The organism is Streptomyces sp. NPDC029122 (assembly GCF_055569445.1).
Genome location: NZ_JBVHWK010000013.1, coordinates 49787 through 105566, shown reverse-complemented (window position 1 = coordinate 105566; position 55780 = coordinate 49787). Strand labels below are relative to the sequence as shown.

52 protein-coding genes (1 of these 52 only partly in view) are annotated in these 55780 nt (G+C 72.7%); 32 read left to right on the top strand and 20 right to left on the bottom strand.

From position 1 onward, the window contains the following. From lepB (ACZ4WZ_RS17485) to ACZ4WZ_RS17445, 9 genes are all read left to right on the top strand, one after another. A protein-coding gene (lepB, locus tag ACZ4WZ_RS17485; RefSeq protein WP_467891095.1) for a signal peptidase I crosses the window boundary here: on the top strand, nt 1-167 show its end. The gene continues 748 nt to the left of window position 1, outside the view; the window shows 167 of its 915 coding nt (coding positions 749-915); the start codon falls outside the window, past its left edge; the stop codon is at nt 165-167. A gap of 44 nt (nt 168-211) precedes the next feature. Beyond that, nucleotides 212-970, top strand: coding sequence for a signal peptidase I (lepB, locus tag ACZ4WZ_RS17480; RefSeq protein ID WP_467891093.1), 759 nt, complete (start codon nt 212-214; stop codon nt 968-970). Beyond that, on the top strand, nt 960-1463 hold the full coding sequence (locus tag ACZ4WZ_RS17475; RefSeq protein WP_467891091.1) for an NUDIX hydrolase: 504 nt from the start codon (nt 960-962) through the stop codon (nt 1461-1463). The genes lepB (ACZ4WZ_RS17480) and ACZ4WZ_RS17475 overlap by 11 nt, the downstream gene beginning before the upstream one ends. Before the next feature lie 55 nt (nt 1464-1518). Then, nucleotides 1519-1839: a DUF2469 domain-containing protein gene (locus tag ACZ4WZ_RS17470; RefSeq protein ID WP_267032412.1), complete on the top strand. Its 321-nt coding sequence runs from the start codon at nt 1519-1521 to the stop codon at nt 1837-1839. Between the two features lie 116 nt (nt 1840-1955). Beyond that, a complete protein-coding gene (locus tag ACZ4WZ_RS17465) occupies nt 1956-2327 on the top strand; it encodes a YraN family protein (RefSeq protein WP_467891088.1) in 372 nt (123 codons plus the stop codon). Beyond that, nucleotides 2327-3949 (top strand): YifB family Mg chelatase-like AAA ATPase, encoded by a 1623-nt coding sequence (locus tag ACZ4WZ_RS17460; protein WP_467891085.1) that lies wholly within the window; start codon nt 2327-2329, stop codon nt 3947-3949. Before ACZ4WZ_RS17465 ends, ACZ4WZ_RS17460 begins: the two co-directional genes overlap by 1 nt. Beyond that, nucleotides 3946-5124 carry a DNA-processing protein DprA gene (gene dprA, locus ACZ4WZ_RS17455; RefSeq protein WP_467891083.1) on the top strand — a complete coding sequence of 393 codons (1179 nt, stop codon included), beginning with the start codon at nt 3946-3948 and terminating at the stop codon, nt 5122-5124. Before ACZ4WZ_RS17460 ends, dprA begins: the two co-directional genes overlap by 4 nt. 209 nt (nt 5125-5333) lie before the next feature. After that, the gene (gene whiG, locus ACZ4WZ_RS17450) at nt 5334-6170 is read left to right on the top strand and encodes an RNA polymerase sigma factor WhiG (protein WP_401246432.1); all 837 of its coding nucleotides are present in this window, start codon (nt 5334-5336) and stop codon (nt 6168-6170) included. A gap of 81 nt (nt 6171-6251) precedes the next feature. Continuing rightward, nucleotides 6252-6809, top strand: a complete 558-nt coding sequence (locus ACZ4WZ_RS17445; RefSeq protein ID WP_467891224.1) for a TetR/AcrR family transcriptional regulator — start codon at nt 6252-6254, stop codon at nt 6807-6809. Here ACZ4WZ_RS17445 and ACZ4WZ_RS17440 read toward each other — a convergent pair. Further along, on the bottom strand, nt 6806-7366 hold the full coding sequence (locus ACZ4WZ_RS17440; RefSeq protein ID WP_467891080.1) for a peptidoglycan DD-metalloendopeptidase family protein: 561 nt from the start codon (nt 7364-7366) through the stop codon (nt 6806-6808). The two genes, ACZ4WZ_RS17445 and ACZ4WZ_RS17440, sit on opposite strands and share 4 nt — an antisense overlap. Before the next feature lie 249 nt (nt 7367-7615). Here ACZ4WZ_RS17440 and rpsB point away from each other — a divergent pair, with 249 nt between their 5' ends. The 9 genes from rpsB (at nt 7616) to ACZ4WZ_RS17395 (ending at nt 17546) form a co-directional block, all read left to right on the top strand. After that, nucleotides 7616-8509 carry a 30S ribosomal protein S2 gene (gene rpsB, locus ACZ4WZ_RS17435; RefSeq protein WP_467891077.1) on the top strand — a complete coding sequence of 298 codons (894 nt, stop codon included), beginning with the start codon at nt 7616-7618 and terminating at the stop codon, nt 8507-8509. A 134-nt stretch (nt 8510-8643) separates the two neighbouring features. Then, entirely contained in the window at nt 8644-9480 is an 837-nt protein-coding gene (gene tsf / locus ACZ4WZ_RS17430) for a translation elongation factor Ts (protein WP_467891075.1), read from the top strand. Nucleotides 9481-9642: 162 nt separating this feature from the next. Next, complete coding sequence (gene pyrH, locus ACZ4WZ_RS17425) at nt 9643-10422, top strand: UMP kinase (protein ID WP_388941988.1); 780 nt, start codon at nt 9643-9645, stop codon at nt 10420-10422. Nucleotides 10423-10516: 94 nt separating this feature from the next. Beyond that, nucleotides 10517-11074 (top strand): ribosome recycling factor, encoded by a 558-nt coding sequence (gene frr, locus ACZ4WZ_RS17420; protein WP_243630638.1) that lies wholly within the window; start codon nt 10517-10519, stop codon nt 11072-11074. Next, a complete protein-coding gene (locus ACZ4WZ_RS17415; RefSeq protein ID WP_467891070.1) occupies nt 11074-12150 on the top strand; it encodes a phosphatidate cytidylyltransferase in 1077 nt (358 codons plus the stop codon). The genes frr and ACZ4WZ_RS17415 overlap by 1 nt, the downstream gene beginning before the upstream one ends. Before the next feature lie 177 nt (nt 12151-12327). Beyond that, complete coding sequence (gene rlmN / locus ACZ4WZ_RS17410; RefSeq protein ID WP_388941981.1) at nt 12328-13443, top strand: dual-specificity RNA methyltransferase RlmN; 1116 nt, start codon at nt 12328-12330, stop codon at nt 13441-13443. Between the two features lie 265 nt (nt 13444-13708). After that, nucleotides 13709-14806 (top strand): thiamine ABC transporter substrate-binding protein, encoded by a 1098-nt coding sequence (locus tag ACZ4WZ_RS17405; RefSeq protein ID WP_467891066.1) that lies wholly within the window; start codon nt 13709-13711, stop codon nt 14804-14806. A 50-nt stretch (nt 14807-14856) separates the two neighbouring features. Further along, complete coding sequence (locus tag ACZ4WZ_RS17400; RefSeq protein ID WP_467891063.1) at nt 14857-16473, top strand: ABC transporter permease; 1617 nt, start codon at nt 14857-14859, stop codon at nt 16471-16473. Beyond that, entirely contained in the window at nt 16473-17546 is a 1074-nt protein-coding gene (locus ACZ4WZ_RS17395) for an ABC transporter ATP-binding protein (protein WP_467891061.1), read from the top strand. The genes ACZ4WZ_RS17400 and ACZ4WZ_RS17395 overlap by 1 nt, the downstream gene beginning before the upstream one ends. Nucleotides 17547-17572: 26 nt before the next feature. Here ACZ4WZ_RS17395 and ACZ4WZ_RS17390 read toward each other — a convergent pair whose 3' ends face one another. From ACZ4WZ_RS17390 to ACZ4WZ_RS17345, 10 genes are all read right to left on the bottom strand, one after another. Next, complete coding sequence (locus tag ACZ4WZ_RS17390) at nt 17573-18823, bottom strand: cytochrome P450 (protein WP_467891059.1); 1251 nt, start codon at nt 18821-18823, stop codon at nt 17573-17575. A gap of 14 nt (nt 18824-18837) precedes the next feature. Beyond that, nucleotides 18838-20232: an NAD(P)/FAD-dependent oxidoreductase gene (locus ACZ4WZ_RS17385; RefSeq protein ID WP_467891056.1), complete on the bottom strand. Its 1395-nt coding sequence runs from the start codon at nt 20230-20232 to the stop codon at nt 18838-18840. Beyond that, entirely contained in the window at nt 20229-20456 is a 228-nt protein-coding gene (locus ACZ4WZ_RS17380) for a ferredoxin (RefSeq protein WP_467891053.1), read from the bottom strand. The genes ACZ4WZ_RS17385 and ACZ4WZ_RS17380 overlap by 4 nt, the downstream gene beginning before the upstream one ends. Before the next feature lie 112 nt (nt 20457-20568). Beyond that, nucleotides 20569-21186, bottom strand: a complete 618-nt coding sequence (locus tag ACZ4WZ_RS17375; RefSeq protein WP_467891050.1) for a hypothetical protein — start codon at nt 21184-21186, stop codon at nt 20569-20571. A gap of 78 nt (nt 21187-21264) precedes the next feature. After that, nucleotides 21265-22170: a DMT family protein gene (locus ACZ4WZ_RS17370; protein ID WP_467891048.1), complete on the bottom strand. Its 906-nt coding sequence runs from the start codon at nt 22168-22170 to the stop codon at nt 21265-21267. A 119-nt stretch (nt 22171-22289) separates the two neighbouring features. Next, complete coding sequence (locus ACZ4WZ_RS17365; protein WP_467891046.1) at nt 22290-23381, bottom strand: LOG family protein; 1092 nt, start codon at nt 23379-23381, stop codon at nt 22290-22292. 26 nt (nt 23382-23407) lie between these two features. Continuing rightward, nucleotides 23408-24490 carry a hypothetical protein gene (locus ACZ4WZ_RS17360; RefSeq protein WP_467891044.1) on the bottom strand — a complete coding sequence of 361 codons (1083 nt, stop codon included), beginning with the start codon at nt 24488-24490 and terminating at the stop codon, nt 23408-23410. Then, nucleotides 24472-25233 carry an ABC transporter ATP-binding protein gene (locus ACZ4WZ_RS17355; protein ID WP_467891041.1) on the bottom strand — a complete coding sequence of 254 codons (762 nt, stop codon included), beginning with the start codon at nt 25231-25233 and terminating at the stop codon, nt 24472-24474. Before ACZ4WZ_RS17355 ends, ACZ4WZ_RS17360 begins: the two co-directional genes overlap by 19 nt. Nucleotides 25234-25405: 172 nt before the next feature. Further along, complete coding sequence (locus ACZ4WZ_RS17350; RefSeq protein WP_388941956.1) at nt 25406-26767, bottom strand: aspartate aminotransferase family protein; 1362 nt, start codon at nt 26765-26767, stop codon at nt 25406-25408. 3 nt (nt 26768-26770) lie between these two features. Next, entirely contained in the window at nt 26771-27274 is a 504-nt protein-coding gene (locus tag ACZ4WZ_RS17345; protein WP_007266859.1) for an Lrp/AsnC family transcriptional regulator, read from the bottom strand. 170 nt (nt 27275-27444) lie between these two features. Between ACZ4WZ_RS17345 and ACZ4WZ_RS17340 the strand changes: the two genes are divergently transcribed. Together ACZ4WZ_RS17340 and ACZ4WZ_RS17335 are read left to right on the top strand one after the other, a co-directional pair. Beyond that, the gene (locus tag ACZ4WZ_RS17340) at nt 27445-28884 is read left to right on the top strand and encodes a gamma-aminobutyraldehyde dehydrogenase (RefSeq protein WP_467891037.1); all 1440 of its coding nucleotides are present in this window, start codon (nt 27445-27447) and stop codon (nt 28882-28884) included. A 112-nt stretch (nt 28885-28996) separates the two neighbouring features. Further along, nucleotides 28997-30172 carry a polyamine ABC transporter substrate-binding protein gene (locus ACZ4WZ_RS17335; RefSeq protein WP_467891034.1) on the top strand — a complete coding sequence of 392 codons (1176 nt, stop codon included), beginning with the start codon at nt 28997-28999 and terminating at the stop codon, nt 30170-30172. Between the two features lie 58 nt (nt 30173-30230). Here ACZ4WZ_RS17335 and ACZ4WZ_RS17330 read toward each other — a convergent pair whose 3' ends face one another. The 5 genes from ACZ4WZ_RS17330 to ACZ4WZ_RS17310 form a co-directional block, all read right to left on the bottom strand. Then, the gene (locus ACZ4WZ_RS17330) at nt 30231-31442 is read right to left on the bottom strand and encodes a serine hydrolase domain-containing protein (protein WP_467891031.1); all 1212 of its coding nucleotides are present in this window, start codon (nt 31440-31442) and stop codon (nt 30231-30233) included. Nucleotides 31443-31562: 120 nt separating this feature from the next. Then, nucleotides 31563-32357: a response regulator gene (locus ACZ4WZ_RS17325; protein ID WP_467891028.1), complete on the bottom strand. Its 795-nt coding sequence runs from the start codon at nt 32355-32357 to the stop codon at nt 31563-31565. Then, on the bottom strand, nt 32354-33550 hold the full coding sequence (locus ACZ4WZ_RS17320; protein WP_467891025.1) for a sensor histidine kinase: 1197 nt from the start codon (nt 33548-33550) through the stop codon (nt 32354-32356). The genes ACZ4WZ_RS17325 and ACZ4WZ_RS17320 overlap by 4 nt, the downstream gene beginning before the upstream one ends. Further along, nucleotides 33547-34251: a glycerophosphodiester phosphodiesterase gene (locus ACZ4WZ_RS17315; RefSeq protein ID WP_467891022.1), complete on the bottom strand. Its 705-nt coding sequence runs from the start codon at nt 34249-34251 to the stop codon at nt 33547-33549. Before ACZ4WZ_RS17315 ends, ACZ4WZ_RS17320 begins: the two co-directional genes overlap by 4 nt. A gap of 27 nt (nt 34252-34278) precedes the next feature. Continuing rightward, complete coding sequence (locus ACZ4WZ_RS17310) at nt 34279-35304, bottom strand: adenosine deaminase (RefSeq protein ID WP_467891019.1); 1026 nt, start codon at nt 35302-35304, stop codon at nt 34279-34281. 109 nt (nt 35305-35413) lie between these two features. On the opposite strand from ACZ4WZ_RS17310, the gene ACZ4WZ_RS17305 reads away from it, so the two are divergent. Beyond that, nucleotides 35414-36121 carry a DUF4190 domain-containing protein gene (locus tag ACZ4WZ_RS17305; RefSeq protein ID WP_467891017.1) on the top strand — a complete coding sequence of 236 codons (708 nt, stop codon included), beginning with the start codon at nt 35414-35416 and terminating at the stop codon, nt 36119-36121. 50 nt (nt 36122-36171) lie between these two features. Here the strand turns inward: ACZ4WZ_RS17305 and ACZ4WZ_RS17300 are convergent, their stop codons facing one another. Both ACZ4WZ_RS17300 and ACZ4WZ_RS17295 read right to left on the bottom strand, forming a co-directional pair. Further along, the gene (locus ACZ4WZ_RS17300) at nt 36172-36585 is read right to left on the bottom strand and encodes an NUDIX domain-containing protein (protein WP_467891014.1); all 414 of its coding nucleotides are present in this window, start codon (nt 36583-36585) and stop codon (nt 36172-36174) included. After that, nucleotides 36582-37136, bottom strand: a complete 555-nt coding sequence (locus tag ACZ4WZ_RS17295) for an NADAR family protein (RefSeq protein WP_467891012.1) — start codon at nt 37134-37136, stop codon at nt 36582-36584. The genes ACZ4WZ_RS17300 and ACZ4WZ_RS17295 overlap by 4 nt, the downstream gene beginning before the upstream one ends. A gap of 180 nt (nt 37137-37316) precedes the next feature. Between ACZ4WZ_RS17295 and ACZ4WZ_RS17290 the strand changes: the two genes are divergently transcribed. The 7 genes from ACZ4WZ_RS17290 to ACZ4WZ_RS17260 all read left to right on the top strand — a co-directional run bounded on the left by ACZ4WZ_RS17290 (nt 37317) and on the right by ACZ4WZ_RS17260 (nt 45173). Further along, nucleotides 37317-38861: a gamma-aminobutyraldehyde dehydrogenase gene (locus ACZ4WZ_RS17290; protein WP_467891008.1), complete on the top strand. Its 1545-nt coding sequence runs from the start codon at nt 37317-37319 to the stop codon at nt 38859-38861. Nucleotides 38862-38894: 33 nt separating this feature from the next. Continuing rightward, nucleotides 38895-40142, top strand: a complete 1248-nt coding sequence (locus tag ACZ4WZ_RS17285; RefSeq protein WP_467891006.1) for a polyamine ABC transporter substrate-binding protein — start codon at nt 38895-38897, stop codon at nt 40140-40142. A 76-nt stretch (nt 40143-40218) separates the two neighbouring features. Next, nucleotides 40219-41367: an ABC transporter ATP-binding protein gene (locus tag ACZ4WZ_RS17280; RefSeq protein WP_467891003.1), complete on the top strand. Its 1149-nt coding sequence runs from the start codon at nt 40219-40221 to the stop codon at nt 41365-41367. Beyond that, nucleotides 41364-42293, top strand: coding sequence for an ABC transporter permease (locus ACZ4WZ_RS17275; protein WP_467891000.1), 930 nt, complete (start codon nt 41364-41366; stop codon nt 42291-42293). Before ACZ4WZ_RS17280 ends, ACZ4WZ_RS17275 begins: the two co-directional genes overlap by 4 nt. Next, on the top strand, nt 42293-43087 hold the full coding sequence (locus ACZ4WZ_RS17270) for an ABC transporter permease (RefSeq protein ID WP_467890998.1): 795 nt from the start codon (nt 42293-42295) through the stop codon (nt 43085-43087). Before ACZ4WZ_RS17275 ends, ACZ4WZ_RS17270 begins: the two co-directional genes overlap by 1 nt. 22 nt (nt 43088-43109) lie before the next feature. Beyond that, a complete protein-coding gene (locus ACZ4WZ_RS17265) occupies nt 43110-44528 on the top strand; it encodes an NAD(P)/FAD-dependent oxidoreductase (protein ID WP_467890997.1) in 1419 nt (472 codons plus the stop codon). A 177-nt stretch (nt 44529-44705) separates the two neighbouring features. Continuing rightward, nucleotides 44706-45173, top strand: coding sequence for a bifunctional DNA primase/polymerase (locus ACZ4WZ_RS17260; protein ID WP_467890994.1), 468 nt, complete (start codon nt 44706-44708; stop codon nt 45171-45173). Between the two features lie 75 nt (nt 45174-45248). Here ACZ4WZ_RS17260 and ACZ4WZ_RS17255 read toward each other — a convergent pair whose 3' ends face one another. Next, nucleotides 45249-45761 (bottom strand): phosphatase PAP2 family protein, encoded by a 513-nt coding sequence (locus tag ACZ4WZ_RS17255; protein ID WP_467890991.1) that lies wholly within the window; start codon nt 45759-45761, stop codon nt 45249-45251. A 407-nt stretch (nt 45762-46168) separates the two neighbouring features. After that, entirely contained in the window at nt 46169-47503 is a 1335-nt protein-coding gene (gene gabT, locus ACZ4WZ_RS17250) for a 4-aminobutyrate--2-oxoglutarate transaminase (RefSeq protein ID WP_467890988.1), read from the bottom strand. A gap of 239 nt (nt 47504-47742) precedes the next feature. On the opposite strand from gabT, the gene ACZ4WZ_RS17245 reads away from it, so the two are divergent. The 4 genes from ACZ4WZ_RS17245 to ACZ4WZ_RS17230 all read left to right on the top strand — a co-directional run bounded on the left by ACZ4WZ_RS17245 (nt 47743) and on the right by ACZ4WZ_RS17230 (nt 55557). After that, nucleotides 47743-50100: an ATP/GTP-binding protein gene (locus ACZ4WZ_RS17245; RefSeq protein ID WP_467890986.1), complete on the top strand. Its 2358-nt coding sequence runs from the start codon at nt 47743-47745 to the stop codon at nt 50098-50100. Between the two features lie 101 nt (nt 50101-50201). Next, on the top strand, nt 50202-51782 hold the full coding sequence (locus ACZ4WZ_RS17240) for a PucR family transcriptional regulator (RefSeq protein WP_467891221.1): 1581 nt from the start codon (nt 50202-50204) through the stop codon (nt 51780-51782). A 183-nt stretch (nt 51783-51965) separates the two neighbouring features. Next, entirely contained in the window at nt 51966-53411 is a 1446-nt protein-coding gene (locus ACZ4WZ_RS17235) for an aldehyde dehydrogenase family protein (protein ID WP_467890983.1), read from the top strand. A 196-nt stretch (nt 53412-53607) separates the two neighbouring features. Continuing rightward, entirely contained in the window at nt 53608-55557 is a 1950-nt protein-coding gene (locus ACZ4WZ_RS17230; RefSeq protein ID WP_467890980.1) for an acyl-CoA dehydrogenase family protein, read from the top strand. The last annotated feature ends 223 nt before the right edge of the window (nt 55558-55780 follow it).

Below are 55780 nucleotides of genomic sequence, written 5' to 3'. Positions count from 1 at the left end.
TCGACCAGCCGGGCATCGGCAAGCAGCCCCCGGCGCCGCTGCACTCGCCGCAGGCGAGCGGGCTGGGCCCGGCCGGGATCGCGCCCGCCGCCCTCGGGCTCGCGGGGGCCGTCCCCGTCGTCCTGTGGCGCCGGCGGAGGCTGACCAAGGGGCGTACCGCCCGGTAGGGTGCCGCCCAGGTCGACGATCTCCGAGGCATGGGGGCGCTGCAATGGGCGGAACGCAGGCAATACGCACGCGCAGGGATGGCCACGGGGGCCTCGGCAACACGTTGTCGGGGATCGCCGTGGCCATCGGCTTCGTGCTCTTCCTCGGCGGCTTCGGCTGGGGGGCGCTGGTGTACCAGCCGTACACGGTGCCGACGGACTCGATGGTGCCGACCGTACGGCCGGGCGACCGGGTGCTGGCCCAGCGGATCGACGGCGCCGAGGTGCGGCGCGGCGACGTCGTCGTCTTTACTGACACCGTGTGGAGCAGTTCCCCCATGGTCAAGCGGGTCGTGGCCGTCGGCGGCGACACCGTCGCCTGCTGCCGCCAGGGCGGCCGGGTGACCGTGAACGGCGAGCCGCTGGACGAGCCCTACGTGGACCGGGAGGGCGACGGGGCGGCGGCCGCGGGGGCGACCGCGTTCGAGGTGAAGGTGCCCGAGGGCAACCTCTTCCTGATGGGTGACCGGCGCGGCGGCTCGCTGGACTCCCGGGCGCACCTCCAGGAGGCCGGCCAGGGGACGGTGCCCCGCTCGGCGGTCCAGGCCCGGGTCGACGCCGTGGCGTGGCCGTCCATGACGATGCTGGAGCGGCCGCGGATCTTCGCCGCCCTGCCTGGCGGGATCTCCGCTCCCGGGCCGCTGCGGCTCCAGGTGACCGCGGTGCTGGCCGGCGCGGCCCTGGTGCTGCTGGGCGCCGCCTACGGGCCGCTCGCCCGGCTCATGGGGCGCGGGCGGGGGCGGGCGGGCTCCCATGGGCGCTGAGCCGTCCGCGACGCCCCCGCGGAAGGTCTCCCGGGTGATCCTGCTCGACCCCGAGGACCGGATCCTGCTGCTGCACGGCTTCGAACCGGACGACCCCGCCGACGACTGGTGGTTCACCCCGGGCGGCGGTGTGGAGGGCACCGAGACCCGCGAGCAGGCCGCGCTGCGGGAACTCGCCGAGGAGACCGGGATCACAGAAGTGGAACTGGGGCCGGTGCTGTGGCACCGGTACTGCGCCTTCCCCTTCGACGGGAGGCGCTGGGAGCAGGACGAGTGGTACTTCCTGGCGCGTACCGCCCAGACCGCCACCGAGATGGGCGGCCTCACGGAGCTGGAGCGGCGCAGCGTCACGGGAGCCAGGTGGTGGACCTCCGAGGAACTCCTCGCGGCCCGTGAGACGGTGTACCCGACCAGACTGGCCGAGCTGCTCCGGACGCTGCTCGACGACGGTCCTCCGGGCGCTCCGGTGGTCCTCGCCCCGGAAATCGTTTAGGGGCGTACGGCGCTGGCGCACAATAGGGGGACGCACGGCTGAAGGGGAACATGCCATGAGTGCCGAGGACCTCGAGAAGTACGAGACCGAGATGGAGCTGAAGCTCTATCGGGAGTACCGCGACGTCGTCGGGCTGTTCAAGTACGTGATCGAGACCGAGCGACGTTTCTACCTGACCAACGACTACGAGATGCAGGTGCACTCGGTCCAGGGCGAGGTGTTCTTCGAGGTCTCCATGGCCGACGCGTGGGTCTGGGACATGTACCGTCCGGCCCGTTTCGTCAAGCAGGTCCGCGTGCTGACCTTCAAGGACGTGAACATCGAGGAGCTCAACAAGAGCGACCTCGAACTGCCGGGCGGCGACCTCCCCGGCTGATCCACGGGCCGGCTCACCCCCGCGGGTGAGCCGGATATCCACAACGCCCGGGTTGTCCACCAAGATCCACGCGGTGGGCCGGGACGCGGGACCGTCGGTGCCGGAGGTGGTGCCGGATGGACGCGAAGAGCGTGGCACAGCGGGCATTGGGGCGGTACGGCGAGGAGCTCGCCGCGCGGAGGCTGACCGAGTCCGGGATGACGGTGATCGCCAGGAACTGGCGGTGCCGGGCCGGGGAGATCGACATCGTCGCCCGCGACGGGGACGCCCTCGTCGTGTGCGAGGTCAAGACGCGCCGCGCGGGCGGCTTCGAACACCCCATGGCCGCCGTCCGGGCCGGCAAGGCCGAGCGGCTGCGCCGGCTCGCCGGGCGCTGGCTCGCCGACCACGGGGGGCCGCCGCCGGGCGGGGTGCGGATCGACCTCGTCGGAGTCCTGCTGCCCCGGCGCGGGGCGCCCGTGGTGGAGCACGTCAGGGGGGCGGCCTGATGGGGTTCGCGCGGGCCTGCTCCGTGGCGCTGGTGGGCGTCGAGGGCGTACTCGTGGAGGTACAGGCGGATCTGGAGCCGGGAGTGGCCGCCTTCACCCTGGTGGGGCTGCCCGACAAGACCCTGGTGGAGAGCCGCGACCGGGTACGGGCGGCGGTGGTGAACTCCGGCGCCCCGTGGCCGCAGAAGAAGCTCACGGTCGGACTCAGCCCGGCGTCCGTGCCGAAGGCCGGCGCCCATTTCGACCTGGCCGTGGCCGCGGCCGTCCTGGGCGCCGCCGAGGTCGTCGACCCCGCGAGGATCGCCGACCTCGTGCTCATCGGGGAACTGGGCCTCGACGGCCGGGTGCGCCCCGTCCGGGGGATCCTGCCCGCCGTGCTCGCGGCCGCCGAGGCCGGGTACCGGCAGGTGGTGGTGCCGCAGCAGTGCGCGGCCGAGGCCGCCCTCGTCCCGGACGTCTCGGTGCTGGGCGTGCGCAGCCTGCGGCAGCTGATCGCGGTGCTGACCGGCGGGGAGGTGCCCGAGGAGGAGCCGCCGCAGGACGCCGGGCGCCCCGATCCGATGCTCGCCGGGCTGGTCGTGCCCGGCGCCGGGCTCGGGACGGGCCTCTCGGGCCGGGGTGACGCCGCGGACTTCCCGGACCTCGCCGACGTCGCCGGGCAGCACAGCGCCCGCCGGGCCCTGGAGGTGGCGGCCTCCGGGGGCCACCACCTCTTCCTCAGCGGGCCCCCGGGCGCGGGCAAGACGATGCTCGCCGAGCGGCTGCCCTGGCTCCTGCCGCCGCTCACCCGACGGGACTCCCTTGAAGTGACGGCCGTCCACTCGGTCGCGGGAATCCTGCCGCCCGGCGAACCGCTCGTCGGCAGGGCCCCGTACTGCGCCCCGCACCACTCCGCGACCATGCAGTCGCTGGTCGGCGGCGGCGCCGGGATCCCCAGGCCCGGAGCGGTCTCCCTGGCACACAGGGGGGTGCTCTTCCTGGACGAGGCCGCGGAGTTCAGCGGGAAGGTGCTGGACGCCCTGCGGCAGCCCCTCGAAGCCGGGCACGTGGTCATCGCCAGGGCCGCCGGAGTGGTACGGCTGCCCGCCCGCTTCCTCATGGTCCTCGCGGCGAACCCCTGCCCCTGCGGCCGCCACACCCTGCACGGGTCCGGCTGCGAATGCCCCGCCTCGGTGATCCGGCGCTACCAGGCCCGGCTGTCCGGGCCGCTGCTCGACCGGGTCGACCTGCGGGTCGAGGTCGAGCCGGTCACCCGCTCCGACCTGCTGGGCCGCGGCGGCCGCGGCGAGGCCACCGCCGCCGTCGCCGACCGGGTCCGCGAGGCCCGCGACCGGGCCGCCGCCCGACTCGCCGACACCCCGTGGCGGCTCAACTCGGAGGTGCCCGGGCACGAGCTGCGCACCCGCTGGCCCGCCGGCCCGGGCGCCCTGGCGCTGGCCGAGCGCGACATGGAGCGCGGACTGCTCACCGCGCGGGGGCTGGACCGGGTGCTGCGGGTCGCCTGGACCGTCGCCGACCTGCGGGGCCGCGACCGCCCCGACGCGCTGGACGCGGCCGTCGCGCTCGAGCTGCGCACCGGGATCGCCCGGGGTGCGGCCCAGGCCATGGGGGCGGGGTCGTGAGCGCCGCCGGGTACGACCCGGAGCACCTGGCCCGGGCCGCGCTGACCCGGGTGCTGGAGCCGGGGGACGAGCACGGCGGGCGCTGGATCCGGGAGCTCGGGGCCGCCGGCCTGATACGGCTCCTGACCGGCCCCGAGCCGGAGTCCGGGGCGCTGACCGGAGTGGGGCCCGAGCGGCTGGCCGGATACCGCAGGCGGGCCGCCGCCGCGGAGCCCCTGCGGGACCTGGAGAGCGCCGCCGGGGCGGGCGGCCGGTTCGTCTGCCCCGGCTCGGCGGAGTGGCCGACCCAGCTGGACGACCTCGGAGACGCCCGGCCCGTCGGGCTCTGGCTGCGGGGCCATCCCCACCTGCGGACCTGGGCCCTGCGGTCGGTCGCCGTGGTCGGGGCCCGGGCGTGTACCCCGTACGGGGCCCACATGGCGCAGACCCTGGCCGCCGGGCTCGCCGAGCGCGGCTGGGTGGTCGTCTCCGGGGCGGCGTACGGGATCGACGGCGCCGCCCACCGGGGAGCCCTCGCCTCGGGCGGCGCCACGGCGGCGGTCCTGGCCTGCGGGGTGGACGTGGCCTACCCGCGCGGCCACGCCGGGCTCCTTGGCCGGATCACCCGCCAGGGGCTGGTGCTGGGCGAGCTGCCGCCCGGGACCCACCCGACCCCGAGCCGGTTCGTCCTGCGCAACCGGGTCATCGCGGCCCTCACCCGGGGGACGGTGGTCGTGGAGGCCGCCCACCGCAGCGGCTCCCTGGTCACCGCCCGCCGCGCACAGGACCTGGGCCGCCTCACCATGGGCGTCCCCGGACCCGCCACCAGCGGTCTCTCGGCCGGGGTGCACGAGCTGCTGCGCGGCGAGGCGGTGCTCGTCACCGACGCCGACGAGATCGTCGAACTGGTCGGCGACATGGGCGAGCTGGCTCCCGCCCGCCGCGGCCCGGTCCTCGACCGGGACCTGCTGGCACCCGCCGCCGCCCGGGTCCTCGAAGCGCTTCCGGCGGGCCGCCCGGCGGGCCTGGAGGAGATCGCCCTCGCCGCGGCCACGGGCACCGATGAAGTCATCGGCAGACTGTACGAACTTCACTCTCTGGGGTTCGTCGAACGGCAGGGTGACGGCTGGAGGTTGACCCCGCGGACGTCACGAGAGGGGGTGCATTCCGGAGCCGACCGGCGAGGCGGTCGTTGACCTGGTGCGTTCCGGTGAAAGAGTGACGGCGATGACAGACGCGGTCCTCCCGGTGGCACTCGCCGGGACCGTGCGCGAGGCGCCGGTCCCGGGCCGCCCGTGCGAGGACGGACGCCCCTGCGCCCCTGCGCCATCCCGTACTCTTCGCGCACCGCGACACTTCCGTCACGCTACGCTCCCAAGGAATCCCGCTCCGGCAAAGGCGAAGCATGCCCCAGCACACCTCAGGGTCCGACCGCGCCGCGGTTCCCCCCGCTGCTCGTGGCAGCGTGCGGTCCACCGCGCCCTCGTCCCTGGAGGTGCTCTGGCGCTCATACAAGGACTCGGGCGACGAACGGCTGCGGGAGCAGCTGATCCTGCACTACTCGCCCCTGGTCAAGTACGTGGCGGGCCGGGTCAGCGTGGGCCTGCCGCCCAATGTGGAACAGGCCGACTTCGTCTCCTCCGGGGTCTTCGGCCTGATCGACGCGATCGAGAAGTTCGACATCGAGCGGTCCATCAAGTTCGAGACGTACGCCATCACCCGGATCCGCGGCGCGATGATCGACGAGCTGCGCGCGCTGGACTGGATCCCGCGCTCCGTCCGGCAGAAGGCGCGGGCCGTGGAACGCGCCTACGCGACGCTGGAGGCCCAGCTGCGCCGCACCCCCACGGAGGGCGAGGTCGCGGGGGAGATGGGCATCGCGGTGGAGGAACTCCACACGGTCTTCAGCCAGTTGTCCCTGGCCAACGTGGTCGCCCTGGAGGAGTTGCTGCACGTGGGCGGGGAGGGCGGCGACCGCCTGTCCCTGATGGACACCCTGGAGGACACCGCCGCCGACAACCCGGTCGAGGTGGCAGAGGACCGGGAGTTGCGCCGCCTGCTCGCGCGGGCCATCAACACCCTCCCGGAGCGGGAGAAGACCGTGGTGACCCTCTACTACTACGAGGGCCTGACCCTCGCCGAGATCGGCAACGTCCTGGGCGTCACCGAGAGCCGGGTCAGCCAGATCCACACGAAGTCCGTGCTCCAGCTGCGCGCCAAGCTCGCCGACGTCGGCCGCTGAGCCGCGGCGTCCGGATCGCGGCGGACAGCCCTTGCGGGACCTCCGTACAGTGGTGACGTGCCCAGGATTCGAGCGGCCTCCGTGGCCGAGCACCGGTCGATGCAGCGCGGCGCCCTGTTGGACGCCGCCCGTGCCCTGTTGTCCGAAGGCGGGACGGAAGCCCTGACCTTCCCCGCCCTCGCGGAGCGGACCGGGCTCGCCCGGTCCTCCGTGTACGAGTACTTCCGGTCGCGCGCGGCCGTCGTCGAAGAGCTGTGCGCGGTGGACTTCCCCGTATGGGCCGCCGAGATCGAGGCGGCGATGGAGCGGGAGCCCACTCCGGAAGCGAAGATCGAGGCGTACGTGCGCACCCAGCTGGGGCTGGTGGGGGACCGCCGCCACCGCGCGGTGGTCGCCATTTCCGCCGGCGAGCTGGACGCGGGCGCGCGGGAGAAGATCCGCGCCGCGCACGGAGGCCTGGTGGCGATGATCGTCGAGGCCCTGGGCGCCCTCGGGCTGGCGGAGCCCCGCCTGTCCGCGATGCTGCTCCAGGGCGTCGTGGACGCCGCGGCCCGCCGCATCGAGCTCGGCGCCGCCGAGGATCCGGCCGTGATCACCGAGACGGCCGTCGCCATGGTGCTGAGGGGCGTCGCCGTCTAGGAGGCTTCCGGGGCGGCGGCCGGGAGCAGCCGGGGTGTGGGCGGGGGGAGCAGGGTCAGCGGGTCGAGGTAGGCGTTCTCGCCCGTGAGGAGTCCCCAGTGCAGGCAGGGGCCCGGGCAGTGCGACCCCTCCGTGAGCACCGCCACCACCTGGCCCGCCGCGACGGGCTCCCCCTCCGCGACCAGCGGCCGGACCGGTTCGTACGTCGTGCGCAGGCCGCCCGGGAGGGTGAGCGAGAGCACCCCGCGCCCCGCGACCCGCCCCGCGTAGTGCACCCGCCCGGGACCCACGGCCCGGACCTGCGCCCCGGCCGGCGCCGACAGGTCGACACCGCGGTGCCCGGCCGCGTACGGGGTCGGCGGCGGATCCCACCAGCGCGCCACGGACAGCGGCGCGGGCAGGGGGCGCACTCGCAGCTCCCCGCTCAGGCCCGCCGCCCCGTGCACCGGTACGCGGGGCGCCGCGGACGCGGGCTCCGGGGCCGCCGGCACGAAGGGGGCCGGCCCGGGCAGTGGCCGGGGCAGGGTCAGAAGCAGGATGAGCAGCAGTTTCGTCATGCCCCGCAGGATCCCGCGCGGGCGGCGTGACGGGTCCGCGCCTGTGGACGGCCGACGGGTTGTGGACAACGGCGTCACCCGGCATACCGCCGGGTCCCGTACACTTCTTGTGGCGATCCGGGTCACCGGGTCGACTTCGCACGCCCCAGCGCCGGCCGGTTCCGGTCAGGTGAAAGCGTCTCTCGGTCCCTCCAGGGGCAGGGCGCGGCGGGGCGTCAGGAACCAAACCGAGAAACCAAGGAGATGGCCATGGCCGTCGTAACGATGCGGGAGCTGCTGGAGAGCGGCGTCCACTTCGGTCACCAGACCCGTCGCTGGAACCCGAAGATGAAGCGCTTCATCTTCACCGAGCGCAACGGCATCTACATCATCGACCTGCTCCAGTCGCTGTCGTACATCGACCGCGCCTACGAGTTCGTGAAGGAGACCGTCGCGCACGGTGGCTCCATCATGTTCGTCGGTACGAAGAAGCAGGCGCAGGAGGCCATCGCCGAGCAGGCGACCCGCGTCGGCATGCCGTACGTCAACCAGCGCTGGCTGGGTGGCATGCTCACCAACTTCTCCACCGTCTACAAGCGCCTCCAGCGTCTGAAGGAGCTTGAGGCGATCGACTTCGAGGACGTCGCCGCCTCGGGTCTCACCAAGAAGGAGCTCCTGGTCCTCTCCCGCGAGAAGGCCAAGCTGGAGAAGACCCTCGGTGGTATCCGCGAGATGTCGAAGGTTCCCAGCGCCGTCTGGATCGTCGACACCAAGAAGGAGCACATCGCCGTCGGTGAGGCGCGCAAGCTGCACATCCCGGTCGTCGCGATCCTCGACACCAACTGTGACCCCGACGAGGTCGACTACAAGATCCCGGGCAACGACGACGCGATCCGCTCCGTCACCCTGCTCACCCGCGTGATCGCCGACGCCGTCGCCGAGGGCCTCATCGCCCGCTCCGGCGCTGCGACCGGTGACTCGAAGCCGGGCGAGAAGGCCGCCGCCGAGCCCCTCGCCGAGTGGGAGCGCGACCTGCTCGAGGGCGAGAAGAAGGCTGACGCCGAGGCCCCCGCGGCCGAGGCCCCCGCGGCCGAGGCCCCCGCGGCCGAGGCTCCGGCTGCCGAGGCCACCGAGGCCGAGGCTCCGGCCGCCGAGCAGGCCTGACCCACTGAGAGTGCCCGGCGTTCATCCGCCGGGCATTCGCAGCACGGACGATGACGGCGGGGGAGCCGCGCCACGAGCGCGCTCCTCCGCTGTTCACCCGTAGATCTACGACTTCGAGAGAGAATCACAGACTCATGGCGAACTACACCGCCGCTGACGTCAAGAAGCTCCGCGAGCTCACCGGCGCCGGCATGCTGGACTGCAAGAACGCGCTCGTCGAGGCCGACGGCGACGTCACCAAGGCCAACGAGATCCTGCGCGTCAAGGGCCTGAAGGGTGTCGCCAAGCGCGAGGGCCGTTCCGCCGAGAACGGTGCCGTCACCTCCCTGATCGCCGAGGACGCCACCTCCGGCGTGCTCCTCGAGCTCAAGTGCGAGACCGACTTCGTGGCCAAGAGCCCGAAGTTCCTGGCCGTCGCCGACCAGCTCGCCGCCCACGTGGACGCCACCAAGCCGGCGGACATCGAGGCGCTGCTGGCGTCCGAGATCGAGCCCGGCAAGACCGTCCAGGCGTTCGTGGACGAGGCCAACGCCAACCTCGGCGAGAAGATCGTCCTGGACCGCTTCGCGCAGTACGAGGGTGCTTTCGTCGCCTCCTACATGCACCGCACCATGCCCGACCTGCCCCCGCAGATCGGTGTCCTGGTCGAGCTGGACAAGGCCGACGCCGAGCTGGCCAAGGGCATCGCCCAGCACATCGCCGCCTTCGCGCCGAAGTACCTGACCGCCGAGGACGTTCCGGCCGAGGTCGTCGAGTCCGAGCGCCGCGTCGCCGAAGAGGTCACCCGCGCCGAGGGCAAGCCCGAGGCCGCGATCGCCAAGATCGTCGAGGGTCGCGTCAACGGCTTCTTCAAGGACGTCACGCTCCTGGGCCAGCCGTACGCGCTGGACAACAAGAAGTCCGTCCAGAAGGTTCTGGACGAGGCCGGTGTCACCCTGAAGCGCTTCACCCGCATCAAGGTCGGCATCTGAGTCCGTCCGTACGCGACGGACACCGGACCCCTATAGGGTCTGAAGCAGTCGTCCGTGCCCGCGCAGGACGACCGCAGATCTGACGAGGAGGCCATTGCCCCAGAGGGAACCGCGAGGACCCACCGGCAATGGCCTTCTTCGTATGTGCACGAGGAGATCTCCATGAATCAGGGCGTGGACCCCCACACCGCATCCGACGACAAGAGCGACCACGAGAAGAAGGGTCGCCGCTTCATGCTGAAGCTGTCCGGCGAAGCCTTCTCCGGCGGCGGCGGACTGGGTGTCGACCCCGACGTCGTGCACGCCATCGCCCGCGAGATCGCGGCCGTGGTCCGCGACGGCGCCGAGATCGCGATCGTCATCGGCGGCGGCAACTTCTTCCGCGGCGCCGAGCTTCAGCAGCGCGGCATGGACCGGGCCCGGTCCGACTACATGGGCATGCTCGGCACCGTCATGAACTGCCTCGCCCTCCAGGACTTCCTGGAGAAGGAGGGCATCGACAGCCGCGTCCAGACCGCCATCACCATGGGCCAGGTCGCGGAGCCGTACATCCCGCTCCGCGCCGTGCGCCACCTGGAGAAGGGCCGCGTCGTCATCTTCGGCGCCGGCATGGGCATGCCCTACTTCTCCACCGACACCACGGCCGCCCAGCGTGCCCTGGAGATCGACGCCGAGGCCCTCCTCATGGGCAAGAACGGCGTCGACGGGGTCTACGACTCCGACCCGAAGACCAACCCGGACGCCGTGAAGTTCGACGCGCTGGAGTACAGCGAGGTGCTGTCCCGGGACCTCAAGGTCGCCGACGCCACGGCCATCACGCTGTGCCGCGACAACCGGCTGCCGATCCTGGTCTTCGAGCTGCTCGCCGAGGGCAATATCGCCCGCGCCGTCAAGGGTGAGAAGATCGGCACGCTCGTGAGCGACCAGGGCACCCGGGTCTGAGCACACCGAGCCGGGCCCGCAGGGGCCCGGTCCGGGCGGCCCGGACCGCCCGCGCCCGCCTGAACCATCCATATCTGACATGCAGGAGCACGTGGTGATCGAAGAAATCCTCCTCGAGGCCGAGGAGAAGATGGAGAAGGCCGTCGTCGTCGCCAAGGAAGACTTCGCCGCGATTCGCACGGGCCGTGCGCACCCGGCGATGTTCAACAAGATCGTGGCGGACTACTACGGTGCCATCACGCCCATCAACCAGCTCGCCTCCTTCGCCGTGCCCGAGCCGCGCATGGCGATCGTGACGCCGTTCGACGCCTCGGCGCTGCGCAACATCGAGCAGGCGATCCGCGACTCCGACCTCGGTGTCAACCCGAGCAACGACGGCCGCATCATCCGGGTGACCTTCCCGGAGCTGACGCAGGACCGCCGCAAGGAGTACATCAAGGTCGCCAAGAACAAGGCCGAGGACTCCAAGGTCTCCATCCGCTCCGTGCGCCGCAAGGCCAAGGACGCCCTCGACAAGCTGGTCAAGGACAAGGAGGCCGGCGAGGACGAGGTGCGCCGCGCCGAGAAGGAGCTCGACGACACCACCGCGAAGTACGTCGCGCAGGTGGACGAGCTGCTCAAGCACAAGGAAGCCGAGCTCCTCGAGGTCTGATGAACGACTCTCCCTGGGCCGCGGAGCCGGTTCCGGCGGGTCCCGCATACGATGCGCTGGTGGGCCCGCACACTGCGCCCATGCCCATCGTGCCCGATGCCGCCGGCCGTGCCTTCGACGACCGGGACGCACGCGATCGGGGGGCCGCCTTCGCCGGCGGCCCCCCGTTCCGCGCCGAGACGCCGTTGCAGGAGCCCATGCCCAGCCCCCCGCCTCCGCCCCCGCAGGCCCCGCAGGACGCCTCGCCCCCGCCGCCGAAGAAGCGCGCGGGGCGGGATCTGCGTGCCGCCATAGGGGTCGGTGTCGGCCTCGGCGCGGTGATCTTCGCTTCGCTGTTCATCGTCAAGGCCGTCTTCGTCGGCGTCATCGTCGTCGCGATCGTGGTCGGCCTGTGGGAGCTCACCTCCCGGCTCCAGGAGAAGAAGGGCATCAAGGCCCCGCTGGTCCCGCTCGCGGTCGGCGGAGCGGCGATGATCATCGCCGGATACGTCCGCGGGGCCGAGGGCGCGTGGGTGGCCATGGCCCTCACCGCGCTGGCCGTCCTCGTGTGGCGGATGACCGAGCCGCCCGAGGACTACCTCAGGGACGTCACGGCGGGTGTCTTCGCGGCGTTCTACGTGCCCTTCCTGGCCACGTTCGTCGCGATGCTGCTGACGCCGGACGACGGTCCGCAGCGGGTGGTGACCTTCCTGGTCCTGACCGTGGTCAGCGACACCGGGGCCTACGCCGTCGGCTGGCGCTTCGGCAAGACCAAGCTCGCCCCGCGCATCAGCCCCGGCAAGACCCGCGAGGGGCTCTTCGGAGCGGTCGCCTTCGCGATGGCGGCCGGCGCCCTGTGCATGGAGTTCCTGATCGACGGGGGTGCCTGGTGGCAGGGCCTGCTGCTCGGCCTCGCGGTCGCGGTCAGCGCCACCCTGGGCGACCTCGGCGAGTCCATGATCAAGCGTGACCTGGGCATCAAGGACATGGGCACGCTGCTCCCGGGCCACGGCGGCATCATGGACCGCCTCGACTCGCTGCTGCCGACCGCTCCCGTGGTGTGGCTGCTGCTGGCGGCGTTCGTCGGTACCGGCTGAGCGGCCGCTCCCGGGCCGTGGGCCCGGGGGCCGACCACCGGCTGACGGGTCCGGGCCGGGTTATCCTGGAGGGCGCGCCGTGTTCACGCGGCGCGCCCTTTCCGTCCAGCGGCCGAGCCGCGGACCGGCCCTGCACGCGCGGGGTGACCCCCACCCCGTCGTACTGAGGAGTACCGCATGGCCCCCCGTCCCGCTCCGGGTGAGCTCACCTTCGTCGCCCCTCGCGGGGTCAAGAAGCCGCCCCGGCACCTCGCCGACCTGACCCCGGCCGAGCGCCGGGAGGCGGTGGCCGCGATCGGCGAGAAGCCGTTCCGGGCCAAGCAGCTCTCCCAGCACTACTTCGCCCGCTACGCGCACGACCCGGCCGAGTGGACCGACATCCCCGCGGCCTCGCGCGAGAAGCTCCAGCAGGAGCTGCTCCCGGAGCTCATGAACGTCGTGCGGCACATCAGCTGCGACGACGACACCACCCGCAAGACCCTGTGGAAGCTGCACGACGGCACGCTCGTCGAGTCCGTGCTGATGCGCTACCCGGACCGGGTGACGATGTGCATCTCCTCGCAGGCCGGCTGCGGCATGAACTGCCCGTTCTGCGCCACCGGCCAGGCAGGCCTGGACCGCAACCTCTCCACCGCCGAGATCGTGCACCAGATCGTCGACGGGATGCGCGCCCTGCGCGACGGCGAGGTCCCCGGCGGCCCCGCCCGCCTGTCCAACATCGTCTTCATGGGCATGGGCGAGCCGCTCGCGAACTACAAGCGCGTCGTCGGCGCCATCCGCCGCCTCACCGACCCCGAGCCCGACGGCCTCGGCCTGTCGCAGCGCGGCATCACCGTCTCCACCGTCGGCCTGGTCCCGGCCATGCTCCGCTTCGCCGACGAGGGCTTCAAGTGCCGCCTCGCGGTCTCCCTGCACGCCCCGGACGACGAGCTGCGCGACACCCTCGTCCCCGTGAACACCCGCTGGAAGGTCCGCGAGGTCCTCGACGCGGCCTGGGAGTACGCCGAGAAGTCCGGCCGCCGCATCTCCATCGAGTACGCCCTGATCCGCGACATCAACGACCAGGCCTGGCGCGGCGACCTGCTCGGCCGCCTGCTCAAGGGCAAGCGCGTACACGTCAACCTGATCCCGCTGAACCCGACGCCGGGCTCCAAGTGGACCGCCTCGCGCCCCGAGGACGAGAAGGCCTTCGTCGAGGCGATCGCCCGCCACGGCGTGCCCGTGACCGTCCGCGACACCCGCGGCCAGGAGATCGACGGCGCCTGCGGCCAGCTCGCCGCCTCGGAACGATAGATTCCGGCTGCGTTCCGGACAGCGGCCTGCCCGAATCGGCCACGGGGTACCCTGTGGCCGAACCAATTGCATATTCCGACAGGGGAGCGCCACAGCGCTGAGAGTGCGGTACCCGTCATCCGCAGACCCTCTGAACCTCGCCCCGGTCATTCGGGGTAGGAAGTTCGGTCACCACTCAAGCTGTTGCGCCCTGCCCGGCGACCGCTCGCGAAGAGCGCCGGGCGGGGCCGCGTCTTCTCCTGGTCATCCCAGGAGGAATACACCAGTGAGCACCACCAAGAAGATCGCGGGCACGGCGCTCGCGGCGGCGCTCGGCGTCACCACTCTCGGCGCCTGCGGCGGCGGCGAGGCGAAGGACACCTCCGCTGCGACCGGTGCCCCCAAGTCCAAGACGGTCACCCTCGTCTCCCACGACTCCTTCAACGTGACCGGCACGGTCCTCAAGGAGTTCGAGCAGCAGAGCGGCTACACCGTCAAGGTCCTGAAGTCCGGCGACGCGGGCGCGGCCCTCAACCAGGAGATCCTCACCAAGGGCTCCCCGCGCGGCGACGTCTTCTTCGGCGTCGACAACACCCTGCTCTCGCGGGCCCTCGACAACGGCATCTTCACCCCGTACGAGGCCAAGGGCCTGGACACGGTGAAGCCCGAGTTCGTCCTCGACCAGCAGCACCGGGTCACCCCGGTCGACTCCGGCGACATCTGCGTCAACTACGACAAGGCCTACTTCGCCGACAAGAAGATCGCCCCGCCGCAGACGCTGGACGACCTGGTCAAGCCGGAGTACAAGAACCTGCTCGTCACCGAGAACGCCGCGACCTCCTCGCCCGGCCTCGGCTTCCTCCTCGCCTCCGTCGGCAAGTACGGCGAGGAAGGCTGGAAGGACTACTGGAGCAAGCTCAAGGCCAACGGCGTCGAGGTCGTCGACGGCTGGGAGCAGGCCTACAACGAGCGCTTCTCCGGCTCCGCCGGCGGCAAGAAGGCCAAGGGCGACCGCCCGCTGGTCGTCTCCTACGCCTCCAGCCCGCCGGTCGAGGTCCTCTACGGCGAGCCGCAGCCGGCCGATGCCCCCACGGGCGTGGCCACGGGCACCTGCTTCCGCCAGGTCGAGTTCGCGGGCCTGCTGAAGGGCGCGAAGAACGAGGAGGGCGGCAAGGCGCTGATCGACTTCCTGCTCTCCAAGAAGTTCCAGGAGGACATGCCGCTCCAGATGTTCGTGAACCCGGTCGTCAAGGACGCGAAGCTGCCGGAGCTGTTCACGAAGCACGGCGTGGTGGTCGAGAAGCCGGAGAACGTCGCTCCGGAGACCATCGCCAAGAACCGTGAGCAGTGGGTCAAGACGTGGTCCTCGCTCGTCGTGAAGTAGAGCGCCTTCCCGCGGAGGGCGGGCGCGCCACGGCCGTCAGACTCGCTCTGATGGCCGTGCCGCTCGCCTTCTTCGGACTGTTCTTCGCCTTTCCCGTGGCCGCGATCGTCGGCCGCGGCCTCAAGACCGACGCGGGCTGGGAGTTCGGCCGGATCGGCGAGGTCCTGGCCCGGCCCGACATCGCCGGCGTGCTCTGGTTCACCACCTGGCAGGCGCTCGCCTCGACCGCCCTCACCCTGCTCCTCGCGCTGCCGGGCGCGTACGTCTTCGCCCGCCTGGAGTTCCCCGGCAAGCAGCTGCTGCGCGCGCTGGTCACCGTCCCCTTCGTACTGCCGACGGTGGTCGTCGGCAGTGCCTTCCTGGCGCTGGTCGGGCGGGGCGGGCTGCTCGACGAGCTGTGGGGCGTGCGGCTGGACACCACCGTCTGGGCGATCCTGCTCGCCCACGTCTTCTTCAACTACGCCGTCGTCGTACGGACGGTCGGCGGACTGTGGGCGCAGCTGGACCCGCGCCAGGAGGAGGCCGCCCGGGTGCTCGGCGCCGGGCGGATCACGGCGTGGCGGCGGGTGACGCTGCCCGCGCTCGCGCCGGCCGTGGCCGCCGCCTCGCTGATGGTGTTCCTGTTCACCTTCAGCTCCTTCGGCGTCGTGCAGATCCTCGGCGGGCCCGCCTACGCCACCCTGGAGGTGGAGGTCTACCGGCAGACGGCGCAGCTGCTGGACCTGCCGACCGCCGCCGTGCTGACGATGGTCCAGTTCGCGGCCATCGCCGCCGTCCTCGCCGTGCACGCCCGGACGGTGCGCCGGCGGGAGACCGCGCTGCGGCTCGTGGACCCGGCGCGCACCGCGCGTCCGCCGCGCGGCTGGGGACAGCGCGGCCTGCTGGGCGGGGTGCTGCTGTCGGTGGTACTGCTGGTCGTGGCGCCGCTGGCCGTGCTGGTGGAACGGTCCTTCGACGCGCCGGGCGGCTACGGCTTCGGCTTCTACCGGGCGCTCCAGGACGCGGGTTCCGGCGGCGGAACGTTTCTGGTGCCGCCGCTGGAGGCCGTCTGGAACTCCCTCCAGTACGCGCTCGCCGCCACCGCCATCGCCCTGGTCGTCGGCGGGCTCGCGGCCGCCGCCCTGACCCGGCGCGCGGGCCGCTTCGTACGCGGCTTCGACGCACTGCTGATGCTGCCGCTCGGGGTGTCCGCCGTGACCGTGGGCTTCGGGTTCCTGATCACCCTGGACGAGCCCCCGCTGGACCTCAGGACCTCGTGGATCCTGGTGCCGCTGGCGCAGGCGCTGGTCGGGGTGCCCTTCGTCGTACGGACCATGCTGCCGGTGCTGCGGGCCGTGGACGGCCGGCTGCGGGAGGCGGCGGCCGTCCTCGGGGCCTCGCCGCTGCGGGTCTGGCGGGAGGTGGACCTGCCGCTGGTGCGGCGGGCGCTGCTGATCGCGGCGGGCTTCGCCTTCGCGGTCTCCCTGGGCGAGTTCGGCGCGACCGTCTTCATCGCCCGGCCCGACCGCCCGACGCTGCCGGTGGCCGTGGCGCGGCTGCTGGGGCGGGCCGGGGAGATGAACTACGGGCAGGCGATGGCCCTGAGCACGATTCTGATGCTGGTGTGCGCGGTGTCCCTGCTGGTGCTGGAGCGGCTGCGACCCGACAAGACCTCGGGAGAGTTCTGATGACCCTGCTCCAGCTCGAAGGGGTCTCGGTCCGCTTCGGTGACCGGGCGGTGGTGGACGCGGTCGACCTGGAGGTCGCCGCGCACGAGACCGTCTGCGTCCTCGGGCCGAGCGGCAGCGGCAAGTCCACCCTGCTGCGGGTGGTGGCCGGGCTCCAGCCGGTGTCCGGGGGGCGGGTGCTGCTCGGCGGCGCCGACCAGGCCGGAGTGCCGGTGCACCGGCGGGGGGTGGGCCTGATGTTCCAGGACCACCAGCTGTTCCCGCACCGGGACGTCGGCGGGAACGTCGCCTTCGGCCTGCGCGTGCGGGGCCCGGGGTCCGGCTCCGCGGTGTCAGGGCTCCGCTCCGGGCTCCGCTCGCGTTCCGCGAAGGCGTCGTACGAGGCCCAGGTCGCGGAGCTGCTGGAGCTGGTCGGGCTCCCGGGGGCCCAGCGACGGGCCGTCTCCTCGCTCTCCGGCGGCGAGCAGCAGCGGGTGGCCCTCGCCCGGGCACTGGCCCCCTCGCCCCGGCTGCTGATGCTGGACGAGCCGCTCGGCCAGCTGGACCGGGGGCTGCGCGAGCGGCTGGTGGTCGAGCTCCAGGGGCTCTTCTCCCGGCTGGGCACCACCGTCCTCGCCGTCACCCACGACCAGGGGGAGGCCTTCGCGCTGGCCGACCGGGTGGTGGTGATGCGGGACGGGCGGATCGCGCAGACCGGGACCCCGCTGGAGGTGTGGCAGCGGCCCGCGTCGGAGTTCGTGGCCCGGTTCCTCGGCTTCGAGAACGTGGTCCCGGGGACGGTGGCGGGTGCCGCCGCCACCACCGCGTGGGGCCCGGTCCCCGTCCCGGCCGGCACGCCCGAGGGGGAGCAGCGGCTGCTGATCCGGCCGGCGGGGGTGGTGCTGTGCGCGGCCGGCCTGGACTGCGCGGTGGAGTCCCGCACCTTCCGCGGTACGCACGTCGCCCTGCGGCTGAAGCCCGCCTCGGGGCCGGTGCTGGACGCCGAGTGCGAGCTGGCCGCCGCGCCGGCCGTGGGGGACCGGGTCGCGGTGGCCTTCAGCCCGTCCGAGGTCGTCGTCCTCCCGTCGCCCTGACCGGCCGGCGGGGGACCGGGGCCGGATCAGGGCCGGATGCCGTCGCAGGCGATCGGCAGGTGGCGCGGCCCGCGCAGGACCGCGTTCTGCCGGTACGGGGGCGGGTCCTCCAGCAGCCGCGGGTTCTCCAGCCGGCGGGCCAGCTCGCTCAGGGCCAGCGCGCCCTCCAGCCGGGCCAGCGGCGCCCCGAAGCAGCTGTGGATCCCGCTGCCGAGGCCCAGGTGCTGGACGTCCTGGCGGTCCGGGTCGAACCGGTCCGGATCCGGGAACCGCCTGGGGTCGCGGTTGCCCGAGGCCAGCACCAGCCAGACGGACGCGCCCTGGGGGATGGTCACCCCGCCGATCTCGATGTCCGCGAGGGCGGTGCGCTGCGGCACCAGCTGCACGGGGGGCTCGTAGCGCAGCAGCTCCTCCACGATCGGCACCGCCAGCGCCGGGTCCCCGCGCAGCCGCTCCAGCACCTCGCGGTGGCGCAGCAGGGTCAGCATGCCGTTGGTGATCAGATTGACGGTGGTCTCGTGCCCGGCGACCAGCAGCAGCGCCGAGGTGCTCAGCAGTTCCATGGTGGTCATGGCGCCGTCCGGCCCCTGCGCCGTGGCCAGCTCCGAGAGCATGTCGCCGGTGGGGTTCTTGCGGCGCTCCTCGATCAGCCCGGCCAGGTACATGCCGAGCTCCATGCGGGCGTTCTTGGACTTCTCGACCCGCGCCCCGGGATCGGGCGCGTCCGGGTCAGGGTCCAGGCTGGCGGCGAGGGTGTCGGCCCACACGTGGAACTTGGGCTCGTCCTCGGGGGGCACGCCCAGCAGCCGGCAGATGACGGTCACCGGGAACGGGTACGAGAACTGCTCGACCAGGTCGATCCGGTCCAGGCGGCCGGACTCCGCGATGCCGTCGATCAGCCCCTTGACGATGCCCTCCAGCTCCCCGCGCATGTCGTTCACGCGGTGCGGGGAGTGCGGCGGGCCGAAGGGCCGGTTGGTCATCCGGCGCAGCCGGTCGTGCTCGGGCGGGTCGATCCGCAGGAAGGCCGGCGGCAGTACCGTCTCCTCCTCCTGCTCCGGATCGGCCAGCGGGTCGCCGTCCGCCGCCTTCAGGTTCCGGGCGTCGGAACTGATCCGGGGGTCGTGCAGCAGGCTCCGGATCTCGTAGTAGCCGCTGACCACGTAGGGTCCGGTCCCGTCGTGCGAGACGGGCGTCTTGCGGAGTTCCTCGTACAGCGGGTACGGATTGGCCCGGCTGGAGTAGTCGATGATCTGCCGCAGGAGTTCTTGAGTCATGGGGGTCCTCGTGCTCAGGGGCGCGCCGGGGTGAAGGTGATCCTCCGGTCGGCCGGTGAGTAGCCGCTCAAGGTGATGGTCGGGCCGTGCGTGGGGACCGACGGGTCGGGAAAGTCGGCCGGGACCGGCTTGTTGCCCTCGGGCCGGCGGTCGACCGTCGCGTACGGCGGCGGGAAGGGGGCGGTCCGCTCGATCTGTTCCTGGTAGAAGGGGAGCCAGCGGCAGTTGTCGAAGGTGACGGCGCCGATGACGCGTCCCTGGTAGCCGTAGACCGCGGCGAACCGGCGTTCGGCGCGCGACCCCTGGGTGAAGAGGATCTCGGTGCCCATCGAGGGCACCCCGACCGACTTGACGTTCACGCCGAACTGGGACGACCAGAAGGCCGGGACCCACAGGTGGGGGCGCCGGTCGGCGCTCTCGCTCAGCATGTTGTGCGCGGCGGTGCGGGCCTGCTCGACGGCGTTGCCCCAGTGCTCCAGCGACAGGAACTGGTAGCCGAACAGGGCGTGCGGGGAACGGGCCACGTCACCCGCCACGTAGATGTCGTCGGTGACGATGCCGCGGATGTCGAAGGCGCGGCAGCCCGCGTCGCAGGCGATGCCCCGCGGTCCCGCGCCGAGTCCGGAGCCGGCGAGCCACTCCGTGTTGCGCTGCGCGCCGAGGCCGACGACCACGGTGTCGGTCTCCAGCACCGTGCCGTCCGACAGGTGCGCGGCGCGCACCTGTCCGGAGGAGTCACCCTCCAGGGCGGTCACCGTGATCCCGGTGCGCAGGTCGACGCCGTGCTCGCGGTGCATGTCCGCCGCAACCTCGCCGACCACTCCGCCCAGCGCGCCGACCAGCGGTGCGGCGCCCCGCTCGGCGACGGTGACCTCCAGGCCCCGCTCGCGGCAGGCGGAGGCGATCTCGGAGCCGGTGAACCCGGCGCCGATGACCAGGACCCGGCGCGGACCGGCGGCGAGCCGGCGCTCCAGGGCCAGGCCGTCGTCCCGGGTGCGCAGGGTGAGGACGCCCTCCAGGGCCGCTTCCTCCTCGTTCGGCCAGCGCCGGGCGCGCACCCCGGTGGCGATGAGCAGCCGGTCGTACTCGACCTCGTCGCCGTCGGCGAGCTTCACCCGCCGGGCCGCCATGTCGAGTCCCGTGGCGGGCACGCCGAGGCGCCACTTGGCGTCGATGTCCCGGGTCCGGGGCAGCGCCGTACGGTCGGCCGTCGCCCGGCCCAGCAGGACCTGCTTGGACAGCGGGGGCCGGTCGTACGGTTCGTGGGGTTCGTCGCCGATCATCGTCAGGGATCCGGCGAACCCCTTCTCGCGCATCGTCTCGGCGGCCCGCAGTCCCGCCAGGGAAGCGCCCACGACCACGATGCGGCCTTCGCGCTTGAACCGCTCCAGGGCTGCGTCACCGCTCACCGCGCGCCTCCGCCGTCCGTCGACAGGGACCCGTTCATCGCGTCCAGCAGGATGGCCTGGACGGGGCACGCGTGGACGGCGCGGACGACGCTCTCGCGGTGCTCCTCGTCGGGTTGCGGGTCGTAGAGCAGGGACTCGTCACCGTGCATGGCGAAGACGTCCGGTGCGAGGAACGCGCACTGGGCGTAGCCCTGGCACCGGTTGAGGTCCACGACAAGCCTCATGAGGGATCGCCCTTCCGTGACCTGTTGGCCCCCGCGAGCCCCCGAGACCCTCCCGGTCTCCAGCATGCGCGCGTGACCCCTCCGCCGCCCGCCGGACGGGCAGCACCCGGGATCAGGCCGTCCCGCGCAGGTTGCCGCGCAGGACGTGCAGGCTGACGGCGACCACCCAGAACGGGAAGACCAGCTCCGTCCAGGGCACGCCGGAGCCGAGGACGAGCAGCACCAGCCCGGCGGCGAATCCGAGCGCGACCAGCGGACGGGGGAAGACGCCGAGACGGCGCCCGATGGTCGAGGTCACGAAGACGAAGACGGCCGCCATGCGCATCGCGTACGTCGTCAGCACGGTGTACGCGAAGGGGCGGCCGAACCCGGACGGCGGCACGGGCTCCTCGAGGACGGTCCCCGCCGCGGCGGCCGCGACGAACAGGGTGGCGACGAAGACGCAGCCGCTGCCGAGAAACACCGTCGAGACGAACCGGTCCTCCCCCTCGCCCGCGTGCGCGCGCAGGGCCCCCATGAACCACAGGAAGAAGATCCCGGCGAAGGGGACGATCTCCAGCGCCACGCGGACCGCCCAGCGGTGGTCCTCGGCGACGGGGGCGTCGGACGGGCTTCCGGAGGGGACGGCGAGGCGCATCAGCACGATCGCCGCCGCGAGCAGCACCGCGAAGACGAGCCCGGCCGCCCCGGCGGCCCGCGGCGTGCGCATGCGCCCGGTGGTGGACTCCATGCCTTCAGCAGGCGGCTCCCGCCCGGCCCCCGCCACCCGGGGGACCCCACGGGAGTGAACCCGCGCGCGGCGGGCCGGTCAGGCCACCGGTGCCGGAACCGGCTCCTCGGCGGGCTCGTCGGCCCCGTCGTGGTTGCCGTACCAGGCCACCGCGACCGCGCCGGCGACCGCCAGGACGAAGCCGGTCACCGCGAGCCACGCCAGGCCCGGGCGGGAGGCGTCGCCGAGCCACAGGACGCCGATCGCGCCCGGCAGCACCGTCTCGCCGACGACCAGGGCGGCGGTCGCGCCGTTCACCGAGCCGATCTGGAGGGCCACCGTGTGCAGGTACATGCCGCCGAAGCCCGCCACCAGGATGGCGTACAGGGCCGGGTCCATGAGGAACGTCACCGGGTCGAAGGGATCCACGCCGTCGAGGATGCGCACGCCCACGCCCAGCGCGCCGAAGGCCAGACCCGACAGCAGACCCGCCAGGATCGCGGCCCGGCCGCCGAGGAAGCGCACGGCCACCGTGCCGCCGACGATGATCACCAGGGTCACGGCCAGCAGCCACCAGTGCGTGGACATCGGGGCGTGGTGGTCGCCCTCGTGGCCGGCGGCGGTCGCCAGCAGCACCAGAGCCGCGCAGACGACCCCGATCGAGGTCCATTCCTTGCGGGTCAGCCGGATGCCCAGCATCTTCACGCTGAGGATGGCGGTGATCACCAGGTTGGCGCTGATCACCGTCTGGGAGAGGAACAGGGGCAGCATGCGGGCCGCCAGCGCGCCCAGCCCGAAGCCCACGAAGTCCAGGATGGTGCCGACGATGAACTCCCAGGTCATCGCGGCCTTGGCGGTGGAGGTCAGGTTCGGTCCGCCGTGGGCGGTCACCCCGGCGGCCTCGGGGGACATCCGGGCGGCGCGGCGCGAGCCCACGGCTTGCAGGACAGAGCCCGTGCCGTAGCAGATGGACGCCGCGACAGCGGTCAGCAGGCCTATGAGCACAGAGGGCTCCGTTCAACGTCTGGCAGTGAAAAGGCGGTACCTCTGCCAGACGTCGTAACGGGCCGGGAAGTTGCCTCCGGAAGAGATTTCTTTTGACCGGTTCTTTGCCCGCCCGGGGCTCAGGCCATGGCCGCGAGCACGTCCGGCACCTCGTCCACCGAGTCCACCAGTGCGATCCGGGACTCCATCGCCCGGCCCCGCGCCAGTTCCCGGAGCAGTGGCCAGACCGGCAGGCGAGTCGTCCAGTGGGCACGGTCAACCAGGACCATCGGGGTCGGCTCGGACCGCGACTCGTAGTAGTTCGGCGTCGCGTTGTCGAAGACCTCCTGCACGGTGCCGGCGGCGCCCGGCAGGAAGACCACGCCCGCGTTGCACCGGGCGAGCAGCCCGTCCTCGCGGGTGGCGTTGGCGAAGTACTTGGCGATCTGCCCCGCGAAGGCGTTCGGCGGCTCGTGCCCGTAGAACCAGGTGGGGATCCCGACCGAGTCGCCGCCCGCGGGCCAGCGCTCGCGTACGGCGAACGCCGCACGCGCCCAGTCGGTGACGGACGGGCAGAAGGAGGGCACCTTCGCCAGCAGCTCCAGCGCCTCGGGCAGGGCCTCGTCGGGCGCGGGCGCCAGGTAGGCGCCGAGGTTGGCGGCCTCCATCGCGCCGGGTCCGCCGCCGGTGGCGACCGTCAGCCCGGACCGGGACAGGGCCCGTCCCAGACCGGCCGCGCCGCGGTAGGCCGTACCGCCCCGGGCCATGGCGTGGCCGCCCATCACGCCGACGACGCGGGAGCCGGCGAGGCGTTCGTCGAGGGCGTCGGAGATGGCGTCGTCGTGGAGGGAGCGCAGCATGGAGGAGAACACGTCGCCGTCGGACCCGGTCTCCCGGAACCAGGCGTACGTCTGCGCGTCAGGGGTCGCCTCGTAGCCCTCGGCCAGCCCGGCGAACAGCTCCTCGGCGGTGTAGAGCAGACCCCGGTACGGGTTGAACGGCAGGTCCGGTATCGGCGGGAAGACGAGGGCGCCGTCCGCGCGGACCTTCACCGAGGCGTCGGGCTCCATCGCGCAGCCCAGGAACACGGCCGCCGAGGTGTCGGCGGAGAGCAGGGCGAAGGTCCGCTCGAGGAGGTTCAGCGACTGGATGCGGTAGCCGCTCAGTGAGCCGCCGGCGACGACCCGGTCGAATTCGGCGAGCGTCTCGATCTCGATGTCTGCGTTGACCATTCGGCCCACCCTAAGGGCCGGCCGTCTCAGCGGGTCAGCGCCAGGGACGTCAGCTGCGCCACACCCCAGCCGAGTCCCCCCGCCGCCCCCAGGAGCGCGACCGCCCGCAGGGCCACGGCGGTACGCAGCACCGTGCCCGGCGTGCCGAGCCCGGCCAGCGCCTCACGCTGGGCGGAGCGGGCCTGCCGGGCCTCGACCGCCGAGGAGAGCAGGGTCCCGGCCGCGCACAGGGCCACCAGGGCGGCGGCGGGGCCGGTCAGCGGCCCGAGCGGGGTGATCGGTTCGCCCTGGCCGCGCAGGGCGAGGGCGGTGAGGGCGGCCGCGCCGACGGCGGAGAGCACTCCGAGCGGCCGTCCCAGCCGGGGCGCTTCCTCCTGGAGCCCGCGCCCGGCCAGCAGCCGGAGCAGACCGGGCCGCAGCGCCTGCACCAGGGTCCCGCAGGCGTAGGCCAGTCCGGGCCCGGCGAGGGCGAGCCCGACCGCGATCAGTACGCAGCCCGCCGGCACGGCGGCTCCGGCGGGCCGGGCGTACGCCAGGGCGGCGAGCCCGCAGGCGGTGAGCGCCACCCCCCACGGCACACCGGTCTGCGGGGCCAGCCCGGAGTGCGGGGGGCGGGGGCGCAGGGCCAGGGCGGTGGCGGTGGCGGCCGTCAGCGGGACCAGGGCCAGCAGGGTGAGGGCGGCGGCCACCGGAAGGGGCCGGTCGGCGTGCAGCAGCCCGGCGGCGGCGCCGTCGAAGGGCAGTCCGGCGAGGTCGCCCCGCAGGTGGAGGAAGGCCGCCAGGGCCAGGGCGCTGCCGAGGGCGCAGGCGATGGCGGTGGAGACGGCCGCGACCAGGGTGAGGCGTAGGGGGCCCAGCCCGGCGGCGTCGAGCCCCTCGCGGGGCCGGGTCGCCGGGTCGGTGCGGGCGACGGCGACGGCGAACTGCACGGTGGCGGCGAGCGGCACCAGCGCCCACAGCAGCCGGGGGAACGATCCGGCGGGCAGGGCCGTCGCCTCCCCGAGGACGTACAGCAGGAGGAACCCGCTGCCGGCGGAGGCGGCCGCGACCAGCAGCCTGCGCAGCTGGACCAGGGGGCGGGAGCCGCGTACTAGGCGGAGAGGGAGCACGCGGCCTGGTCCTCCGTCGTCGGGCCGGCGGCCGCGGCGCCTGCCGGGCGGCCGTCGAGCAGGGCGAGGCCGCGGTCGGCGGCGGCCGCGGTCTCCTCGTCGTGGGTGGCGAGCAGGACGGTGATGCCGTGCGAGCGGGCGGCCGTGGTCAGGGTGCGCAGCAGCAGCGTGCGGTCGGCCCGGTGCAGCGGGGCGGTGGGCTCGTCGGCGAAGAGGACCGCGGGCTCGGCGATCAGGGCGCGGGCCAGGGCGACCCGCTGGGCCTCGGCTCGGTTCAGCGCGCCGGGGCGCTTGCGGGCGAAGACGTCGAGGTCGAGGCGCTCCAGCCATGCGCAGGCGGCACGGCGGGCGGCGCGGCGGGGGGTGCCGGCGAGCAGCAGGGGCAGGGCGGCGTTCTCCCAGATCTTGAGCTCGGGCAGCAGCTGTGGTTCGGGCCCGAGCCAGGCGAACCGGTCGCGGCGCAGGCGCTCGCGGGCGGCGGCGCCGAGGGTGTGGACGGGGACGCTGTTGAACCAGACCTCGCCCTGCTCGGGCACCAGCCGGCCGGCCAGACAGCGCAGCAGGGTGCTCTTGCCGCAGCCGCGCGGGCCGGTCACGGCGAGGATCTCGCCCTGGCGCACTCCGGCGGAGACACCGATCAGGCCGGGCGTACCGCTGTGGGAGTAGTGCAGGGACCGGGCCCAGAGCAGGTCGTCCTGCGGCGGGGCATGGTCGGGCCGGGCCTTGTCCGGTGGAGCCACCATGGCGTACACCTCCGTCCGGGGGAACGAAGCGGAGCCCTTTCGGTCACTGGCGCCGCATGGAGATGTAATGGGATGAACGTCTTGGATGCTGACAGCACACGGCCCGGATCCCCGCGTTCTACTCGAACGGAGGATCCGGGCCGTGTGTCGGGCCAGTGCGGCTCCGGACCGGTCAGAGCTTGGTCCACGCCTCGGTGAGCACCGAGCGCAGGATGCCTTCGATCTCGTCGAAGGTGCCCTGGTCGGCGATCAGCGGCGGGGCCAGCTGGATGACCGGGTCCCCGCGGTCGTCGGCGCGGCAGTACAGGCCGTTGTCGAAGAGCGCCTTGGAGAGGAAGCCGTAGAGCACGCGCTCGGTCTCCTCGTCCGTGAAGGACTCCTTGGTGACCTTGTCCTTGACGAGCTCGATGCCGTAGAAGAAGCCGTTGCCGCGGACGTCGCCGACGATCGGAAGGTCGTGGAGCTTCTTCAGGGTGTCGAAGAAGTTGCCCTCCTGGTCCAGCACGTGCTGGTTCAGGCCTTCCTTGTCGAAGATGTCGAGGTTGGCGATGGCCACGGCGGAGGACACCGGGTGCCCGCCGAAGGTGTAGCCGTGCAGGAAGGTGTTGTCGCCCTTGTAGAACGGCTCCGCGATGCGGTCCGAGACGATGCAGGCGCCGATCGGGGAGTAGCCCGAGGTCATGCCCTTGGCGCAGGTGATCATGTCCGGTACGTAGCCGAACTTGTCACAGGCGAACATCGTGCCGAGGCGGCCGAACGCGCAGATCGTCTCGTCGGAGACGAGCAGCACGTCGTAGGTGTCGCAGATCTCGCGGACCCGCTGGAAGTAGCCGGGCGGGGGCGGGAAGCAGCCGCCGGCGTTCTGTACGGGCTCCAGGAAGACGGCCGCGACGGTGTCGGGGCCCTCGAAGAGGATCTGCTGCTCGATCTGGTCGGCGGCCCAGCGGCCGAAGGCCTCCGGGTCGTCGCCGTGGATCGGGGCGCGGTAGATGTTGGTGTTGGGCACCTTGTGCGCGCCGGGGACCAGCGGCTCGAAGGGGGCCTTCAGCGCCGGCAGGCCGGTGATGGACAGGGCGCCCTGCGGGGTGCCGTGGTAGGCGACCGCACGCGAGATGACCTTGTACTTGGTGTGCTTGCCCTTCAGCTTGAAGTACTGCTTGGCGAGCTTCCAGGCGGTCTCGACGGCCTCGCCGCCACCCGTGGTGAAGAAGACCTTGTTCAGGTCGCCCGGGGCGTAGTCGGCCAGGCGCTCGGCGAGCTCGACGGCCTTGGGGTGCGCGTACGACCACACGGGGAAGAACGCGAGCTCCTGCGCCTGCTTATACGCGACCTCGGCCAGCTCCTTGCGGCCGTGACCGGCGTTGACCACGAACAGTCCGGCGAGACCGTCCAGGTAGCGCTTGCCCTTGTCGTCGAAGATGTAGGTGCCCTCACCCCGCACGATGGTGGGGACGGGCGCGTTCTCGTACGACGACATGCGGGTGAAGTGCATCCACAGGTGGTCGTACGCGGTTTTGGAGAGGTCCTGGCTCACGGGCTATCGAGTTCCCCACATGTAGGTCTGCTTCTTCAGCTTCAGGTAAACGAAGCTTTCGGTTGATCGCACGCCGGGGAGCGTGCGGATCTTCTTGTTGATCGTTTCGAGCAGGTGGTCGTCGTCCTCGCAGACGATCTCCACCATCAGGTCGAACGACCCCGCGGTCATCACGACGTACTCGCACTCGGCCATGGCGGTCAGGGCGTCGGCCACCGGGTCGAGGTCTCCCTCGACGTTGATGCCGACCATTGCCTGACGCCGCAGGCCCACGGTGAGCGGGTCCGTCACGGCGACGATCTGCATGACGCCCTGGTCGAGCAGCTTCTGTACGCGCTGGCGCACCGCCGCTTCGGACAGGCCCACGGCCTTGCCGATCGATGCATAGGGACGGCGGCCGTCCTCCTGCAGTTGCTCGATGATCGCCAGGGACACAGCATCGACCGAAGGGGACGGTTGTCTGTTCCTGGAATCTGCGCTTCGACTGACCACGACCTCACTGTGCACGAGGAGTCGTCTGTTCCGCAACCCGGAACCGATGAAATTCGTTGTTGCTGGTCTTCGATTGCACGGATTTCGTAGGTGGTGACGTCCGGCTCTGTCGAAAGCGTCGACGGAGAGGCTAGGCTTGGTGGGTCGTCTCAATCGTTGGACATGGGATCAGGAGAGTGGCTGTAGTGACCACCGAACTGCGTCGTCTGCGCAACTACATCGGCGGGGAGTTCAAGGACGCCGCTGACGGGCGGACCACCGACGTGGTCAACCCCGCGACCGGCGAGGTGTACGCCACCGCCCCGCTGTCGGGCCAGGCGGACGTCGACGCCGCCATGGCGGCCGCCGCTGCCGCCTTCCCGGGCTGGCGCGACACCACGCCCTCGGAGCGCCAGAAGGCGCTGCTGAAGATCGCGGACGCCTTCGAGGCGCGCGCCGACGAGCTGGTCGCCGCCGAGTCGGAGAACACCGGCAAGCCCCTGGCCCTGACGGCCAGCGAGGAACTGCCCCCGATGGTGGACCAGATCCGCTTCTTCGCGGGCGCCGCGCGCCTGCTCGAGGGCCGCTCGGCCGGCGAGTACATGGAGGGGATGACCTCGATCATCCGCCGTGAGCCGGTCGGCGTCTGCGCCCAGGTGGCGCCGTGGAACTACCCGATGATGATGGCCGTGTGGAAGTTCGCCCCGGCGATCGCCGCGGGCAACACCGTCGTCCTCAAGCCCTCGGACACCACCCCGGCCTCGACGGTCCTGATGGCCGAGATCATCGACTCGATCCTGCCCAAGGGCGTCTTCAACGTCGTCTGCGGCGACCGTGAGACCGGCAAGGCCATGGTCGAGCACTCCACCCCGGCGATGGCCTCCATCACCGGCTCGGTGCGCGCCGGCATGCAGGTCGCCGAGAGCGCGTCCAAGGACGTCAAGCGCGTCCACCTGGAGCTCGGCGGCAAGGCCCCGGTCGTGGTCTTCGAGGACGCCGACCTGGCCAAGGCCGTCGAGGACATCGCGGTCGCCGGCTACTTCAACGCCGGCCAGGACTGCACGGCCGCCACCCGCGTGCTCGTCCACGAGTCCATCCACGACGAGTTCGTTTCCGCGCTCGCCAAGGCCGCCGCCGACACCAAGACCGGCCAGCCGGACGACGAGGACGTGCTGTACGGCCCGCTGAACAACCCGAACCAGCTCAAGCAGGTCGCGGGCTTCATCGAGCGCCTCCCCGCCCACGCCAAGGTCGAGGCGGGCGGCCACCGGGTCGGCGAGAAGGGCTACTTCTACGCCCCGACCGTCGTCTCCGGCCTCAAGCAGGACGACGAGATCATCCAGAACGAGGTCTTCGGCCCCGTCATCACGGTCCAGTCCTTCACCGACGAGGCCCAGGCCCTCGAGTACGCGAACGGCGTCGAGTTCGCCCTCGCGTCCTCCGTCTGGACCAAGGACCACGCGCGCGCCATGCGCATGTCCAAGAACCTCGACTTCGGCTGCGTGTGGATCAACACCCACATCCCGCTCGTCGCCGAGATGCCGCACGGCGGCTTCAAGAAGTCCGGCTACGGCAAGGACCTGTCCGCCTACGGCTTCGAGGACTACACCCGCATCAAGCACGTGATGACCTCGCTCGACGCCTGATCCGCGGCCGTCGCACCGGCGGCGGCGCACTGATCACCGCAGGGCCCTGACGGGGCGGGCAGTAGACATCTTGTCTATTGCCCGCCCCGTCGTGCTGTCCGAGGGTGAGGCCATGCCTGAACTCGTCTCCCGTCGCGCCGCGCTGCGCGGCCTCGGTGCCGCGGGTCTGCTCGCCGCCCTGGCCGGCTGCGGTGTGCCCGCCGCGTACGTCCCGGAGGGCCGGCGCGGGGGCCAGGACCTCTCGGACCGCGACCGCGCCCTCGCCTTCTCCAACTGGCCCCTCTACATCGACACCGACGACCAGGACGAGGAGAGCCGTCCGACGCTGGAGGCCTTCACCCGGAAGACCGGCATCGAAGTCCGCTACACCGAGGAGATCAACGACAACGACGAGTTCTTCGGCAAGGTCGGCCCGGCCCTGATGAACCACCAGCCGACCGGCCACGACCTGGTCGTGGTCAGCGACTGGATGGCCGCCCGCTTCGTCCGCCTCGGCTGGGCCCAGAGGATGGACCGCTCGGCGCAGCCCAACGTCGCCGGACACCTGGATCCGCAGCTGCGTTCCCCCGCCTTCGACGAGGGCCGGTTGCACACCGTCCCCTGGCAGTCCGGGATCACCGGTATCGCCTACAACCGCAAGGCACTGGGCCGGGAGATCAAATCCGTCAGGGACCTCTGGCACCCGGACCTCGCGGGCAGGGTGACCCTCTTCTCGGGGCTCGACGAATCCTTCTCCCTGCTGATGCAGGGCGACGGCACCGACGTCACCCGCTGGACAGAATCCGACTTCCACCGGATGTGCGACCAGGTCGAGAGCATGGTGAAGAGGAAACACATCCGCCGCTTCACCGGCAACGACTACACCTCCGATCTCGGCAAGGGCGACGTCCTGGCCTGCCAGGCCTACTCGGGCGACGTCATCCAGCTCCGGGCCGACAACCCCGACATCGAGTTCGTGGTCCCCGAGGAGGGCGCCGAGCTGTGGGCCGAGAGCCTGCTCGTCCCGAACCTCGCCCGGCACAAGGCCAACGCCGAGGCGCTCGTCGACCACTACTACGACCCGGCGGTGGCGGCCGAGCTCGCGGCGGCCGTCAACTACGTCTGCCCGGTGCCCGCCGCCCGTGACGTCCTGGCCGCCTCCCCGGACAAGGAGACCGCCCGACTGGCCGAGAACCCGCTGATCTTCCCCGACGAGGCGATGCGCGCACGTCTCGCCGTCGCCCGGGACATCTCCTCCGCCGAACGCCCCTCCTTCGCCAAACGCTGGAACGCCATCGTCGGACTGTGACCACGGTCCGGCCGGACGCGCCTCCGGGGAGAGGGCGGCACCGGCCGGCCGCCGCCGGCTACTTGGCGAACGCCGCCCCGACGATGCCGTAGGCCACCCGGTTCATCTCCCGCCCCTTGGCATCGGTGGAGTTCACCGAGTAGACGAGGGTGCGGGACAGGTCGCGGGTGCCGCCGATGACCGTGCTGTAGCCGTGGCGCGCCCCCGTCTTGCCGTAGACCTTCGTGCCGTCCTCCAGGAGGAACTCCTTCATGCCGGCCGTCTGCACGGCGTGCGCGCCGGTCTCGCTCGCGGCGTCCGGCACGTCGGGCACCGTGAACATCTCCTCGAGCTGCCCCTTCGGGACGACCTTGCCGCCGAACAGCGCCACCGTGAAGCGCTCCAGGTCCGCCGTGGTCGATATCAGGTCCCCGGCAGCCCAGTTGGAGGAGGAGTTCCACTCCGATACGTCCACCAGCGAACTGCTCCCGTCGGCCCCCTCCACCGCCTGGTAGCCGTGGTTGTGGGCGCCGGGTATGCGGTTCTGGGTACGGGACGGGAACGAGGTGTGGCGCAGGCCCAGCGGCTTGGTGATCCGGTCGGCCACGGCCTTCTCGTATGTCGTCCCCGTCAGCCTCTCGATCAGCACCCCCAGCACCGTGTAGTGGATGTTGCTGTAGCGCTGCTTCTCACCCGGGTCGTACTCGGGGCCCTTGGCCACCGCGTTGGCGATCAGCGCCCGCGGGTCGACCACGTCGAACCGGTGCGCGTACTCGTCCTCGAAGGCGTCTCCGGGGCCGTCGGCGGACCGCAGGCCGCTCGTGTAGTTCAGCAGTTCCCGCACCTTGACCGGCTTGAAGCCGCCCGGGCCGCCCGGCAGCAGCCCGGGAAGGTACTCCTGCACCGGCCGGTCGAGGTCCACCCGGCCTTCGGCGGCGAGCTGGAGCACCACCGCCGCCGTGAAGGTCTTCGTCACCGATCCGGCCCGGAAGCGGGCGTTCTCGATCGCGGCGCGCCCGCTGCGGACGTCCGCGACGCCCGAGCTGCCGCGCCAGCCGCCGCTCGTACCGCCCACCCGGACCAGAGCCGCCGTCGCGTCCTTGTGCCGCGCCCCGACACCCGCGATCGCCTTCTCCAGGGCCGCCGCGTCCGGCGGCGTGGTGAAGACGGGCGGGGCGATCCCCGCCGAGACGGGCGCCGGCGCCGGAGCGGCCTGCGCGGCGGCCACCGGTCCGGCGGCGACCCCCAGGACCAGAGCGGCGGCGATCAGCGTGCGCGTACGTGCCTTCATGACGGTTCCCCCTGTGTGCGGTCCGTTCCGCGGGGCCGGCTGCCCCGATGACCTCAATGCTGCGGGTCACGGGGGCAGTCGCGGATCACCAGCGAGAGGGGTCTTCAGCGGTACGACAACTCACCGGCGCGAGGGATCCGACACGCCGCCGCCTCCCTCCCCGGAGGGAGAGACCCCGGAGGGAGAGACCCCGGCGCGAGGACTTCCGACGGCCGCCGCCCCCGTCCCGCCTCCCGCGTCCCCCGCCCCCGTCCGACCCGCCGCGATCAGCCCCGTCTCGTACGCGCAGATCACCGCCTGGATCCGGTCCCGCAGCCCCAGCTTCGCCAGCACGTTCCCCACGTGCGACTTCACCGTGTGCTCGCTCACCACCAGCGCCGCCGCGATCTCCGCGTTCGACAGCCCCCGTCCCAGGTGGAGCAGCGTCTCCCGCTCCCGCGCGGTCAGCACCTCCAGCCGCTCCGCGGCGAGCGCGGGAACGGAGGGCCGGGCCGTCGCCGCCGTGTACTCCTCGATCACCCTCCGCGCCACCGACGGCGCCAGCAGCGACTCGCCCGCCGCGACCACCCGTACCGCGTGCACCAGGTCGTCCCGCCGCACGTCCTTCAGCAGGAAGCCGCTCGCCCCCGCGTGCAGCGCCTCGTACACGTACTCGTCCGAGTCGAAGGTCGTCAGCATCACCACCCGGCACGCACTGCCCGCCGAGATCGCCCGGCAGGCCTCGATCCCGTCCAGCACCGGCATCCGGACGTCCAGCAGCGCCACGTCCGGCGCGAGCCGCTCCACGGCCGCCACCGCCGCGGCCCCGTCGCCGGCCTCCGCCACGACCTCGATGTCCTCCTGGACGTCCAGGATCATCGCGAAGCCGCTGCGCACCAGCTCCTGGTCGTCGGCCACCACCACACGGATCGTCAATTCCCCACCTCCAGCGGTGAGGCTACCGAGGCCGGCAGGGTCACCCGCACCGTGAATCCCCGCCCGTCCGCCCCCGGGCCGGTCCGCGCCGTCCCGCCGTGCGCCGCCGCCCGCTCACGGATCCCGATCAGCCCGTGCCCGCCGCCCGCGGTGGGCGCCGGGCCCCGGCCGTCGTCCGTGACCGTCACCGTCAGCGCGTCCACCCCGTACTCCAGGCGTACCTCCACCATCGAGGCCCCCGCGTGCTTCACCACGTTCGTCAGCGCCTCCTGCACCACCCGGTGCACCGTCGCCTCCAGCGCCGCCGGCAGGTCGCGCACCCCGCCCGTCCGCCCGTACGACACCCCGAGCCCGCCGGCCCGCACCCGGTCCAGGAGCACCGGCAGCTCCCCGATCCCCGGCTGCGGCGCACGCGGAGCCGCCGCCGGCTCCTCCGCCCGCAGCACCCCCAGCATCGTCCGCAGCTGCGCCATCGCGTCCCGCCCCGTCTCGGCGATCGCCTCGAACGCCGCCTCCGCCCGGGCCGGGGCCGCGCGCACCGCCACCGGCCCGGCCTCCGCCTGCACGATCATGATGCTGACCGCGTGCGAGAGGATGTCGTGCATCTCCCGGGCTATACGGGCCCGTTCACGCGCGGCCGCCTGCTCGGCCTCGATCCGGTTCGCCCGCTCCAGCTGCGCCGCCCGGTCCTCGACGGCCGCGGTGTAGGCCTGCCGGGTGGCCTGGAGCCGCCCCAGCGCGAAGGCCGCCGCGAAGACGAACAACGAGAACAGCAGCTCCCGCGCCGACCCGGTGTTGAGCGCCACGGAGACGGCGATCACCACCGTCAGGAGCCCGCCCATGAGGAGCCGCACCCGCGCCGGGCTGAGCAGCGCGATCGTGTAGACGCAGATCAGCCCGGCGTACGGCAGCGGCTGCCCGGGACCGTCCAGGCCCAGCTGGTAGACGGAGCCCGCCGCGATCACCCCGAGCACCGCCGTCACCGGGGCCCGACGCCGCCACACCAGCGGCACCGTGCCCAGCGTCGTCACCAGGTACGCGGTCCAGGTGGCCGGTGGATGCTGCGGGTCGCGGGGCACCACGAACGGGATGGTCGTCGCCACCTGCACCAGCAGCGCCAGCCCCAGGTCCTGCCAGCGCGGGTCCGCCCGCAGCACCCGCCCGCGCAGCCCTCCGCCCGGCGGGCGGGTCACCGGCCGAGCTCGGCCCGCACGGCGGCCAGCGCGTCCACCCGGTTCGTGGTGACGGAGTCCACCCCGGCCCTCAGCAGGCGGCGCATCGACCGCTTGGTGTCCGCCGTCCAGGCCGACACCAGCAGTCCGTCCCGGTGCAGGGCCCGCGTCAGTTCCCGGCTGACCAGGCCGAAGCGGTAGTTGAGCCAGCGCGGGGCCACGGCGTCGATCAGCACCCGGCGCGGCGGCGACAGGGTGGTCCAGGTCAGCGCGATCTCCGCGCCCGGGTCCGCGGCGCGGACCGCGAGCATGGTGTTCGGCCCGGCGCAGTAGTACGTACGGTCGCGCGCCCCGCATTCGCGCACCAGGCCGACGACCGTCTTCACCGTCTCGTACGCGGCGCCCGGCAGGTCGATCATGAGCCGCCCGTCCTCGGCCCCGGCCTCCGTCAGTGCCTGGCGCAGCGTCGGGACCCGGCCGTCCGTGAGCTCCTTCAACTGGGCCGCCGTGACGGCGTCGAGCCGCACGTCGTGCCCCCACAGCCGCTCCAGCGTCTCGTCGTGGAGCAGGACCGGCACGCCGTCGCGGGTCAGCCGTACGTCGACCTCCACCGCGTCCGCCCCCCGGGCGAAGGCGGAGCGGACGGAGGCGAGGGTGTTCTCACGGAACCGGTAGGGATCGCCGCGGTGACCGACGGCAGTCAGGTTGCTCATGCGTCCCATTCTCGGGGGCGCGGGGATCAAGTGGAGTCAGCGGGCGAGCCATTCGCTGGTGTACGCGTCGATCTCCGCGACGAGCTCCGCCTTGCCGGCCGGGTCCAGGAAGGAGGCCTCGACGGCGTTCTTGGCGAGCTGCGCGAGGCCGCGCTCGTCGAGGTCGAGGAGCCGGGCGGCCACCGCGTACTCGTTGTTGAGGTCGGTGCCGAACATCGGCGGGTCGTCGCTGTTGATGGTGACGAGCACTCCCGCCGCCACCATCTCCTTGACGGGGTGCCGGTCGAGGTCGGTCACCACGCGGGTGGCGATGTTGGAGGTCGGGCAGACCTCCAGTGCGATCCGGTTGTCCGCGAGGTACTTCAGCAGTTCCGGGTCCTGCGGGGCGGTGGTGCCGTGGCCGATGCGCTCGGCGCCCAGCTCGCGGATGGCGTCCCAGATGGTTTCCGGCCCGGTGCTCTCGCCCGCGTGCGGGACGCTGTGCAGGCCGGCGGCGCGGGCCGCGTCGAAGTACGGCTTGAACTGGGGGCGCGGGACGCCGATCTCGGGGCCGCCCAGGCCGAAGGAGACCAGGCCCTCGGGGCGCAGGTCGACCGCGAGGCGGGCGGTCTCGGCGGCGGCCTCGGGGCCGGCCTCGCCGGGGATGTCGAAGCACCAGCGCAGGATGACGCCGAGCTCGGTCTCGGCCGCCTTGCGGGCGTCCTCGATGGCCTCCATGAAGGCGTTCTCGTCGATGCCGCGGCGGGTGGAGGAGTAGGGGGTGATGGTGAGTTCGGCGTAGCGGATGTTCTGCCGGGCCATGTCACGGGCCACTTCGAAGGTGAGGGTGCGGACGTCGTCCGGAGTGCGGACCAGGTCGACGACCGACAGGTAGACCTCGATGAAGTGGGCGAAGTCGGTGAAGGTGAAGTAGTCGGCCAGCGCCTCGGGGTCGGTGGGGACCTTCGAGTCGGGGTGGCGGGAGGCGAGTTCTGCCACGATGCGCGGGGACGCCGAGCCGACGTGGTGGACGTGGAGTTCGGCCTTGGGCAGCCCCGCGATGAAGGGGTGCAGGTCGGGCATGGGGGCCTCCGGGAGGACACGGGTCGGGCGGTTCGGCCTCATCGTAGGCAGGCCCCGGCGGTGTCGGCGGCAGCGCTTAGCATGGCCGTACGAGAGAGGGGGGCGCCGTATGACCGACCACAGCCCTGAACCGAGGGACCCGTGGGCGCCGCCCGAGCGGCCGGCGGCCGGCCCGGAGAAGCCGCCGGGCGCGCAGCCGGCCCCGCCGGTGCACGAGCAGCCGACGGTGGTGGGCATGCCCGGCGCGGACCCGGCGCCCGACCCCTCCGGATATCCGCCGCCCCAGCCGGTCCCGCCGGCCGCCGCTGCGTACCCGCAGCCGCCGGCCCCCGGGTCCGCGTACGGGTACCCGGCGCAGCCGGCCGGCGGCGCGTACGCCTACCCGGGCCCGCCCGTGCCGCCGGGTTATCCCGGCTACCCGGGCCAGCCCGGTCACCCGGGGTACCCCGGATATCCGGGCGGGCCGGGATACTTGGGGTACCCGTACGCCGTGCCGCCCGCGAGCAACGGCTTCGGGATCACCGCCCTCGTGCTCGGCATCCTCTCGGTGTTCGTCTGCGCCACCATGGTCGGCCCGATCGCCCTCGGTATCGCGGCGATCGTCTTCGGGGCGCTGGGCAGGGGCAAGGCGGCCCGGGGCGAAGCCACCAACGGCGGTGTGGCGCTGGCCGGCATCATCCTCGGCGCGGTCGGGGTCGTGCTCGGCATAGGCATGACGCTGCTCGTCTTCTTCGTTCCCGAGCTCGAGGACTACGACGGCGGCAGCGACTCCCCGTCCTCCGTGTCCCAGATCGACACGCCCCGCGAACGGGTCTGAGCGGCCGCCCCGCTCCGGCCGGCCCCTCCAGCCGCCCCCTCCGCCCCGGGTCAGAGCGGGGCGGCCGACAGCAGCGTCGGCACCATGTACGGCCCGTCCGGCGCGGCGCGGGTCAGCGGGACCCAGGCGAGCCCCACCATCCGGGGGCACGGGCACTCCAGGTCCCCGTCGACCCCCAGGACCGGCTCACCGGGCGCCACCTCCACCCGGAAGCAGGTGGTCCACCCCGAGGGGTACGGCGCCTCGAAGGCGTACCGCACCTCCAGGGGGCGCAGCCCCGTCTCCTCGGCCACCTCCCGCCGGACCGCCGCCTCCAGATCCTCCCCGGGCTCCACTCCGCCCCCGGGCAGCGTCCAGTACTCCGCCCCGTCATGGAGCCCGGACGCCCCCCGGTGCCGCTCGCGCACCATCAGGAGGAGACCGTCGCGCACGATGACGGCCGCCACCCGGAGCCGCCGCGTCACGCCGCCTCCGCGCGGAGCCGCTCCCGGGCCTCCATCAGGGCGAAGCCGAGCAGGTTCAGGCCGCGCCAGCGGGCGGGCTGGAGCGCCCGCTCGTCATCGGCGGCGAGCCCGATGCCCCAGACCCGGTCCAGCGGGCTCGCCTCGACCAGCACCCGCGTCCCCGTGCCCAGCAGGTAGGAGCGCAGCGCGCGGTCGGAGCCGAACTTGTGCACGCTGCCCGCCACGACCAGCGCGAACCGCTCCCGCTCCCAGACCGTCTCGTCGAACCGGCGCACCAGCCGTCCGGCCTTCTTCGCCGCCGCCGGACTGCGGGCCTCCAGCGCGGCGCGCTCGGCTTCCGCGTCTCCGAACAGGCGCGCCTTCCCGGCCATCATCCAGTGCTCGGCCGTGGCGTACCGGACGTCACCCACAGTGAAGGGAGACGGCCACCACTGGCTCAGGCAGCTCGGCCCGAGCCTGCCGTCGGGCTGCGGCCGGTGCCCCCAGAACGGCAGGTACTTCACCCGCTGACCCCGGCTGACCTGCTCGATCAGCGTGTCCAACATGTCCATGCACGCGAGTGTCGCAGTCACCACTGACACTTCGTACGGGATTTCGGGGATGCCTCGACATATGGTCGACCGATTCCGTCGCGTGATCAAAAGGCAACAACGGAATCCCTTGGCGCGGGGGAACGCCTCTGCCAGGATCGGCACTCAATTCGAGCTGTAGCTACGGAGAGCGTGAGAGCGATGGGTAACCGCTTCCAGGTCAAGGACCGCTTCGCAGACGGCGCGCAGTACATCGACGGACGGCTCCGCCCCGGCACCTCGGGGCGGTCGCACACCGTGGTCGACCCCGCCACCGGCGAAGAGGTGCTCACGTACGAGCTGGCCGGCCCGGCCGACGTGGACGAGGCGGTGGCCGCCGCCAAGCGGGCCTTCCCCGCGTGGTCGGCCGCCACTCCGGGTGAGCGCTCGGACGCCCTGCACCGGCTGGCCGGCGTACTGGCGGACCAGGCGGAGGACTTCGCGTACGCCGAGTCCCTCCAGTGCGGCAAGCCGCTCAGGCTGTCGACGGAGTTCGACGTGCCGGGGACCATCGACAACACCGCCTTCTTCGCCGGCGCGGCCCGCCACCTCCAGGGCCAGGCGGCCGGCGAGTACTCGGGGGACCACACCTCCTACGTGCGCCGGGAGGCCATCGGGGTCGTCGGCTCCATCGCCCCCTGGAACTACCCCCTCCAGATGGCCGCCTGGAAGATCCTCCCGGCCATCGCCGCGGGCAACACGATCGTCCTCAAGCCCGCCGAGCTCACCCCGCTGACCTCCCTGATGTTCGCCCAGGCGGCCAAGGAGGCGGGGATCCCCGACGGCGTGGTCAACATCGTCACCGGTGCCGGGCGCGACGCCGGCGAGCACCTGGTGGGCCACCCCGACGTGGTGATGACCTCCTTCACCGGCTCCACCGCCGTCGGCAGGAGGGTCGCCGAGATCGCGACCGCCACCGTCAAGCGGCTCCACCTGGAGCTCGGCGGCAAGGCGCCCTTCGTCGTCTTCGACGACGCCGACCTGGAGGCCGCCGCCCAGGGCGCGGTCGCCGCCTCGCTCATCAACACCGGCCAGGACTGCACCGCCGCCACCCGCGCCTATGTGCAGCGCCCCCTGCACGACGCCTTCACGGCCCGCGTCGCCGAGCTGATGGAGACCGTCCGCCTCGGCGACCCCTTCGCGCCGACCACCGACCTCGGCCCGCTCGTCTCGCACGCCCAGCGCGACCGGGTCGCCGCGTTCGTCGAGCGCGCCCGCTCGTACGCCACCGTCGTCACCGGCGGCGAGATCCCGCGGACCGGGGAAGGGGGCGGCAGCCTCGCCGCGGGCGCGTACTACCGGCCGACCCTCATCCGCGACGCCGCGCAGGACAGCGAGGCCGTCCAGTCCGAGATCTTCGGCCCGGTCCTGGTGGTCCTGCCCTTCGACACCGACGACGAGGGCCTGGCCCTGGCCAACGACACCCCGTACGGTCTCGCGGCCTCCGCCTGGACCCGCGACCTCTACCGGGCGGGCCGCGCCACCCGCGAGCTCAAGGCGGGCTGCGTCTGGGTCAACGACCACATCCCGATCATCAGCGAGATGCCGCACGGCGGCTACAAGGCCAGCGGCTTCGGGAAGGACATGAGCGCCTACTCGTTCGAGGAGTACACGCAGGTCAAGCATGTGATGTTCGACAATACTGCGGTGGCCGCGAAGGATTGGCACCGCACGATCTTCGGGGACCGACAGAAGCCGGCCGTCTGACCAGTGGCCATTCCTCCCGAAAGGGCAACGCGCATGGAGCAGTTCGAGCCCGACCGCCTCTCGGCGGCGCAGACCGCCGCGATGCGGCGCAGCCTCAGCAGCGGACGGGGCGCCCTCACCCGCCGCTCGCTGCTGCGCGCCTCCGGCGTCGGGGCGCTCACCCTGGGCGGCCTCTCGGCCCTCACCGCCTGCGGCATCCCGCCCGCCAAGCGCGAGGGCGGCGCCGTGGCGTCCGACGACCACTCGGGCAAGGAGAAGGAGATCGTCTTCTCCAACTGGACCGAGTACATGGACACCAGCGACGACGAGAAGACCCGTCCCACGCTGGAGGAGTTCACCAAGCGGACCGGGATCCAGGTCAAGTACACCGAGGACATCAACGACAACGTCGAGTTCTTCGGCAAGATCCGCCCGCAGCTCGCGGCCGGCCAGGACACCGGCCGCGACCTGATCGTCGTCACCGACTGGCTCGCCGCCCGCATCATCCGTCTCGGCTGGGCGCAGAAGCTGGACCCCTCCCACCTCCCGCACGCCTACGCCAACCTGATCCCCCAGTTCCGCAACCCCGACTGGGACCCGGGCCGCGCCCACAGCTACCCCTGGACCGGCATCGACACCGTCATCGCCTACAACTCCAAGGCCACCGACGGCAAGAAGGTCGACTCCGTCACCCAGCTCCTCGACGACCCCTCGCTCAAGGGCCGCGTGGGCTTCCTCACCGAGATGCGCGACAGCGTCGGCATGACCCTGCTCGACCAGGGCAAGGACCCGGCGAACTTCACCACCGCCGACTTCGACACGGCGGTCGGCCGCCTCCAGAAGGGCGTGGACACCCAGCAGATCCGCCGCTTCACCGGCAACGACTACACCGCCGACCTCGACAAGGGCGACCTGGCGGCCTGTCTCGCCTGGGCGGGCGACGTCATCCAGCTCCAGGCCGGCAACCCGGACATCAAGTACGCGATCCCCGCCGCCGGATACATCACCTCCAGCGACAACCTGCTGGTCCCCGTCAAGGCGCGGCACAAGGCCAACGCCGAGAAGCTCATCGACTACTACTACCAGCCCGAGGTCGCGGCCCGGCTGGCCGCGTTCATCAGCTACGTCTGCCCCGTCGACGGCGTCAAGGAAGAGCTCGCCAAGATCGACCCGGCGCTCGCGGACAACCCGCTGATCGTGCCGGACAAGGAGATGGCAGCCAAGGCCCACGCCTTCCGCTCCCTCACCAGCGAGGAAGAGACGGCGTACGAGGAGAAGTTCGCCAAGCTCATCGGCGCCTGACCGGGCCACGCACCGGCACCCCCACCCGCGCCCCGTCCGTCCCCTTCCCCCGACACACCACCGAAGGCCCAGGCCCATGACCGACAAGACCGCGAGCGGCGACGTACGCCTCGCCGGGATCAGCAAGCACTACGGCTCCTTCACCGCCGTGCACCCGCTGGACCTCACCATTCCCCAGGGCTCCTTCTTCGCCCTGCTCGGCGCCTCGGGCTGCGGGAAGACCACCACCCTGCGCATGATCGCCGGCCTGGAGGAGCCCTCCACCGGCACCATCGGCCTCGGCGACCGCGAGGTCACCCACCTGCCGCCGTACAAGCGCCCGGTGAACACCGTCTTCCAGAGCTACGCCCTGTTCCCGCACATGGACGTCTTCGAGAACATCGCGTTCGGCCTGCGCCGCCGCGGTGTCGCTTCCGTCAGGAAGCAGGTCGACGAGATGATCGGCCTCGTCCAGCTCGGAGAGCACGCCCGCAAGAAGCCGCACCAGCTCTCCGGCGGGCAGCAGCAGCGCGTGGCCGTCGCCCGCGCCCTCATCAACCACCCCCAGGTGCTGCTGCTCGACGAGCCGCTGGGAGCCCTCGACCTCAAGCTGCGCCGCCAGATGCAGCTGGAGCTCAAGCGGATCCAGACCGAGGTGGGCATCACCTTCGTCCACGTCACGCACGACCAGGAGGAGGCCATGACCATGGCCGACACGGTCGCCGTGATGAACGGCGGCCGCGTCGAGCAGCTGGGTGCCCCCGCCGAGCTGTACGAGAACCCGCGCACCACCTTCGTCGCCAACTTCCTCGGCACCTCCAACCTCATCGAGGCATACGTCGAGTCCACCGGGTCCGACGTGACCGTCTCCGCCTCGGGCACCACGCTGCGACTGCCCACCGCCCGGTGCTCGACCACGCCCCGCGCGGGCGGGAAGCTCCTCGTGGGCGTGCGCCCCGAGAAGATCTCCCTGGTCCCGGCGGCCGAGGAGTCCGCCGTCGCGGCCGGCCGCAACAAGGTCGCGGGCAAGATCGCCGACTCCTCGTTCATCGGCGTCTCCACCCAGTTCGTGATCGACAGCCAGGTCTGCCCGGGGCTGGAGGTGTACGTCCAGAACATCGAACGGGACAGCCGCCTCGTCCCCGGCGCCGACGTCGTCCTGCACTGGAACCCGGAGCACACCTTCGGCCTGGACGCCGCCCAGGACATAGAGGCCGGCATCGAGACCGTCGAGGAGGGCGCATGACGGCCACCGCGGCGCCCCCCGAGGCCTCCGCGCCCGCCGGGCCCCCGGTCCACCGGGCGGCCCTGAAGAAGCGCCTGGTCCCGTACTGGCTGCTGCTCCCCGGCATCCTGTGGCTGCTCGTCTTCTTCGTGCTGCCGATGGTCTACCAGGCCTCCACCTCGGTGCAGACCGGCTCGCTCGAGGAGGGCTTCGAGGTCACCTGGCACTTCCGGACCTACTGGGACGCCCTGACCGAGTACCTCCCGCAGTTCCTGCGCTCCCTGCTCTACGCCGGCACCGCGACCGCGCTGTGCCTGCTGCTCGGCTACCCGCTGGCCTACCTGATCGCCTTCAAGGCGGGCCGCTGGCGCAACCTGCTGCTCGTCCTCGTCATCGCCCCCTTCTTCACCAGCTTCCTGATCCGCACCCTGGCCTGGAAGACGATCCTGGCCGACGGCGGCCCGGTGGTCGGCGCCCTCGACGCGGTGGGCTTCCTGGACGTCACCAGCTGGCTCGGGATGACCGAGGGCAGCCGGGTCCTGGCCACACCGCTCGCGGTGGTCTGCGGCCTGACGTACAACTTCCTCCCCTTCATGGTCCTGCCGCTCTACACCTCGCTGGAGCGCATCGACACCCGCCTCCACGAGGCCGCGGGCGACCTGTACGCCACCCCCGCCACGGTGTTCCGCAAGGTCACCTTCCCGCTGTCGATGCCGGGCGTGGTCTCCGGGACCCTGCTCACCTTCATCCCGGCGAGCGGCGACTACGTGAACGCCGAACTGCTCGGCTCCACCGACACCCGGATGATCGGCAACGTCATCCAGTCGCAGTACCTGCGGATCCTCGACTACCCGACGGCGGCCGCGCTGTCCTTCATCCTCATGGCCATCGTGCTGATCATGGTCACCATCTACATCCGCCGAGCGGGGACGGAGGACCTGGTCTGATGCGTTGGCTCCGCCGCAATCTCGTGGTCATCGCGGGCCTCGCCACGCTCGCGTACCTGATCCTGCCGAACGTCGTCGTGACGGTGTTCTCCTTCAACAACCCCACCGGGCGGTTCAACTACGCCTGGCAGGAGTTCTCCCTCGACGCGTGGAAGGACCCCTGCGGGGTCGCCGACCTGTGCGGCTCCCTCGCGCTCTCCCTCCAGATCGCCCTGTGGGCCACCATCGGCGCCACGGTCCTCGGCACCGCCATAGCCTTCGCGCTGGTCCGCTACCGGTTCCGGGCGCGCGGCGCGGTGAACTCGCTGATCTTCCTGCCGATGGCCATGCCCGAGATCGTGATGGCGGCCTCGCTGCTCGCCCTCTTCCTCAACATGGGCATCCAGCTGGGCTTCTGGACCATCCTCATCGCCCACGTGATGTTCTGCCTCAGCTTCGTCGTCGCCGCCGTCAAGGCACGCGTCCTGTCGATGGACCCGCGTCTGGAGGAGGCCGCCCGCGACCTCTACGCCGGACCGGCGCAGACCTTCCTGAGGGTCACCCTGCCGATCGCGGCCCCCGGAATCGCGGCGGGCGCGCTGCTGTCCTTCGCGCTCTCCTTCGACGACTTCATCATCACCAACTTCAACTCGGGCAACACCGTCACCTTCCCCATGTTCGTGTGGGGATCGGCCCAGCGCGGTACGCCCGTCCAGATCAACGTCATCGGCACGGCGATGTTCGTCATCGCGGTGCTGGTGGTCCTCGCCGGCCAGTGGGCCGGCAACCGCCGCAAGAAGGCACAACCGAAGTAGATCCCGTAGGGAGTTGGAAGACATGGCCCCAGTCGCCATGCGCAGTGTTGCGAAATCCCTTTCCGAAGCGAAGCCGGTCTCGTACTGGCTGGACGACCCCGGCCGCCCGGCTCCGCAGCCGGCCCTCACCTCCGACGAGCGCTGCGACCTGCTGGTCGTCGGAGGCGGCTACAGCGGCCTGTGGACCGCGCTGCTCGCCAAGGAGCGCGACCCCGGACGGGACGTCGTACTGATCGAGAGCAAGGAGGCGGGCTGGGCCGCTTCCGGCCGCAACGGCGGGTTCTGCGCGGCCTCCCTCACCCACGGCCTGGCCAACGGCCTGGCCCGCTGGCCCGGTGAGCTGGCCAAGCTGGAGGAGCTCGGCGCCCGCAACCTCGACGCCATCGAGGAGGCCGTCGCCCGCTACGGCATCGACTGCGACTTCGAGCGCACCGGCGAGATCGACGTGGCCACCGAGCCGCACCAGGTCGAGGAGCTGCGGGAACTGCACGAGCAGGCCCGCGGGCTGGGCCTCGGCGCCGGCTCCGAGTGGCTGGAGGGCGAGGCACTGCGCGCGGAGATCGACTCGCCCACCTTCCTCGCGGGCCTGTGGGACCGCGACGGCGTGGCCATGCTCAACCCCGCGAAACTGGCCTGGGGCCTGAAGCGGGCCTGCCTGGAGCAGGGCGTGCGGATCTACGAGAACACGCGCGGCCTGAAGCTGGCGCAGGCGGGCGCCGGGATGACGGTGGAGACCCCCTACGGCACGATCCTCGCCCGCCGGGTCGCGCTGGGCACCAACATCTTCCCGTCGCTGGTGCGCCGGATCCGCCCCTTCACCGTCCCGGTCTACGACTACGCGCTGATGACCGAGCCGCTGGACGAGGCGCAGCTGGCTTCGATCGGGTGGAAGAACCGCCAGGGACTGGGCGACAGCGCCAACCAGTTCCACTACTTCCGGATCACCAGGGACCACCGGATCCTGTGGGGCGGGTACGACGCGGTCTACCCCTACCGGGGGAAGCTCGACTCCGAGTACGACCACCGCCCCGAGACCTACCTCAAGCTCGCCGAGCACTTCTTCACCGCCTTCCCGCAGCTGGAGGGGGTGCGCTTCAGCCACGCCTGGGGCGGGGCCATCGACACCTGCTCCCGCTTCTCGGCCTTCTTCGGCACCGCGCACCGCGGCAGGGTGGCCTACGCCGCCGGATACACCGGGCTGGGCGTGGGGGCCACCCGCTTCGGCGCCGACGTGATGCTGGACCTGCTCGACGGCCTGTCCACCGAGCGCACCCGGCTGGAGATGGTGAGGTCCAAGCCCATGCCGTTCCCGCCCGAGCCCCTCGCCTGGACCGGGATCGCCCTCACCAAGTGGTCGCTGGCCCGCGCCGACGCCCGGGGCGGCCACCGCAACCTGTGGCTCAGGACGCTGGACCGCCTCGGGCTCGGCTTCGACAGCTGACCCCGCACGTCCCCGCGCACACGCGTACGCCGGCACACGGGTGCGCCCCGGCGCACGCTTCCGGCCGCCCCTGTGCGCTTCACCTCCATGGAGTAACGCAACCCGCGTCATAGCCCCGCCCGGCCCCCCTCTCTCCCCGTGAGAACCACACCGAGACGAGACGACGGAGGCCGGGCGATGACGCTCCCGGGAGCGAGGACCGCGGTGGAATGGCTGGTTTCGGCAGCACCGGATCCGGCTGCCTGCCGGTGGGAGTGGGAGCGCAACCCCCTCGGGGTCGCCCTGCTGCCCGCCGGCCGGCAGTGGGACGTGCTGATCGTGCCGGGGGAGCTGGGGCGGCCCGCCCTCGACGTGCTGCGCCTGCTGTCCGGTCCGCCCGGCCCGGTGCTGGCCGACTTCAAGGACGCCAGGGTGGGCTTCTTCGTGCCCCCGGGCACGGCGGCCCGCTGGATCGGCACGGGCGTACGGGGAGCCGGGCGCGGGACCTGGATCGTGGTCCCGTACCCCGGCCGGGCGACCGGCGGGGCCCGCTGGCTGGAGGTCCCCGACGGCCGCGGCACGCTCACCGACCCGGCGGTGCTGGAGCTCGCGCTGCACGAGGCCGCGGCGGCGCGGGCGCTGGCGGAGGAGTCCCGCAGGCCCTGACCGCACGGACCCCGCGGGCGCCGGCCGCCGCCGCTCCCCGGCGGCGGACCGGGCTCCCCCCGGTGCGGCCGGGACTCAGCTCCCGCCCCGGCCTCCGGCCGCCCGGCGCACGCCCAGCAGCGGCGGCACGCACAGCAGGACGCTGGCCAGCACGTCGAGGGGCCAGTGGAACCCGCGCAGGACCAGGCCCGCGGCCGTCGCCGCCGACAGGACGAGCGCGGCCGCCACCGGCCAGGGACGGCGGGTGTACGGGGCGAGGAGCAGCGCCGCGCCCACGTAGGCGGTCAGGGCCGTCGCCGTGTGGCCCGAGGGGTAGTAGCCGGCGGCCCAGGGCTCCAGCGGGCCCGGGCGGGCGGTCCACGCCTTGAGCGGGACGATCAGCGCCGGCACCAGGGCCATCGCCAGGCCGGCCGAGAGCGCGGCGAGGCGTCGGCCGCGCCAGGCGGCGTACGCCATGGCCAGCGCGAGGACGGGGACGGCGACCGGGACGTTGCCCAGGTCCGCGAGGCGCTCGGTGACGGCGTCCGGGACGGTGCGCACGAGGGCGCGGCTGAGCGCGTGGTCCGGGACCAGGAGCGGCCCCGACACCAGGACCTGCCAGGTGATCAGGGCGAAGAGGCCGAGGCACAGGGCCGTCGGGAGGATGGCCGGCCACCCCGGAACAGGGGGGATGGTTCCGGGGCGGCCGCCCGGACCGGGTTGCCGTTCGCCCCGGGGGGTTTGGGGCGGACGGCCGTCCGATCTGTGAGGAGTGTGCGCGAACGCATGACCAGTACGGCGCTGGGGAAGCCCGGTACCGGTGTCGCCCCCGGTCTCCCGGAAACGGTCTGTCTCACTCATCTGCAGAAACCGTACGCCAGCGAAAGGGGGACCGACAGCGGGAACGCGCTCCCGCCATCGGCCCCCCACAGCTTCTTCACAGCGCCCGCCCGTTACCGGTGGTAGCGGGCGGGCGCCGCGTCCAGGCGTTCTAGACCTTCGGAACTGACGTTCGGTCAGATGGCCGCGAAAGCGCCCTCGATGATGTCCAGGCCCTCGTTCAGCAGGTCCTCGCCGATGACGATCGGCGGGAGGAAGCGGAGCACGTTGCCGTAGGTGCCGCAGGTGAGGACGAGCAGGCCCTCGGCGTGGCAGGCCTTGGCGAGCGCGCCGGCCGCCTCCGGGAACGGGGTCTTGGAGACCGGGTCCTTCACCAGCTCGATCGCGATCATGGCGCCGCGGCCGCGGATGTCGCCGATGATCTCGTACTTCTCCTGCATGGCCGTCAGGCGGGCCTTCATGACGGACTCGATCTTCTTCGCCGCGGCGTTGAGGTCGAGCTCCTTCATGGTCTCGATGGAGCCGAGCGCGCCGGCGCACGCCACCGGGTTGCCGCCGTAGGTGCCGCCCAGGCCGCCCGCGTGGGCGGAGTCCATGATCTCGGCGCGGCCGGTCACGGCGGCGAGCGGCAGACCGCCCGCGATGCCCTTGGCGGTGGTGATGAGGTCCGGGACGATGCCCTCGTCCTCGCACGCGAACCACTGGCCGGTGCGGCAGAAGCCGGACTGGATCTCGTCGGCTACGAAGACGATGCCGTTGTCGTTGGCGAACTTCACGATCGCCGGGAGGAAGCCCTTGGCCGGTTCGATGAAGCCGCCCTCGCCGAGGACCGGCTCGATGATGATCGCGGCGACGTTGTCGGCGCCGATCTGCTTGGTGATCTGGTCGATCGCCTGGGCGGCGGCCTCGGGGCCGCAGTTCTCGGCACCGGTGGGCCAGCGGTAGCCGTAGGCGACCGGGACGCGGTAGACCTCGGGGGCGAACGGGCCGAAGCCCTGCTTGTACGGCATGTTCTTCGAGGTCAGCGCCATCGTCAGGTTCGTACGGCCGTGGTAGCCGTGGTCGAAGACGACGACGGCCTGGCGCTTGGTGTACGAACGGGCGATCTTGACGGCGTTCTCGACGGCCTCGGCGCCCGAGTTGAACAGCGCCGACTTCTTGGCGTGGTCGCCCGGGGTCAGCTCGGCGAGTGCCTCGCAGACCTCGACGTAGCCCTCGTACGGCGTGACCATGAAGCAGGTGTGCGTGAAGTCGGCGAGCTGCGCGGACGCGCGGCGCACCACGGCCTCGGCGGAGGCGCCGACCGAGGTCACGGCGATGCCGGAGCCGAAGTCGATCAGGCGGTTGCCGTCGACGTCCTCGATGATGCCGCCGCCCGCGCGGGCCGTGAAGACGGGGAGCACGGAGCCCACGCCGCCGGCCACCGTCTCGAGGCGGCGGGCCTGCAGCTCCTGAGACTTGGGGCCGGGGATCGCGGTGACGATGCGACGCTCCTGCGGGACAGCGGTCATAGAGGGCTCCTGGGGGGTGTTTTCGGACGCACTTGTGTCTTTGTCCGCAGGCTAGGCCCGGCGGAGGGGGTAAGGCATGCTCCGTTCGGGAGTGGTGTCCGCGTGTCCTTGTCCGTGACGGCCATAGGAAGGAACCGGCACCCCTCCCGCGGATCACCGCGGGGTGCGGGGCCAAGTGCCCGGCCGGGCACTAGATTGAGCGCCGCGGCGCGTTGGGAACGGGCAGGGGGCAGGGGTTCATGAACACCGAGGGCACGCACGACGGACCGTCGACCCGCGAGGGTCACGTCCCACGGCCGGCGGGCCCGCAGCCGCCGCCCGGGGCCCCGCCGAAGCCCCGGCACGCGCCCGCCGTCGGGGGCCCCTTCACCGACTGGCTGCGCACCCCGCGCCCGGGGGCCGAACCGGGCGTCTGGCGCTTCGGCCACGTCCCGCGCGCCGGGAGCGGGGAGGACCCCGCCACGGACCGGTCGCTGCTCAGCGGGGTGGTCATCTCCTTCCTCGCCTGCGTCCTGCTGTGGTCCCTGATCACCGACAACTACATCCCGTACACCGACCTGCCGGTCAAGCTGCTCACCCCGCACGACTGGTGGGAGCTCGGCGGCGCGCCCAAACCCGGTCCGGGCGTCGCCGCGCTCCAGGCGTACATGCTGCTCGTCACCGGGGCGCTGGTGGTGTGGTTCAGCCGCCTCGGCTCCTGGGGCCTGGCCTTCGAACGGCTCGTCGCGGCCCGCGGCCCCCGCGCGCGGGTCCTCGGCGCGGCGGCGCTGGCCCTGTTCGTCGTGGTGGTCATCTGGACCCGGACCGTGCCCCTCCTCAGCCTCGTCGGCGGCCACCTGCCCTACGCGGAGATGAGCCCGGGAGTGCAGCAGCTGGTCACCTACCTCGTGTACGGGGTGGTCCTGGCACCGGTCCTGGTCTTCTTCGCCCGCCTGGCCCGCCGGCCCGCCCCCGGCCCCGGGACGCCCCCCGTGGAGGCGGCCCCCGGCGCCGACCCCGCCGACTGGCCGGAGCTGCGCGCGGCCGGACTCGCCGCGGCCGCCGAGCGGCTGGGCGCCGAAGCCGCGGCCGGGCGGATGAACGACGTGGACTACACCCGCATCCGGCGCGCCTGGGAGTCCGTACGGGCCGACCCCACCCGGCTGCGGGCCTTCGAGACCGCCGTACGGGAGAAGGGCGCCGCCGCCTGCGTCCACCCCTCCGGCGACCGCGACCTGCCGGTCCGGGCCGCCCGCCACGACCTGCTGGCCCGGCAGGTGCTGCTCGGCACCGTCGAGGACGGGGAGCGCAACCCCTACGCCCGCCGGGGCACCGGGCTCGCCCTCGACCCCGGCGTGCTCGGCACCTCCCTGCTGGCCGTCGGCCCGTCCGGCACCGGCAAGACCGCCCGCCTCGTACGGCCCGTCGTCGAATCGCTCGCGCTCCAGGCGCTGGCCGGCCGGGCCGCCGTCGTCGCCGTCGGCGCGGCCGGCTCCCGGCTCGGCCCCGACAGCGCCTACGACATCGTCGTGCGCGTCGGCGACCCCGCCTCCGTCCACGACCTCGACCTCTACGGCGGCACCGCCGACCCCGACGAAGCCGCCGGCCTCCTCGCCGAGGCCTTCGTCGGAGACGTCCCCGGCATCGACGTACGCCGGGCCGCGACCACCCTCGCCCAGCTGATCGGCCCCTTCCGGGAGGCGTACGGCCGCTTCCCCGCCGTACCCGAACTGCGCGAACTGCTCGACGGGGTGCCCACCGCCCTCACCGCGCTCCGCCAGGCACTGGAGGGCACCGGCCGGCAGGCCATGCTCCGCGAGCTCGACGCGCGCCTGCGCCAACAGGGGGCCCCCGGGGACCCCGGCCCGGCGCTCGCCGACCGGGCCGCCCTCCTCGACCGGCCCGCCTTCGCCGGCTTCTTCGACGTCGGGGCCTACGACGCCGCAGCGGCCGCCGACGGCTCCGAGCGGCGGGGGCGCCCCTTCTCGCTGCGCGCCCTCGAACACCCCGTACGGGTCCGCGTCGACCTCCCCGAACGCGGGCACGCCGACGCCTCCCGGATGCTGGCCCGGCTGCTCCTCGCCCAGTTCAACGCCTCCGCCGCCGCCCGCGCCGACCGCTCGCTGTTCGCCTTCCTCGCCCTGGACGACGCCGCGCACACCCTGACCCCGGAGACCGTCCGCGGCGTACAGCGGCTGCGCTCGGCCAACGCCGGGGTCCTGCTGACCCTGCGCACCCTGGACGACGTACCGGAGGCCCTGCGCACGCCGCTGCTGGGCGCGGTCGGCTGCCGGATGGCCTTCTCCGGGGTCACCACCTGGGACGGGCAGCGCTTCGCCGAGGCCTGGGGCACCGAGTGGGTCGAGACCCGCGACGTCACCCACCGGACGGTCTTCGCCGACCAGCCGCTGACCCGGGCCCTGCACGCCTTCCGCAAGCTGGTCACCGGAAAGGCCGTGACCACCGACGCGGTCACCGTGCGCCAGGTGGAGCGCGAACGCTGGTCCGCCTCCGAGCTGGCGCACGCGGTCCCGCCCGGCTGCGCGGTGCTGTCGCTGACCTCCGTCCTGGGGGAACGAGCCGCTCCGCTGCTGCTCCGGCTGTCGGGGACCGGCTGAGGGGACCCGTACGGGGTGGCAGAATCGAAAGGGGTCGTTCATACGACATGGCGAAGACCCGTTCCGCGGCCCCGTCCCCCTCCCTCCCCGTCTGGAACCCGATGCCGCTCACCCTTGCCTCGCTCGTCCAGCACTCGGCGCTCAAGCTCACCGTCCGGGCCGGGGAGAACCGCCTCGACACCCCCGTGCGCTGGGCCCACGTCAGCGAGCTCGCCGACCCCGTGCCGTACATGGAGGGCGGCGAGCTGCTGCTCGTCACCGCGATGAAGCTCGACGCCGACGACCCCGAGGAGATGCGCCGCTACGTACGGCGGCTGGCCGCCGCCGGCGTCGTCGGCATCGGCTTCGCCGTCGGGGTCAACTACGAGGCCATCCCCGAAGCGCTGCTCCAGGCCGCCCGCGAGGAGGACCTGCCGCTGCTGGAGGTGCCGCGGCGCACCCCGTTCCTCGCCATCAGCAAGGCCGTCTCCGCCGCGCTGGCCGCCGACCAGTACCGGGCCGTGACCGCCGGCTTCGAGGCGCAGCGGGAGCTGACCCGGGCCGCGCTGTCCTCCGACGGCCCGGCCGACCTGCTGGCGAGGCTGGCGGCCCACGTGCACGGCTGGGCCGCGCTGTACGACACCTCCGGCGCGGTCGTCGCCGCCGCCCCCGACTGGGCGGCGCGGCGGGCCGCCCGGCTCACCCCCGACGTGGAGCGGCTGCGGGAGCGGCCCGCGCCGGCGAGCGCGGTGGTGGGCGGCGCCGAGGACCGGGTCGAGCTCCAGTCCCTCGGCACCGGGCGCCGGGCCCGGGGCGCCCTCGCCGTGGGGACGGCGGCCCCGCTCGGCACCGCCGAGCGGTACGCGGTGCACTCCGCCGTCGCGCTGCTGACCCTGACCACCGAGCGCTCCAGATCGCTGCACGACGCGGAGTCACGGCTGGGCGCTGCCGTGCTGCGGATGCTGCTGGAGGGGGAGCCGGAGCACGCGCGGGCCGTGGCCGGGGACCTGTACGGGGCCCTGCTGGAGGCCCCGTTCCGCATCATCGTCGCCGAGCCGGCGCTGCCCGGGACGGCCCAGCCGGAGGGGCTGGCCCTGCTGGCCGACGCGGTGGAGTCGGCGGCGGCGCGGACCGGGGAGACGCTGCTGGTGGTCCCGGAGCCGGGCCGGCTGGTGGTGCTGGCCGCCGACGGGGGCTCGGCGGCCCAGGCGTGCGCCGACCACGCGGAGGCCCAGGAGTCCCGGCGCGGCCGGGACGCGGCCGGGCCGGAGCCCGACGAACTGGTGGTCGGCCTGTCGGCGCCGGCCGGCCCGGCGGGGGTCGCGGCGGCCCTCAAGCAGGCCGACCAGTCCCTCGCGGTGGCCCGGCGGCGGGGGCGGGCGCTGGTCGAGCACGAGGACCTCGCGGCGGGCTCGGTCCTGCCGCTGCTCGCCGACGACGCCGTACGCGCCTTCGCGGACGGCACCCTGCGGGCCCTGCGGGAGCACGACGCGACCGGCCGCGGCGACCTGGTGGCCTCCCTCCAGGCATGGCTCTCCCGCCACGGCCAGTGGGACGCCGCCGCCGCCGACCTCGGCGTCCACCGCCACACCCTGCGCTACCGGATGAAGCGCGTCGAGGAGATCCTCGGCCGCTCCCTGGACGACCCGGACGTCCGCATGGAGCTGTGGCTCGCGCTGAAGGCCAGCCCGCCGGCCTCCTGACGCGCGCACCCCTTCCGGCGCGCCGGACCGGCCCCGTGAGCGGGGCGCCGGGGGAGGGACAGTGCCAAAGCGGAGCAGGGGCGCGGGAAGGTGCTCCATGCCGGATAAACACCGAAAGCCCGGCGGAGTCCTACCGTGGTGGGGACAACGACCCACCGCACACTCCGAAGGGCCGGGATTCGCATGACTTCCACCCACGCCTTCTGGCTCGCCGGCCGCCAGGCCACCGGCCAGGACAGCTTCGACGTCCACAACCCGTGGGACGGACGCCTGGTCGGCACGGTCAGCGTGCCCACCGACGCCCAGGTCGAAGAGGCCGTGGCCGCGGCGTACGCCGTGACGGCGGAGTTCTCCGCGACCCCCGCCCACGTACGTGCCGCCGCCCTGGACCACGTGTCCAAGCGGCTCTCGGAGCGCACCGAGGAGATCGCCCAGCTGATCTCCGCCGAGAACGGCAAGCCCGTCAAGTGGGCCCGCGGTGAGGTCGGCCGTGCGGTGTCCGTGTTCCGTTTCGCCGCCGAAGAGGCCCGCCGCTTCAACGGCGGAGAGGCCCAGCGCCTGGACACCGACGCCGGCGGCGTCGGCCGCCTGGCCCTGACCCGCCGCTTCGTCAAGGGCCCGGTCCTCGGCATCGCGCCGTTCAACTTCCCGCTGAACCTGTGCGCCCACAAGGTGGCCCCCGCCATCGCCGTCGGCGCGCCGATCATCCTGAAGCCGGCCCCGGCCACCCCGCTCTCCGGCCTGATCCTCGGCGAGCTGCTCGCCGAGACCGATCTGCCGGCCGGGTCCTGGTCCGTGCTGCCCGTCGCCAACGACAAGATGCCGGCCCTGGTCAAGGACGACCGCCTCCCGGTCATCTCCTTCACCGGCTCCGACACCGTCGGCTACGCCATCCAGCAGTCGGTGCCCCACAAGCACTGCACCCTGGAGCTGGGCGGCAACGCCGCGGCCGTCGTCCTCGCCGACTGGTCCTCCGACGCCGACCTCGACTGGGCCGCGACCCGCATCGCGACCTTCTCGAACTACCAGGCCGGCCAGTCCTGCATCTCCGTGCAGCGCGTGATCGCCGACGCCTCCGTCTACGACCGCCTCGTCGAGAAGGTCGTCGAGAAGGTCCGCGGCCAGGTCACCGGTGACCCCTCCGACGACGCCACCGACGTCGGCCCGCTGGTCTCCGAGGACGCCGCCAAGCGCGTCGAGTCCTGGGTGGACGAGGCCGTCTCCGCCGGTGCCAAGCTGCTCACGGGCGGCAAGCGCGACGGCGCCACGGTCGAGCCGACCGTCCTCGCGGACGTCCCGGCCGGCGTGAAGCTCGCCACCGAGGAGGTCTTCGGACCGGTCCTGACCCTGACGAAGGTCCAGAACACCGACGAGGCCTTCGCCGCCGTGAACGACTCGAAGTTCGGCCTGCAGACCGGCGTCTTCACCCGCGACGTCCAGGTCGCCTTCCGCGCGCACCGCGAGCTCGAGGTCGGCGGCGTGATCATCGGCGACGCCCCCTCCTACCGGGCCGACCAGATGCCGTACGGCGGCGTCAAGCAGTCCGGCGTGGGCCGCGAGGGCGTCCGCTACGCGATGGACGACTACACGTACGAGCGCGTCCTGGTCCTCACGGGCCTCGACATCTGACCGACTCGTACGGTCACAGACCGACGGCCGGAGCCTACTGTGCGGGGGCTCCGGCCGTCCCCCTTTCCGCCCCCGCCCTCCGGGGCGGGGATCCCCCTTTTGCACGCGTCCGTATTTTCCCCGGCGCCCGGAGCGGGTACGACTGACAGGTAGCACCGATCGGTAGGCCCCCCGATGCGGCGAGGTGAGTACCCGGATGTCGGCAACACGGCCCGTACAGCCCAAGGTGACCGAGCGCGAGGCCCGGCAGGTCGCGGAAGCGGCCCGCGAGCAGGACTGGCGCAAACCCAGCTTCGCCAAGGAGCTCTTCCTCGGCCGCTTCCGGCTCGACCTGATCCACCCCCACCCGGCGCCCGCCGACGAGGACGTCCGGCGCGGCGAGGCCTTCCTGGCCCGGCTGCGGGACTTCTGCGAGAACGAGATCGACGGGCGGCGCATCGAGCGCGAGGCGCGGATCCCCGACGAGACGGTGCGCGGGCTCAAGGAGCTCGGCGCGCTCGGCATGAAGATCGGCACCGAGTACGGCGGCCTCGGCCTCACCCAGGTCTACTACAACAAGGCGCTCGCCCTCGTCGGCTCCGTCAGCCCGGCCATCGGCGCCCTGCTCTCCGCACACCAGTCGATCGGCGTGCCGCAGCCCCTGAAGATGTTCGGCACGAAGGAACAGAAGGACGCCTACCTGCCGCGCTGCGCCTCCTCCGCGATCAGCGCCTTCCTGCTCACCGAGCCGGACGTGGGGTCCGACCCGGCGCGGCTGGCCACCACCGCCGTGCCCGACCCGGAGGACGACGACACCTACGTCCTCGACGGGGTGAAGCTCTGGACCACCAACGGGGTGGTGGCCGACCTGCTCGTGGTGATGGCCCGGGTCCCCCGGAGCGAGAACCACCGCGGCGGCATCACCGCCTTCGTCGTGGAGGCCGACTCGCCGGGCATCACCGTCGAGCACCGCAACGCCTTCATGGGCCTGCGCGGCCTGGAGAACGGCGTCACCCGCTTCCACCGCGTCCGGGTGCCCGCCGCCCAGCGGATCGGCGCCGAGGGAGCCGGCCTCAAGATCGCGCTGACCACCCTCAACACCGGCCGGCTGTCCCTGCCCGCCATGTGCGTCGGCGCCGGCAAGTGGTGCCTGAAGATCGCCCGGGAATGGTCCGGCGTGCGCGAGCAGTGGGGCCGCCCCGTCGCCCGGCACGAGGCCGTCGGGGCGAAGATCTCCTTCATCGCCGCCACCACCTTCGCCCTGGAGGCGGTGGTGGACCTCGCCTCCCAGATGGCCGACGAGGACCGCAACGACATCCGCATCGAGGCCGCCCTCGCCAAGCTCTACGGCTCCGAGATGGCCTGCCTGATGGCCGACGAACTGGTCCAGATCCGCGGCGGACGCGGCTTCGAGACGGCCGAGTCCCTCGCCGCCCGCGGCGAACGCGCCGTGCCAGCCGAGCAGCTCCTGCGCGACCTGCGCATCAACCGGATCTTCGAGGGCTCCACCGAGATCATGCACCTGCTGATCGCCCGCGAGGCCGTCGACGCCCACCTCTCCGTCGCCGGGGACCTCATCGACCCCGAGAAGGACCTCGGCGACAAGGCGAAGGCCGGCGCCCGTGCCGCCGGCTTCTACGCCCGCTGGCTGCCCAAGCTCGCCACCGGCCCCGGCCAGGTCCCCGGGACCTACCGGGAGTTCCACCCGGCCGGCCACCCCGACCTCGCCACCCACCTGCGCTACGTCGAGCGCGGCTCCCGCAAACTGGCCCGTGCGATGTTCATGGCGATGGCGCGCTGGCAAGGCCGCATGGAGACCAAGCAGGGCTTCCTCGGCCGGATCGTCGACATCGGCGCCGAGCTCTTCGCGATGAGCGCGGCCTGCGTGCGCGCCGAGCACCTGCGCGAGAGCGGCGACCACGGCCGCGAGGCCTACCAGCTCGCCGACGCCTTCTGCCGCCAATCCCGGCTGCGCGTCGAGGAGCTCTTCGGCCGTCTGTGGTCCAACACCGACGACCTCGACCGCAAGGTCGTCGAAGGGGTCCTCGGCGGCGCCTACACCTGGCTGGAGGAGGGCGTCCTCGACCCCTCCGGCGACGGCCCGTGGATCGCGGACGCCGCCCCCGGCCCCTCCACCCGGGAAAACGTTCACCGTCCCCTGCGCTGACCTGCCATCATCGGCAGCAGACCGGACGGATGTACGAGTACGGGCGTACGGGCACGAGCACCGGTACCGGCACGAGCGCGAGGCGGGCGAGGACGATGGCGACGGCCGAGGAGGACCGGGCCCGCCGACGGCTGGCCTGGGGGGGGGGGGGGGGGGGGGGGGGGGGGGGGGGGGGGGGGGGGGGGGGGGGGGGGTGGGGGTGGGAGGGGGGGGGGGGAGAAAC

What these genes read in the sequence shown, in the direction of transcription:
- lepB (WP_467891093.1), top strand. Translation starts at nt 212, where the DNA reads ATGGGCGGAACGCAGGCAATACGCACGCGCAGGGATGGCCACGGGGGC.
- ACZ4WZ_RS17475 (WP_467891091.1), top strand. Translation starts at nt 960, where the DNA reads ATGGGCGCTGAGCCGTCCGCGACGCCCCCGCGGAAGGTCTCCCGGGTG.
- ACZ4WZ_RS17470 (WP_267032412.1), top strand. Translation starts at nt 1,519, where the DNA reads ATGAGTGCCGAGGACCTCGAGAAGTACGAGACCGAGATGGAGCTGAAG.
- ACZ4WZ_RS17465 (WP_467891088.1), top strand. Translation starts at nt 1,956, where the DNA reads ATGGACGCGAAGAGCGTGGCACAGCGGGCATTGGGGCGGTACGGCGAG.
- ACZ4WZ_RS17460 (WP_467891085.1), top strand. Translation starts at nt 2,327, where the DNA reads ATGGGGTTCGCGCGGGCCTGCTCCGTGGCGCTGGTGGGCGTCGAGGGC.
- whiG (WP_401246432.1), top strand. Translation starts at nt 5,334, where the DNA reads ATGCCCCAGCACACCTCAGGGTCCGACCGCGCCGCGGTTCCCCCCGCT.
- ACZ4WZ_RS17440 (WP_467891080.1), bottom strand. Translation starts at nt 7,366, where the DNA reads ATGACGAAACTGCTGCTCATCCTGCTTCTGACCCTGCCCCGGCCACTG.
- rpsB (WP_467891077.1), top strand. Translation starts at nt 7,616, where the DNA reads ATGGCCGTCGTAACGATGCGGGAGCTGCTGGAGAGCGGCGTCCACTTC.
- tsf (WP_467891075.1), top strand. Translation starts at nt 8,644, where the DNA reads ATGGCGAACTACACCGCCGCTGACGTCAAGAAGCTCCGCGAGCTCACC.
- pyrH (WP_388941988.1), top strand. Translation starts at nt 9,643, where the DNA reads ATGAATCAGGGCGTGGACCCCCACACCGCATCCGACGACAAGAGCGAC.
- ACZ4WZ_RS17415 (WP_467891070.1), top strand. Translation starts at nt 11,074, where the DNA reads ATGAACGACTCTCCCTGGGCCGCGGAGCCGGTTCCGGCGGGTCCCGCA.
- rlmN (WP_388941981.1), top strand. Translation starts at nt 12,328, where the DNA reads ATGGCCCCCCGTCCCGCTCCGGGTGAGCTCACCTTCGTCGCCCCTCGC.
- ACZ4WZ_RS17400 (WP_467891063.1), top strand. Translation starts at nt 14,857, where the DNA reads ATGGCCGTGCCGCTCGCCTTCTTCGGACTGTTCTTCGCCTTTCCCGTG.
- ACZ4WZ_RS17395 (WP_467891061.1), top strand. Translation starts at nt 16,473, where the DNA reads ATGACCCTGCTCCAGCTCGAAGGGGTCTCGGTCCGCTTCGGTGACCGG.
- ACZ4WZ_RS17390 (WP_467891059.1), bottom strand. Translation starts at nt 18,823, where the DNA reads ATGACTCAAGAACTCCTGCGGCAGATCATCGACTACTCCAGCCGGGCC.
- ACZ4WZ_RS17380 (WP_467891053.1), bottom strand. Translation starts at nt 20,456, where the DNA reads ATGAGGCTTGTCGTGGACCTCAACCGGTGCCAGGGCTACGCCCAGTGC.
- ACZ4WZ_RS17375 (WP_467891050.1), bottom strand. Translation starts at nt 21,186, where the DNA reads ATGGAGTCCACCACCGGGCGCATGCGCACGCCGCGGGCCGCCGGGGCG.
- ACZ4WZ_RS17365 (WP_467891046.1), bottom strand. Translation starts at nt 23,381, where the DNA reads ATGGTCAACGCAGACATCGAGATCGAGACGCTCGCCGAATTCGACCGG.
- ACZ4WZ_RS17355 (WP_467891041.1), bottom strand. Translation starts at nt 25,233, where the DNA reads ATGGTGGCTCCACCGGACAAGGCCCGGCCCGACCATGCCCCGCCGCAG.
- ACZ4WZ_RS17335 (WP_467891034.1), top strand. Translation starts at nt 28,997, where the DNA reads ATGCCTGAACTCGTCTCCCGTCGCGCCGCGCTGCGCGGCCTCGGTGCC.
- ACZ4WZ_RS17330 (WP_467891031.1), bottom strand. Translation starts at nt 31,442, where the DNA reads ATGAAGGCACGTACGCGCACGCTGATCGCCGCCGCTCTGGTCCTGGGG.
- ACZ4WZ_RS17315 (WP_467891022.1), bottom strand. Translation starts at nt 34,251, where the DNA reads ATGGGACGCATGAGCAACCTGACTGCCGTCGGTCACCGCGGCGATCCC.
- ACZ4WZ_RS17310 (WP_467891019.1), bottom strand. Translation starts at nt 35,304, where the DNA reads ATGCCCGACCTGCACCCCTTCATCGCGGGGCTGCCCAAGGCCGAACTC.
- ACZ4WZ_RS17305 (WP_467891017.1), top strand. Translation starts at nt 35,414, where the DNA reads ATGACCGACCACAGCCCTGAACCGAGGGACCCGTGGGCGCCGCCCGAG.
- ACZ4WZ_RS17295 (WP_467891012.1), bottom strand. Translation starts at nt 37,136, where the DNA reads ATGGACATGTTGGACACGCTGATCGAGCAGGTCAGCCGGGGTCAGCGG.
- ACZ4WZ_RS17290 (WP_467891008.1), top strand. Translation starts at nt 37,317, where the DNA reads ATGGGTAACCGCTTCCAGGTCAAGGACCGCTTCGCAGACGGCGCGCAG.
- ACZ4WZ_RS17285 (WP_467891006.1), top strand. Translation starts at nt 38,895, where the DNA reads ATGGAGCAGTTCGAGCCCGACCGCCTCTCGGCGGCGCAGACCGCCGCG.
- ACZ4WZ_RS17280 (WP_467891003.1), top strand. Translation starts at nt 40,219, where the DNA reads ATGACCGACAAGACCGCGAGCGGCGACGTACGCCTCGCCGGGATCAGC.
- ACZ4WZ_RS17275 (WP_467891000.1), top strand. Translation starts at nt 41,364, where the DNA reads ATGACGGCCACCGCGGCGCCCCCCGAGGCCTCCGCGCCCGCCGGGCCC.
- ACZ4WZ_RS17270 (WP_467890998.1), top strand. Translation starts at nt 42,293, where the DNA reads ATGCGTTGGCTCCGCCGCAATCTCGTGGTCATCGCGGGCCTCGCCACG.
- ACZ4WZ_RS17265 (WP_467890997.1), top strand. Translation starts at nt 43,110, where the DNA reads ATGGCCCCAGTCGCCATGCGCAGTGTTGCGAAATCCCTTTCCGAAGCG.
- ACZ4WZ_RS17260 (WP_467890994.1), top strand. Translation starts at nt 44,706, where the DNA reads ATGACGCTCCCGGGAGCGAGGACCGCGGTGGAATGGCTGGTTTCGGCA.
- gabT (WP_467890988.1), bottom strand. Translation starts at nt 47,503, where the DNA reads ATGACCGCTGTCCCGCAGGAGCGTCGCATCGTCACCGCGATCCCCGGC.
- ACZ4WZ_RS17245 (WP_467890986.1), top strand. Translation starts at nt 47,743, where the DNA reads ATGAACACCGAGGGCACGCACGACGGACCGTCGACCCGCGAGGGTCAC.
- ACZ4WZ_RS17240 (WP_467891221.1), top strand. Translation starts at nt 50,202, where the DNA reads ATGCCGCTCACCCTTGCCTCGCTCGTCCAGCACTCGGCGCTCAAGCTC.
- ACZ4WZ_RS17235 (WP_467890983.1), top strand. Translation starts at nt 51,966, where the DNA reads ATGACTTCCACCCACGCCTTCTGGCTCGCCGGCCGCCAGGCCACCGGC.
- ACZ4WZ_RS17230 (WP_467890980.1), top strand. Translation starts at nt 53,608, where the DNA reads ATGTCGGCAACACGGCCCGTACAGCCCAAGGTGACCGAGCGCGAGGCC.